Source organism: Sphingomonas sp. CFBP 13714, from assembly GCF_014842205.1.
Lineage (GTDB): Bacteria > Pseudomonadota > Alphaproteobacteria > Sphingomonadales > Sphingomonadaceae > Sphingomonas > Sphingomonas aerolata.
In genome coordinates this window covers 1-49,167 of record NZ_JACYVG010000013.1, presented here as the reverse complement: position 1 = coordinate 49,167, position 49,167 = coordinate 1, and the positions used below count along the sequence as shown (strand labels likewise).

At 60.8% G+C, this 49,167-nt stretch carries 46 protein-coding genes and 2 pseudogenes; 20 read left to right on the top strand and 28 right to left on the bottom strand.

What is annotated here, in order from left to right; genetic code table 11:
* Positions 1 to 2,567 (bottom strand): Tn3 family transposase (locus tag IFT54_RS19135; RefSeq protein ID WP_192071802.1); only part of this gene is annotated, 2,567 nt, incomplete at its 3' end.
* A gap of 129 nt (positions 2,568 to 2,696) precedes the next feature.
* On the opposite strand from IFT54_RS19135, the gene IFT54_RS19130 reads away from it, so the two are divergent.
* Positions 2,697 to 3,323 carry a recombinase family protein gene (locus tag IFT54_RS19130; RefSeq protein ID WP_192071801.1) on the top strand — a complete coding sequence of 209 codons (627 nt, stop codon included), beginning with the start codon at positions 2,697 to 2,699 and terminating at the stop codon, positions 3,321 to 3,323.
* Positions 3,324 to 3,381: 58 nt separating this feature from the next.
* Here IFT54_RS19130 and IFT54_RS19125 read toward each other — a convergent pair whose 3' ends face one another.
* On the bottom strand, positions 3,382 to 4,338 hold the full coding sequence (locus tag IFT54_RS19125) for a hypothetical protein (RefSeq protein ID WP_192071800.1): 957 nt from the start codon (positions 4,336 to 4,338) through the stop codon (positions 3,382 to 3,384).
* Positions 4,339 to 4,489: 151 nt separating this feature from the next.
* Here IFT54_RS19125 and IFT54_RS19120 point away from each other — a divergent pair, with 151 nt between their 5' ends.
* Positions 4,490 to 5,068 carry a recombinase family protein gene (locus IFT54_RS19120; protein WP_192071808.1) on the top strand — a complete coding sequence of 193 codons (579 nt, stop codon included), beginning with the start codon at positions 4,490 to 4,492 and terminating at the stop codon, positions 5,066 to 5,068.
* A gap of 69 nt (positions 5,069 to 5,137) precedes the next feature.
* Here the strand turns inward: IFT54_RS19120 and IFT54_RS19115 are convergent, their stop codons facing one another.
* A complete protein-coding gene (locus tag IFT54_RS19115) occupies positions 5,138 to 5,644 on the bottom strand; it encodes a MucR family transcriptional regulator (RefSeq protein WP_192071799.1) in 507 nt (168 codons plus the stop codon).
* Between the two features lie 508 nt (positions 5,645 to 6,152).
* Positions 6,153 to 7,163 (bottom strand): GlxA family transcriptional regulator, encoded by a 1,011-nt coding sequence (locus IFT54_RS19110; RefSeq protein ID WP_244649280.1) that lies wholly within the window; start codon positions 7,161 to 7,163, stop codon positions 6,153 to 6,155.
* Positions 7,164 to 7,215: 52 nt separating this feature from the next.
* Between IFT54_RS19110 and IFT54_RS19105 the strand changes: the two genes are divergently transcribed.
* The 4 genes from IFT54_RS19105 to IFT54_RS19090 all read left to right on the top strand — a co-directional run bounded on the left by IFT54_RS19105 (position 7,216) and on the right by IFT54_RS19090 (position 9,997).
* Positions 7,216 to 7,764: an isochorismatase family protein gene (locus IFT54_RS19105; RefSeq protein WP_192003458.1), complete on the top strand. Its 549-nt coding sequence runs from the start codon at positions 7,216 to 7,218 to the stop codon at positions 7,762 to 7,764.
* Positions 7,765 to 7,778: 14 nt separating this feature from the next.
* Positions 7,779 to 8,672: an MBL fold metallo-hydrolase gene (locus tag IFT54_RS19100; RefSeq protein ID WP_192071798.1), complete on the top strand. Its 894-nt coding sequence runs from the start codon at positions 7,779 to 7,781 to the stop codon at positions 8,670 to 8,672.
* Positions 8,673 to 8,775: 103 nt separating this feature from the next.
* On the top strand, positions 8,776 to 9,537 hold the full coding sequence (locus IFT54_RS19095; RefSeq protein ID WP_192071797.1) for a hypothetical protein: 762 nt from the start codon (positions 8,776 to 8,778) through the stop codon (positions 9,535 to 9,537).
* A 133-nt stretch (positions 9,538 to 9,670) separates the two neighbouring features.
* Entirely contained in the window at positions 9,671 to 9,997 is a 327-nt protein-coding gene (locus IFT54_RS19090) for a YnfA family protein (RefSeq protein WP_192071796.1), read from the top strand.
* Between the two features lie 166 nt (positions 9,998 to 10,163).
* Here IFT54_RS19090 and IFT54_RS19085 read toward each other — a convergent pair whose 3' ends face one another.
* Positions 10,164 to 11,144: a GlxA family transcriptional regulator gene (locus IFT54_RS19085; RefSeq protein ID WP_192003462.1), complete on the bottom strand. Its 981-nt coding sequence runs from the start codon at positions 11,142 to 11,144 to the stop codon at positions 10,164 to 10,166.
* A 165-nt stretch (positions 11,145 to 11,309) separates the two neighbouring features.
* Between IFT54_RS19085 and IFT54_RS19080 the strand changes: the two genes are divergently transcribed.
* From IFT54_RS19080 to IFT54_RS19065, 4 genes are all read left to right on the top strand, one after another.
* The gene (locus IFT54_RS19080; protein WP_192071795.1) at positions 11,310 to 12,017 is read left to right on the top strand and encodes a DJ-1/PfpI family protein; all 708 of its coding nucleotides are present in this window, start codon (positions 11,310 to 11,312) and stop codon (positions 12,015 to 12,017) included.
* Positions 12,018 to 12,081: 64 nt separating this feature from the next.
* On the top strand, positions 12,082 to 12,417 hold the full coding sequence (locus IFT54_RS19075; RefSeq protein WP_192071794.1) for an STN domain-containing protein: 336 nt from the start codon (positions 12,082 to 12,084) through the stop codon (positions 12,415 to 12,417).
* 38 nt (positions 12,418 to 12,455) lie between these two features.
* Complete coding sequence (locus IFT54_RS19070; protein ID WP_192071793.1) at positions 12,456 to 13,016, top strand: cytochrome b; 561 nt, start codon at positions 12,456 to 12,458, stop codon at positions 13,014 to 13,016.
* 74 nt (positions 13,017 to 13,090) lie between these two features.
* A complete protein-coding gene (locus IFT54_RS19065) occupies positions 13,091 to 13,948 on the top strand; it encodes an SDR family oxidoreductase (RefSeq protein WP_192071792.1) in 858 nt (285 codons plus the stop codon).
* Between the two features lie 317 nt (positions 13,949 to 14,265).
* Here IFT54_RS19065 and IFT54_RS19060 read toward each other — a convergent pair whose 3' ends face one another.
* Positions 14,266 to 15,405 carry a DJ-1/PfpI family protein gene (locus tag IFT54_RS19060; protein ID WP_192071791.1) on the bottom strand — a complete coding sequence of 380 codons (1,140 nt, stop codon included), beginning with the start codon at positions 15,403 to 15,405 and terminating at the stop codon, positions 14,266 to 14,268.
* A 270-nt stretch (positions 15,406 to 15,675) separates the two neighbouring features.
* Between IFT54_RS19060 and IFT54_RS19055 the strand changes: the two genes are divergently transcribed.
* A complete protein-coding gene (locus IFT54_RS19055; RefSeq protein ID WP_107959525.1) occupies positions 15,676 to 16,014 on the top strand; it encodes an STN domain-containing protein in 339 nt (112 codons plus the stop codon).
* Positions 16,015 to 16,082: 68 nt separating this feature from the next.
* Here the strand turns inward: IFT54_RS19055 and IFT54_RS19050 are convergent, their stop codons facing one another.
* Positions 16,083 to 16,844: a MauE/DoxX family redox-associated membrane protein gene (locus IFT54_RS19050; RefSeq protein WP_192071790.1), complete on the bottom strand. Its 762-nt coding sequence runs from the start codon at positions 16,842 to 16,844 to the stop codon at positions 16,083 to 16,085.
* 24 nt (positions 16,845 to 16,868) lie between these two features.
* Here IFT54_RS19050 and IFT54_RS19045 point away from each other — a divergent pair.
* A pseudogene (locus IFT54_RS19045) lies at positions 16,869 to 17,330 on the top strand (MerR family transcriptional regulator).
* Between the two features lie 54 nt (positions 17,331 to 17,384).
* Here IFT54_RS19045 and IFT54_RS19040 read toward each other — a convergent pair.
* The 5 genes from IFT54_RS19040 to IFT54_RS19020 form a co-directional block, all read right to left on the bottom strand.
* A complete protein-coding gene (locus IFT54_RS19040) occupies positions 17,385 to 17,804 on the bottom strand; it encodes a copper uptake system-associated protein (protein WP_192071789.1) in 420 nt (139 codons plus the stop codon).
* 10 nt (positions 17,805 to 17,814) lie between these two features.
* Positions 17,815 to 18,435: an SCO family protein gene (locus IFT54_RS19035; RefSeq protein ID WP_192003470.1), complete on the bottom strand. Its 621-nt coding sequence runs from the start codon at positions 18,433 to 18,435 to the stop codon at positions 17,815 to 17,817.
* Entirely contained in the window at positions 18,435 to 18,911 is a 477-nt protein-coding gene (locus IFT54_RS19030) for a copper chaperone PCu(A)C (RefSeq protein ID WP_192003471.1), read from the bottom strand. Before IFT54_RS19030 ends, IFT54_RS19035 begins: the two co-directional genes overlap by 1 nt.
* 20 nt (positions 18,912 to 18,931) lie before the next feature.
* Positions 18,932 to 19,654, bottom strand: coding sequence for a superoxide dismutase (locus tag IFT54_RS19025; protein ID WP_244649278.1), 723 nt, complete (start codon positions 19,652 to 19,654; stop codon positions 18,932 to 18,934).
* Positions 19,655 to 19,804: 150 nt separating this feature from the next.
* Positions 19,805 to 20,233, bottom strand: coding sequence for a DUF2946 family protein (locus IFT54_RS19020; RefSeq protein ID WP_244185384.1), 429 nt, complete (start codon positions 20,231 to 20,233; stop codon positions 19,805 to 19,807).
* A gap of 249 nt (positions 20,234 to 20,482) precedes the next feature.
* Here IFT54_RS19020 and IFT54_RS19015 point away from each other — a divergent pair, with 249 nt between their 5' ends.
* Entirely contained in the window at positions 20,483 to 21,238 is a 756-nt protein-coding gene (locus tag IFT54_RS19015; protein WP_192071788.1) for a DJ-1/PfpI family protein, read from the top strand.
* A gap of 113 nt (positions 21,239 to 21,351) precedes the next feature.
* Here the strand turns inward: IFT54_RS19015 and IFT54_RS19010 are convergent, their stop codons facing one another.
* The 5 genes from IFT54_RS19010 to IFT54_RS18990 form a co-directional block, all read right to left on the bottom strand.
* Positions 21,352 to 21,468, bottom strand: coding sequence for a DUF2474 family protein (locus tag IFT54_RS19010; RefSeq protein WP_107959533.1), 117 nt, complete (start codon positions 21,466 to 21,468; stop codon positions 21,352 to 21,354).
* Positions 21,468 to 22,481, bottom strand: a complete 1,014-nt coding sequence (gene cydB, locus IFT54_RS19005; RefSeq protein WP_192071787.1) for a cytochrome d ubiquinol oxidase subunit II — start codon at positions 22,479 to 22,481, stop codon at positions 21,468 to 21,470. Before cydB ends, IFT54_RS19010 begins: the two co-directional genes overlap by 1 nt.
* Positions 22,478 to 23,887, bottom strand: coding sequence for a cytochrome ubiquinol oxidase subunit I (locus IFT54_RS19000; protein ID WP_192003474.1), 1,410 nt, complete (start codon positions 23,885 to 23,887; stop codon positions 22,478 to 22,480). Before IFT54_RS19000 ends, cydB begins: the two co-directional genes overlap by 4 nt.
* A 73-nt stretch (positions 23,888 to 23,960) precedes the next feature.
* A complete protein-coding gene (locus IFT54_RS18995; RefSeq protein WP_167398894.1) occupies positions 23,961 to 24,116 on the bottom strand; it encodes a hypothetical protein in 156 nt (51 codons plus the stop codon).
* 197 nt (positions 24,117 to 24,313) lie between these two features.
* A complete protein-coding gene (locus IFT54_RS18990; protein WP_192003475.1) occupies positions 24,314 to 24,625 on the bottom strand; it encodes a hypothetical protein in 312 nt (103 codons plus the stop codon).
* Between the two features lie 194 nt (positions 24,626 to 24,819).
* Between IFT54_RS18990 and IFT54_RS18985 the strand changes: the two genes are divergently transcribed.
* The 5 genes from IFT54_RS18985 to IFT54_RS18965 all read left to right on the top strand — a co-directional run bounded on the left by IFT54_RS18985 (position 24,820) and on the right by IFT54_RS18965 (position 31,768).
* Positions 24,820 to 25,416, top strand: coding sequence for a hypothetical protein (locus tag IFT54_RS18985; RefSeq protein WP_244649276.1), 597 nt, complete (start codon positions 24,820 to 24,822; stop codon positions 25,414 to 25,416).
* Positions 25,417 to 25,590: 174 nt separating this feature from the next.
* Positions 25,591 to 27,678 carry a TonB-dependent siderophore receptor gene (locus IFT54_RS18980; RefSeq protein WP_192071786.1) on the top strand — a complete coding sequence of 696 codons (2,088 nt, stop codon included), beginning with the start codon at positions 25,591 to 25,593 and terminating at the stop codon, positions 27,676 to 27,678.
* Positions 27,679 to 27,690: 12 nt separating this feature from the next.
* The gene (locus IFT54_RS18975) at positions 27,691 to 28,530 is read left to right on the top strand and encodes a DJ-1/PfpI family protein (protein WP_192071785.1); all 840 of its coding nucleotides are present in this window, start codon (positions 27,691 to 27,693) and stop codon (positions 28,528 to 28,530) included.
* 54 nt (positions 28,531 to 28,584) lie between these two features.
* Entirely contained in the window at positions 28,585 to 30,606 is a 2,022-nt protein-coding gene (locus IFT54_RS18970) for a TonB-dependent receptor (RefSeq protein WP_244649272.1), read from the top strand.
* A gap of 1 nt (position 30,607) precedes the next feature.
* Positions 30,608 to 31,768, top strand: a complete 1,161-nt coding sequence (locus IFT54_RS18965; protein WP_197984754.1) for a PepSY-associated TM helix domain-containing protein — start codon at positions 30,608 to 30,610, stop codon at positions 31,766 to 31,768.
* Positions 31,769 to 32,032: 264 nt separating this feature from the next.
* On the opposite strand, the gene IFT54_RS18960 is transcribed toward IFT54_RS18965, so the two are convergent.
* The 9 genes and pseudogenes from IFT54_RS18960 to IFT54_RS18920 all read right to left on the bottom strand — a co-directional run bounded on the left by IFT54_RS18960 (position 32,033) and on the right by IFT54_RS18920 (position 45,803).
* Positions 32,033 to 34,606, bottom strand: coding sequence for a TonB-dependent receptor plug domain-containing protein (locus IFT54_RS18960; protein ID WP_192003499.1), 2,574 nt, complete (start codon positions 34,604 to 34,606; stop codon positions 32,033 to 32,035).
* A gap of 161 nt (positions 34,607 to 34,767) precedes the next feature.
* On the bottom strand, positions 34,768 to 36,060 hold the full coding sequence (locus IFT54_RS18955; RefSeq protein ID WP_192071784.1) for a DUF3526 domain-containing protein: 1,293 nt from the start codon (positions 36,058 to 36,060) through the stop codon (positions 34,768 to 34,770).
* On the bottom strand, positions 36,057 to 37,496 hold the full coding sequence (locus tag IFT54_RS18950; protein WP_192071783.1) for a DUF3526 domain-containing protein: 1,440 nt from the start codon (positions 37,494 to 37,496) through the stop codon (positions 36,057 to 36,059). The genes IFT54_RS18955 and IFT54_RS18950 overlap by 4 nt, the downstream gene beginning before the upstream one ends.
* Positions 37,493 to 38,233, bottom strand: a complete 741-nt coding sequence (locus IFT54_RS18945; protein WP_192071782.1) for an ABC transporter ATP-binding protein — start codon at positions 38,231 to 38,233, stop codon at positions 37,493 to 37,495. The genes IFT54_RS18950 and IFT54_RS18945 overlap by 4 nt, the downstream gene beginning before the upstream one ends.
* Before the next feature lie 180 nt (positions 38,234 to 38,413).
* Positions 38,414 to 39,022 (bottom strand): annotated as a pseudogene (locus tag IFT54_RS18940) (integrase core domain-containing protein); the annotation flags it as partial.
* Between the two features lie 72 nt (positions 39,023 to 39,094).
* Positions 39,095 to 42,091, bottom strand: a complete 2,997-nt coding sequence (locus tag IFT54_RS18935; RefSeq protein ID WP_244649270.1) for a TonB-dependent receptor — start codon at positions 42,089 to 42,091, stop codon at positions 39,095 to 39,097.
* Between the two features lie 120 nt (positions 42,092 to 42,211).
* Positions 42,212 to 43,846, bottom strand: a complete 1,635-nt coding sequence (locus tag IFT54_RS18930; protein WP_192071781.1) for a GH35 family beta-galactosidase — start codon at positions 43,844 to 43,846, stop codon at positions 42,212 to 42,214.
* A 686-nt stretch (positions 43,847 to 44,532) separates the two neighbouring features.
* Positions 44,533 to 45,297, bottom strand: a complete 765-nt coding sequence (locus IFT54_RS18925; protein WP_192071780.1) for a FadR/GntR family transcriptional regulator — start codon at positions 45,295 to 45,297, stop codon at positions 44,533 to 44,535.
* A 290-nt stretch (positions 45,298 to 45,587) separates the two neighbouring features.
* Entirely contained in the window at positions 45,588 to 45,803 is a 216-nt protein-coding gene (locus tag IFT54_RS18920) for a hypothetical protein (RefSeq protein ID WP_159043592.1), read from the bottom strand.
* Between the two features lie 218 nt (positions 45,804 to 46,021).
* Between IFT54_RS18920 and IFT54_RS18915 the strand changes: the two genes are divergently transcribed.
* Positions 46,022 to 46,459, top strand: coding sequence for a hypothetical protein (locus IFT54_RS18915; RefSeq protein ID WP_192071779.1), 438 nt, complete (start codon positions 46,022 to 46,024; stop codon positions 46,457 to 46,459).
* Positions 46,460 to 46,540: 81 nt separating this feature from the next.
* Here IFT54_RS18915 and IFT54_RS18910 read toward each other — a convergent pair whose 3' ends face one another.
* Together IFT54_RS18910 and IFT54_RS18905 are read right to left on the bottom strand one after the other, a co-directional pair.
* The gene (locus tag IFT54_RS18910; RefSeq protein WP_192071778.1) at positions 46,541 to 47,599 is read right to left on the bottom strand and encodes a hypothetical protein; all 1,059 of its coding nucleotides are present in this window, start codon (positions 47,597 to 47,599) and stop codon (positions 46,541 to 46,543) included.
* Between the two features lie 889 nt (positions 47,600 to 48,488).
* Positions 48,489 to 48,842, bottom strand: a complete 354-nt coding sequence (locus IFT54_RS18905) for a hypothetical protein (RefSeq protein ID WP_192071777.1) — start codon at positions 48,840 to 48,842, stop codon at positions 48,489 to 48,491.
* 176 nt (positions 48,843 to 49,018) lie between these two features.
* Here IFT54_RS18905 and IFT54_RS18900 point away from each other — a divergent pair.
* A partial coding sequence (locus IFT54_RS18900; RefSeq protein ID WP_192071776.1) for a recombinase family protein occupies positions 49,019 to 49,167 on the top strand: 149 nt, incomplete at its 3' end.

Below are 49,167 nucleotides of genomic sequence, written 5' to 3'. Positions count from 1 at the left end.
TCGATCCGTCCGATCTCGCGTAATGCGCGAGCGACCGGGTTTTGACGTGGAAAACCCGCCAGCTTGCGCAGCATGACCGAGGCGCTGACGGTGCCAGCCCGGATCGAGGCGGCAAGCCGCAGTGTCTCGTCCCAGTGCTCCTCAATCGCGCGGACGTTGACCGGGCCGGCGACGAGCGGGCGCAAGATCGGCCAGGGATCGAGCGACGACAGACCGTACAGCCGACGTTCGTTGAGGTCGCGGATGCGCGGCGCGAAGCGGAAGCCGAGCAAATGGCACAAGCCGAAGACATGATCGACCGCCCCGGCGGTATCGGTCGCATGTTCGCGGATCACCAGTTCGCTCTCGTGATCGAGCAGGCCGTCGAGGACATGCGCGGCCTCGCCGGCATTGGCGGCGATGACCTTGGTATGGAACGGCGTGAAGCGGTCGGTGACGTGGGTGTAGAACAGCACGCCGGGTTCGGTGCCGTAGCGGGCGTTGCGATCGGCGCGCGCTTCGCCCTGACCACCGGCGCGGAAGAACTGCCCGTCCGAGGACGATGTGTCGCCCGGTCCCCAGACCTGGGCGAGCGGGTGCGCGGTGTGGCAGTCGACGATCGCCGCCAGCGCCGACAGGTACGTTTCATCGCGCACATGCCATTCCGCAGTCCAGCGCAGGCGTGACAATGTCAGCCCATGCGAGCTTTCCGCCATGCGCCCGAGGCCGAGATTGGTCGCATCGGCGAGGATCGCCCCCATCAGCGCGGACTGGTCAGAGGCCGGCTCGCCACTGCGGGCATGAACGAAACGGTCGGCAAAGCGCGACCATGCGGCGACTTCCACTAGCAGGTCGGTGATCCGCACACGCGGCAGCATGGCATAGAGCCGGGCCTTCAGCGCCTCGGCATCCTCGGACGGGGATCGCCGGATCGGCGAGATCAGCAACTGCCCGCGCTCGATCGTCACGTCGACCAGCTCGCCTGTCGCGGCTGCGCGCTCCACCTCGGTCATGCGCCGGGTCATCACCGTGCGCCGATCCTCATGCCATTCGGCGAAGCCGGACGGTACGGCCAAGCGCAAATTGCCATCGGTACGCATCGTGTCGAACGCGGGCACCGGCAGCAGGTAATCGTCCAGCGTGCGATAGGCCCGGCTGCCGTCCACCCAGACGCTACCCGAGCCAAGTCGCTCGCGCAGGTGGACGATCACCGCGATCTCATAGGCGCGCCGGTCGATCGTCCCTTCGGCCGGCTCCACGATTTTGCGCCAGCGCGGCTTGATGAAGCTTGTCGGCGCCCGCTTCGGCAGGACCGATCGGCCGTCGCGGTACATCGTCCGCAGCACCTCGATTGCGCCGAGTAGCGGATCACCTGACCGCGCCGTGCGAAAGGTGAAGGCGGCGAGGAAGATCGCGGCAAACCGCCGCACGGCGGGATAACGCTCGACCACTTCCCCCAGGCCGTCATCGGCCGAGCGCGTCAGATCCTCGGCGAAACGGATGCTGCGTTCGAGCTGATCCCAGCCCACCTTGGCGTCGATCACGCGAAAGGCGTCGCGTCCGCTCGCGCGTGCATCGACCAGCAGGCGGCCGAGCCGGGCATGTAAGCGCGCCGTGTCTTTCAGCATCCGTGCCTGCCCGAGCAGCCGGTCGGACCGGGTACGATCGGCGCGGCGGAACAGCGCGCCCACCATCTTCTCGACCATGACCAGTGCGGCGTCGGTCAATGCCGCCTCCATCTCGATCATGGAGGCGACCAGCATCGCGAGCCGGCGCGGACGTTCGAGACGCCGGAGGTGCTGCGCGGTGACGATACCGGCGGTCCGGGCGATGACGGCATAGCGGGCGGCATGGATACGTCGTGCCCGATCGGTTGCGATCCCGATGCCGCGCACCGCGTCGAGCCGTTCGACGATCCCCTTCAGGTTCGACGCCGATGGCGCTTCCGGCCATTCGCGTATCCATCCGAGCCGGGTACGACCTTTGTCGTCGGATGCGATCAGGCGTTCGAGCGCTGTCTCCTGTTCGCTTGAGCAGTCGCGGATCAGTCCGGCATGCGCAGCCTTGCGTGCCTGCGCCCGCACGATGAGGGCGAGCCGTTCCAGCGTCGATGCCGCGGGCAGCACGATCCGGTCGAGCCGCAGGCGATCGACCATGCCTGCGACGATCGCGTCGCCCCGGTCGGTCGAGGTGGCGATCTCCGATCCCAGCGCCAGCACCGATCTCACGTCGATCCGGTTGAAGGAGCGCAGACCAAGATACGCTTCGACCTCGGCACGATGCTCGCGCAGCGTCGTCGCTCGCGCGGAATAGTCGGCGAAGTCGTCGATACGGCAACCGATCTGGTCGGCGAGGAGCGCCAGCATGGCGGCAGGCACCGTCTCACCCGGCAGCAGGCTCCGTCCCGGGTGACGCAGATAGCAGAGCTGCACCGCATAGCCGAGCCGGTTCGGTCCGCGCCGGCGCCGCGCCACCTGTCCAAGGTCATCGGGGCCGAGCGTATAGAGTCGTTCGATCGTTGCCCGATCGGCAGGCGGATCGAAGATCGCGCTACGCTGCGCGGGCGACAATATGGTCCTGGAGGGCATCGGCTTCCTGTTCGTCACGCAACAGGCAAGCGGCCCTGTTCACGGAGCATAGACCACAATACGGGTTATGTGACATTAGAGAGATCGATCGACGGGCAATGCCGCTCTGTCACGCAGACGGACGTATATGTGACGACGCAGATCGGTTACGCGCGGGTGTCCAAGGCAGACGGCAGCCAGGTCTATGACCTTCAGCGCGATGCGCTGGTCGGAGCGGGGGTCGATCCCGACCATATCTATGAGGATGCGGCATCGGGCCGGCTCGACAAGCGGCCGGGGCTGGACGCCTGCCTGAAAGCGCTGCGTCGCGACGACACGCTCGTCATCTGGAAGCTCGACCGGCTCGGGCGCGATCTTCGCCACCTCGTCAACACGGTCGGCGACCTGACCAAGCGCGGGATCGGCCTCAAGGTGCTGGCGGGCGAGGGCGCATCGATCGACACCACAACGGCCAACGGTCGGCTGATCTTCGCGATCTTCGCCGGCCTCGCGGAGTTCGAACGAGAGCTGATTGTCGAGTGTACCCGTGCCGGCCTCGCCTCTGCCCGCGCCCGTGGGCGTCACGGCGGGCGCCCCTTCAAGATGACGCCTGCCGAGCTGCGGCTCGCACAGGCCGCGATGGGTAAGCCCGAGACGAAGGTTGCTGAGTTGTGCGCCGAACTCGGGATCACGCGGCAGACGCTCTATCGTCACGTCACGCCTAATGGGCAGATCAGACCCGATGGCGAGAAGCTGCTTGCCATGCGTGCGAGGTGATTTCGCTAAACTATGAAGCGGTCGTCGCCCTCTCAGCCGACATTCACGGTGGTCAATTTCAGCGCTGACTGTTCGAACCGACGGCTTGGACGCGTGCCAACTCCTCAAGGAGACCAATATAGTTCCGGTCTTGCGCGTTTACGTCCTCGAGCCACGCCCGTCGTGTCTCGGCCAGAATAACGGCGCTCCCTCCGCCGCGCTCCTCGGCCGCTCGAAAAGGTGAGAAACTGGTCTGAATGATTGTCCGGAGGGCCTCCTGCTGACGCCCAAAGGCGAACACTGCATCCCGAGCAGTGGCGACCAGACTGTCCGTCCGGTTCGCTTGTGCTGCTCTCAAAGAAAGGCGCGCCCTAGCGAGTATATCCGAACCCGGTTCACGCTGCTTCTCCCATCGCGATTGAAGTTCGGTGAAATTTGCCGCAAGCGCCGGGTCATCGATTTTGCGCGTTCTGGCCAAACATTCTGAAAAGCGCCACAGCGTTTCCTTGTCACTAGGATCGCAATCCATCTTTCGCATGGCAAGCGTGAGCACGGCTTCGGTATAGACTTGAGCAGGACGTGTTCCGTCGTTGCAACCCCACCAACTTGCCGCTTTGTCGGGGCTGGCCTCTAGAAACCCGCTCCAGCAATGTACCACGACATTCGGATTCGACCGTGCGCTGCTCTTAGCTGGCGGTGCATAGGCCGCGGTTTCCAAGCCTGCGACCTGTTCCCATTCGCCTGCCGACAGGTCGTAGGCTTGCCCGCTCCAGCCACGATATTGTGCTCGGAGGGTCAGGCGCCCATCCGCGTGGCGTTCGAGTTCGATACCGGGGATCGGTAGCATACCATAGGGATCGACAGGCAAGACCCGGCGCACGTCACGACCACCGAAGGTCATCTCATCGAGCGGAATGAAGCCGGACGCAGCCATGCGTTGATGCACGAACCTTTCTTCCGAGGACTGAGCCAGCGCAGCACCAGATAGCAGCAGCGCAGCTGGTAAGGCGGCAAGAATCCGACGAAAAAATCTCATCCATACACCTCGAAATGATGGCTCCCCTGCCTCGAGGTTGAGCAGCTATGCTCCCCCTCAGACAGAAACATGCTCGGCAGCAGACCGTCCGCCCACGGATCATAATAGCAAGACGAGGATTTCGACAATCTACCGCGCCTGGTCAGACGAGCTGTTCGGCTTAGCGTACGTTTTCGGCTACTTTCTCACCGGACCCCAACTCGAAGCACTGCACAGCGCCGGGTGCGAACGAACCTTTTCAGATAAGGCAAGCGGGGCAAAAGCCGATCGCGCCGGGTTGGCCGACGCTCTCTCCCATGCACGCACCGGCGACATACTCGTTGTGTGGAAGCTCGACCGGCTCGGCCGTACCATAAAGGGGCTGATCGATCTCTCGGCCGATCTGGCGGCGAGGGGGATCGGGCTAAGATCGATTACAGACGGGATCGATACCGCAGGCACAGCTGGGAAACTCGTTTTTCATATCATGGCGGCGATGGCCGAGATGGAGCGTGACTTGGTACGTGAGCGTACGACGGCTGCGTTGATCGTCGCTCGGCGTGAGGGCAGGGTAGGTGGCCGGAAGACAGTAATGACACCCAAACGCATCGAGGCCGCCCGGAAACTTTTGTCCTCTGGAATGACTGCTCGCGAAATAGCTCCAACCATCGGCGTCTCGCTCGCGACGCTATACCGCCATTTGCCAGCACCAGAACAAGAGGCAATTAGCGCGGAACAGAATGTCGCTTAGAAGCATGCAGCCGATCTACACGCACGATGAATGGCTGGCTCCCATTTTCCTAGGAAGCCAGCCTCTAGATTATTCCGCTGCTGCTTCTTCGGCCTTCCGCTTGCGCGGAGCCGAAGCGGGCTTTGCGTCTGCCTTGGCTACATTCGTCTGGCCAGGCTTGCGACCGAGCCCAATGCTCTTGGCCATCGTGCGACGTGCTTCCGAATAGGTAGGAGCGACCATGGGGTAATCGACCTTCAGGCCATAACGCTCGCGATACTCCACAGGCGTCATGCCGTTAGTCGCGAGGTGGCGGCGCAGCGTCTTGTAGGGCTTGCCATCGATCATGCTGATGATGTGATCGGGGCTGGCAAGCGACTTACGCGCCGTCACTGCCGGGGTGTACTCTTGAGCAGATGCTTCGGGCTCAGCAGCCGTCGCGTGTCCGCCAACCAGCACCGAAACAGTTTCGTACATTTTGTTCAGGAAGGCCGGAACGTCGTCAGCGTTGGTACGCGTGTTAGGATTGGCCAACCAAGCGATTGTCAATTCCGTGGCGAGTTCAACGGGGTTCAGGTCGAGGGTAGTGTCGGACATAGAAGTCTCCATTTCTGGACGCGCATCTAGGTACTTTATTGCTCGCTAGCAATCTCAGGTCGCGCTCGACCATCTGTTTGATATCGACACATCAACTGAACCCGAGAATACGCTTTCCTAAATACCATCCGAGACGTTGGCAAATTTGCTCCTTTGCAGACGCCGACGCCAGCGACCGTTTGAACCTTGCCGGGTCTGCCTCAAACTTTTAATTGAATATGATTGATCAAGCTCTCATGCGCGAAGCGGTTGACACTCTAGTCGTATCCGTCGCGGGGCCTAAGCACCGGCAAGGCCGCGCGGGAGACCCAAAGCACCAGTTTGTCGCAAAGTCCTGATTACGTCCGGGTTTTCCTCACAATCTGACCGCTGAGCGACGCTGATGGAAAGGGAACCGGAACGACAGTCTTCGGGGAGGCGGGTGGCATAGCCGCCATTGCGGGACTGCCGCGTTTCTTAAAAGTGATGGTATTTCGGGAATCGCCTAGGTTGGCGATGATAGCCAATGTCAGGCTACAGTCTTGAGCGCCGTAGCGAACCGTCGCCGATAATCGGAAGGAGATAAGCCGACAATGCGATGGAATACTTTACGAAAGGCACTAGGGTCGGTGTAGCCCACATCCCAGCCGATTTGGTCGATAGCAAGCCTCGTACCCCGCAGCTTTGTCTTGGCGTTCGATACTCGCAGGCGTTGCCAGTATTCGGTCGTGGTATAGCCGGTCGCTTTTTGAAAGCGGCGTAGAAGTGTTCTTTCCTCAAGGCTGGCTTGAGCTGCAAGCGTTGCCACGTCGACGGTTTTGCCCTCACTATCCTCTAAAAATTCCTGTACCTTCAGTATGGCTTCATCCTTGTGGCCAACGTGGGGACTGAAGCCGCTGTAATAGCTCTGCTCGCGTCCGGGCGGATCAATGAGGAAGCCACGGGCCACTTCTATCATCACGGCATTTCCCATGAACCGCGCGATGATCGTCAAGCAAAGATCGGTCCAGGCCATGACGCCCCCGGCCGTGATGATGTCACCATCGTCGATGACGATCCGGTCGGTTTCGACCCGCGCCAAAGGGAAGCGGCTTCGAAAGCGATCTTCGTAGGTCCAGTGCGTCGTGACGGTTCGGTTGTCAAACAAGCCGGTATCGCCAAGCACGAATGCACCTGAGCAGATGGAGGCCAGCACGGCGCCCTCGGCGTGCCGTTCGAGCAACCAGCTCTTTATATCTGGATCCCTGTCATCATGCGGGCCATCCAACGCCGGTGGCAAAATGCACATCGATGGATCAGTGCTACATGACGCCGAGGAATAAACGCGCTCTAACCGGCCCGTTGCCTTCGCTGCAGCCCAGTGACTGACCACTAGCCTGGATCTGTGCGCTTGCGCCGGCAACGCAGCGGCAATGCGATCGGCAGCAATCAGGAGATCCGTCATGCCCAAAATCGCTGCTTGCTGGGCTCCACGATAGGCAAGGAGAGCAATTTCCATCATGTCATTTCTAACCCGGTTTTTGTCGCTGTCGCCACTCATATAGGCCTGATCATCCTGTTAGACAGGCTCCATACTCAACGGGAGCAATGTTGTGGCCAAACGAGCCCTGATCGTAGTCGATCTGCAGAACGAATATGAAGCCAGTGGTAAGCTGCCGCTGGAGAATCTGGATCAAGCCGTCGCGAATGCGAAGCGTGTCCTTACCGCCGCGCGTGACGGCGAGGAAATGATCGTTCACATTCGTCACGAGACACCGAATTTGGACGCGGTACCTTTTGCGATCGGTACGAGCGGCACCGAAATCATCGCGGCAGTAGCGCCCGTCGATGGTGAAACAACGCTCACCAAGCACTACCCCAACGCCTTTCGCGACACGGGGCTGAAGGCGCTGCTCGATGACGCGAGCGTGCAGGAGGTGATCATCGTCGGCGCGATGAGCCACATGTGCATCGATGCGACGGCTCGCGCAGCGTTCGACTTCGGTTATGCCGTGACCGTCATTGATGATGCCTGTGCCACGCGCGCCTTGTCGATCAACGGCGTCGAGGTCCCTGCGGACCATGTTCATGCCGCCTTCATGGCCGCACTCGCCTTTGCCTACGGTCAGGTAGTCTCCACCGCCGACTTCCTTCCTGCCTGAGCTGGAGCATTACTATGACATCGGAAACTCTGTCCGGCCTCTCTCGCCGCCAGCTTCTGGCAGCCGGTGGTGCCGCTGCCGTTACCCTCAGCGTTGCCCCTTCGCTCAAGGCAGCGCCGTTGCCTGCGCCAAGCACCGGGAACTCGATAGTCCAGATCCGGAACGCGACAATTCGCGTCAACTATGCCGGGGTGCGGTTCCTGGTTGATCCCATGTTTGCGGATCCAGGGGCCTATCCGGGCTTCCCTGGTTCAGCGATGAGCCATCTGCGCAATCCGCTCGTTCCTTTGCCAGTTGCAGTTGCAGACCTTGTCGATGCCGACGCTGTGATAGTTACCCATACGCATATCGACCACTGGGACGACGCCGCGCAGAAGGCACTGCCGAAGGCGATGCCAATCTTCGTTCAGAACGCAACGGACGCTGCCACCATTCGGGGGCAGGGCTTTTCTGATGTGCGGATTATGACGACGGATACGCGCTTCAAGGGTGTTCAACTTGCCCGGACAGGTGGGCATCATGGCGGAGACGCTGTGTTGCGCGCAGTGCCAACGCTCGATCCCGTCAGCGGCGTTGTCTTCCGTCACCAATCGCATAAGTCGGTTTACGTCGTGGGGGACACTATTTGGGATGCAGCCGTGGCGCAGGCGGTCGAGACTTACAAACCCGACGTCATCGTCCTCAACGCGGGGTATGCCCAATGGGTTGATCTGGGGCCGATACTGATGGGTCCACAAGGGGTATTATCCGTCCATCGCGCGGCACCGACCGCTCAGCTCGTCGCGACGCATATGGAAGCAATCAATCACTGTGTCCTTCGTCGGGCCGATCTCGCAGCCTTTGCTAAAAAGGAAGGCTTCGCTCAGCGGCTACTTATCCCCGCCGACGGCGAGAATATTTCGATCTAAGCAAGGCGCCGTGGGCCAACAACGGTGATGCTGCCCCACGGCGTCAGCAACGGCTTGACATGCGGCTAGCGGATTAGTCCTTGATGTCAGCAAGGAGATGGGGATGAAAATCGGGCTTTTCGTATCAGCTTTTGGGATGGCAGTCGCTACTCCCGCGTACGCTGAGCCTACCCGTGTGGTGGTTCGGGTATTGAGTCAGGACGGCAAGTTTGTCGGCGATCATACTGGCGGTGCGCGCATCACCCTCCGCGACGCCAAGTCCGGTAAAACGCTGGCTCAAGGCATTACGAAGGGCGGCACCGGGAACACCGACCGGATCATGCGAGCGACCGGTCGCTCTCCACTGTTGCAAACCGACGGCGCGGCAACCTTTGATACGATTGTCGACATTGCAGAGCCAACTCTAGTCGATCTCGAGGTGGCTGGACCACTTGGGCGGCTTGGGTCGCTCCTCCAGGTAAAGTCTCAACGATGGATGGTGCCAGGCCAGGCAATCGATATCGGCAATGGCTGGATGGTCGAACTGCCTGGGCTGGCGATTACCCCGACCGCAATGCGCAGCGGCAGTGCCGTGGTGGTTCAAGCTAAGGTCGAGTTGATGTGCGGATGCCCAATCACCCCGGGGGGAGAATGGGATGCATCGGAGTATGTGGTAACAGCATCCGTCTGGTCGGCCGGCAAGAAACTGGTGACAACATCGCTGCCGTTTACGGAATCTACCGGCGTATTCACCGGCTCAATCGACGTACCATCGTCCACCCCGACGCAGATTTACGTCAGCGCCATCAATACTAAAACCGGAAACTCCGGAATGGTTCTAATACCCAATTTTCAGCGTGACGAACCTCGCAGTGATATAGAGTAGCCGTCACTTTATAATTCTTAAGAAGATCTTTAAAAAGGCTTTATTCCCGGTTCAGCTCCCCCATTGGATTAGATGATCAGTAAAGCATGAAAACCTTACTGACATCATCGCGCCGGGTTGCTAGGCTTTAAAAATGCTCTCGATCTTTATCTACGGCGGTGCAGCTATCGCGGAAATTGCCGGTTGCTTCGCCTTTTGGGCGTGGCTTCGCATGTCGAAGTCACCGTTCTGGCTTATTCCCGGCTGCCTCTCGTTGGTGATTTTTGCCTATCTTCTGACCCGCGTTGATAGCGCTGCTGCGGGACGTTCCTATGCCGCCTATGGCGGCATCTACATCACCTTTGCAGTTTTATGGCTCTGGGGAGCGGAAGGTGTCAGGCCTGACCGCTGGGATTTGGTTGGCACGGCACTCTGCATTCTAGGTACCGGCGTAATCTTCTTTGGACCCCACCGCGCTTAGCGGTCTGCATTCCCGACTGAGAGGGTCAACCAAGCCGCCCAGATGGGACAGGCACAAGGCCCCGCCACCTCCGCGCGACGGTCCCAAGATCTATTGCTGCTAGCGCTTCCCGAATGAGAAATAGCAACGAAGATGAGGAATTACAGGATCTGATATGTCAGCACCGTTATGCTGGAGGCCAGCAGGTAAGGCCACTAACGTTTACTGCAAATGGCTGGTCAAGCCGACGCTGCGTCTGCGGCGGATGACCAAAGTTGCGTAGGAATGCGCACCGCATGCGCTCCGCATCTGCGAACCCGACAAGCAGCGCGACGGTTCCGACCGGTTCATTCCCGTCGCGGAGACGGATGCGTGCGGCTTCGCAGCGCAGACGTTCGATCGCACGTGCAGGTGATTCACCCGTCTCCTTCCGAAACAGGCGAGTGAATTGACGAACACTAAGGCAGGAAGCCTCAGCAAGCCGATCGACTGATAACGGTTCTGAGAGGTGGTCGCGTGCGTAGGTTAGCGCCTTGCGGATGCGGTCGGTCCGCGGCTCCATCTGGGAGATTGCCGCGTACTGCGATTGTCCACCTGGTCGCCGGTGATACACGACGAGCTCGCGTGATACCGATTTGGCTATTTCTGCGCCGTGATCGACTTCAATGCGTGCCAGCATCAAGTCAATACCAGCGGTCATGCCCGCTGACGTCCAGATCGCACCATCGTTGATGAAAATCCGGTCTGCATCGACCGTCACTCTAGGATATCGATCCTGCAGTCTTTGCGCGAACTGCCAGTGCGTTGTCGCTCGTTTGCCGTCCAGATAGCCCGCAGCGGCAAGTAGGAACGCACCGGTGCAAATGCTTGCGATGCTCGAGGCTTCGGCAGATGCACGCTGAATACCTGCAATGTTGTCAGGTTCCAGCATCGGTTCGATCATGCCCCCCACCACCACGACCGTCTCGACCGGGGACGACCCCGCGAGACGTGCCGCCAGGCTGAGCCCCGCATCACCCAAAACAGTATCGCCGTCTTTGGAGATGAGTTCGATCCGGTAATACTCTGCACCAAGCAAACGGTTTGCCGCAGTCAGAGCCGCCGTTGGCCCGGCCAGATCCAGAAGTTGAAAGCCTTCGCACAGGTAGAAAGCGAACGGCGCTGACATCGTACCTCCTCATGAACCAAACCAACTCACCTCCTAGGCAAGTTGCTTCCGGACGCATCGGCAAAAGCGACCTATGGCCGAAATTGAGGGATTAATGCCCTACAGCCATCCGTGACGGGGCGGTAGTGCGCTCGTTGCCAACTGACACGTGTGACGGAATCAGCCATGAAGATCACCTCCTACGATGGCATGCTCGCCTCGCTCGCGCCCGAAGGCGTTCCGCCGTTCCACGTTGGTATCCTGATCGGACCCGGCTTCGTGCCGATGGACATCATCGGTGTGCAGACCGTGCTGGCGATGATGCCGGGATCGCAGATCCACTTTATCTGGAAGAACTATGACGTGGTCGAAGGCTTTCGATCGTGGCCGACCGTGCCTACGGCCACCTTCGAGACGTGCCCTCCGCTGGACGTCTTTGCGGTTGGTATGAACCCGCCCGAAGTCCAGAATGATCCAGACGTCATCGCTTTCACCCGGAAGGCGGCTGAAAGCGCGCGATATGTCATCGGCGTCTGCAATGGCGTCGCGCTACTGGGTGCGGCCGGGTTAATCGAGGGCCGGACGGTCGCAAGCAACTTTGCCGCCGAACGGCTTCTCGAGGACCTTGGCGCAGCCAAGGTGCTGGCGTCCGGCTCGGGGGCCGCGGTCGACGGCAATCTCTATACCGCTGGCCCCGGCATCGGTAGCTTCGAGGTGGCGCTGCTGGTTGCGGCAGACGCGTTTGGACGCGAAGCAGGCGAACTAGCGGAGTTCGCGATCGAGTATGACCCGCACCCTCCGTTCCGCACAGGCACCGTGGATGCTGCTTCATCGCAGATGCGAGACGCCGCCCGAGGGATGATCGGACCGATCATCGCTCAGTACCGCCGCTGAGGAGGCGACCCGTCCTGACGGGTCATACCATCGGCAAGTCCTGCTTCAGTCAAAGGATGATTTCATGTCCAAGTTCCTTCTTCCGATCGCAATTGGGTTCGTCGCGCTACTGCCACATGCCGGCAAGGCGCAGGACGCCAGCTTCTATGACTGTCAGAATGACAGGATTCCGATCGCGATCGCGTCGATGCCGTTGGACAAGGCGTTGGCCAAATTCACCAGTGTCACCCGTTGCCCGGTTTCGATCGACACGGATCGGGTAAGAGGCCGCTCGACGCGCAGCATGAAGACCGTGCTGATCAAGGGGCGGTTGACGCCTGAACAGGCACTGGTCCGCATGTTGCGGAATACGCCGCTCAGAGGCCGGATGATCCACGGCGGCTTTTCGGTGAGCAAGTAACCGTGGGTGGCGTCTCGTTCCGGAACGATGGGCCACTGATGGTGACCGCTTCGGGGCGAGAAGTTTCGCGCTATCCCCTTGTTTTGCGACTGCTGCACTGGAGCCGTGCGCTGCTGGTTATCGGGTTGCTCGGTCCAGGGTGGTGGATGACCCGGCTCGACGATACGGTTCCGTCAAAATACGGCACGTTCTATCCGACCCACAAGTCGTTCGGGCTGCTGGTCTTCGGCCTCATCGTCACCCAGATCGCGATCCGATTGCGAACTGCGCTGCCGCCACCCGCTGCCGCAATTGCCATCTGGGAACAGCGGATGTCGACCTCGGTCCATACCGCTATGTACGTACTGCTAGTGGCAGTGCCGTTGATGGGTTACGCTATGTCGAGCAGCTATAGTCAAAGTGACGGAGTCACTTTCTTCGGCATTCCGGTTGCGGAGGTGCTGCCCAAGGACGACGCTCGCTTCGCAGTTTTCCAGTGGCTGCACCGAGTTATGGCCTACATGCTTCTGACCTTGATTGGGCTGCATGTCGCTGGTGTCGTGAAGCACCGGTATTTCGACACACGGCCTGGAAGCGATGTCCTGCCGCGCATGTTCTAGGCTGCGCCGGAACCGAAATCATCGAACTCATCCGTGTCGATAGATTAGCCGGCGTTATCGAAAAGGAACATTACATGTCCTACATCATCCATGGCGCGACTGGAGCGCAGGGCGCGCCCCTCTACAAGCAGCTTCTCGCATCCAATCGGGCTGCGCTTGCTGCGGTACGCAGCCCCGCCAGCGCGCAAGACATGCCCGCCATCATCATGGACAACGGTTCGATCAAGTCGCTGATCGCTGCTTACACCGGTGCGGACGGCGTGTTCGTGCATCTGCCGCAGACGGCAGAATCCGTGCGGCTGGAACAGGCGAACAACATTGTCGAGGCAATAGCCGTCGCCCGGCCGAAGCGCGTTGTGATCTCAACCAGCGGCGCGATCGTTGATCAGCCCGAAAGCATACTGCAGGCATCTGCTGATAGTGCTATCGCAACGCTGCTCCGCGGCGTCGCCGGCAGCGGCGTGTCTCATGCTGTCATCGCGCCGCGCCAGTATCTGGAAAACCTGCTGCTGCCGATGGTTATCGGGCCGGTGAAGTCGGAAGGCGTATTGCTCTACCCGATGCGCGAAGATTTCGCCGTGTCGTGGAGTTCACACCTCGATGTGGCAATCGCGGCGGAACGGCTGCTGACCGACCATTCCGTGACTGGCATAGTCGGCATCGGCCATATCCCAGGTCTGACAGGACCGGAACTGGCCTACGCGTTCTCAGAGCATCTTGCTCGCGAGATCCGGTTCGAGGCGCTGTCTCCCAAATCATTTGGCGCGCAGCTCGAACCACTGATCGGTCCTGCTGCTGTGAACATCGCAAGCTTCTACACCACGCTCCTGCAGATGCCTGATAACGTGGTGACTGCCAACACCAGCGCGCAGGAGCAACTCGGCCTTTGCCCGCGCAGCGTGGGGCAGTGGCTCACCGACATGGGAATTTAGGAGAGCCAGATCGGGCAGTTAGAGGGCGTTAATTTAGATTCCCCCTCCAATCGCAATTCGGTCAGCAAGCAACACTGATGTTGGCACGACCTTGGCATAGGCGAAGGCAAGCGCTGCCATGAACCTCGCGTGGACCTGTGGGGCCAGGACGTCGACGCCATCGCTGAACCGCGCGTGCGTAGCGCAGGCGTCGCCGACCACCGTTCGAAATCGAATGAGGCACGCGCGGTTGCGTCGATGCACATGTGGCTCCCCATCCGATTACCGACGACGGTTCGCGAGCGGGGATCAGCCGACGACCTGAATGGTGCCTGGGATTACGTCGGTCCGGGATATTCCATGAACAGGGCGACATGACGCGCGGCCTTCGGACCGTAGGTCTTGGTGATGTCGGCCAGCGCGATGTCCAGCGCGCGAGTGGCTTCATGTGCTTCGAGCGGGGCAAGGGTGCGATCGACTTTCGTGGGGCTTCCTGCCACCAGATCGGGCAGGAGGACCAGCCCGTGTGCAAGTCGCAGGGGAGCTCTGCTTGCCGCGACGGCGTAGGCCATCGTGTTCCCCGTCCGGCTGTAGGACTCTGCGGTCAACGCAAGCGCGATCTCGTCGTCTCCCGTCTTTACCGGGATACCGAGCTTGACATCGGGCTTCGCATCGCGCGCCGGCATGTCCGCATTACCCGGATCGGACTGGAACGCGTCGCTGTCATGCTTCGAACTCCAGCCGTCGATGCCGACGTCGCGTGCGACCTGGGCAGCCTTGGCGGGACCGGCGATCGCCTCGACAAGCGCGATCGAGGTCGGCATCGAGGCACTGACGCCGGCACTGGAGACTACTTTGCCGTCGGCGACGTAGCGGATGTTCTTCTGCCATTTCACCTTCGGGAAACGCCGTACCCGCATCTCTTCGTTGCTGTAGTGCGAGGTCGCCCGGTGGCCGTCGAACAGGCCGATGTTCGCGACCGCCATCGCACCGTAGCAGATGCTGATTACGGTGCAGCCTTTGCCCGCCTGCGCCTTGATCCACCGCAGCAGGCCCGCATCACTGTCGTTTTCGACGGCCGGAACGAAGATGTAATCAGCGCCCTCGGGATGGTTCTTGTCGAATTCGTCCACGGTCGTCTGCAGCTGGAAGGTGAGAGGCTGCATCTTCACCGGACCAGATGTCACCGACACTGATACGACGTCGGCCACATCCGAGCGTGCCATTACCCCGAATGGAATGCAGAAATCGCTGATGATCGTGCCCTCGTTCAAGCCGACGATGGCGACGAGAGGCTTCGAGCGACCGAACCTTGGTTTGTACGGCGCTATTCTCTCCGGATTTGGGTTCTTGGAGGCGTCGAAGAGCGATGATGTCTTGGCGGCCTGTCCGGCGATCGCGGCCCTGCCAGCGAGTGCGAGCCCACCTAGTGTCACGGCTGCGGAGATGAGCGCTGTCCGTCGATTGAAGTCTTGCATGGGGATTCCTGATTGCCGCCTATGCGACGATCTGTCTGCCGACGAAGCGGTGGCGTAAAGGACTTGGATCACTGGTTTTGCGCCATCGGGCACTTGGTTCTCAAAATTGGTGTCGCACAAGCCGAGCGATGCGTATGCGCTCGGTACCGGTACATCGGGTCAACGAGGCACCTACATGTTCAGAAAACTGAAATGACAGTCCGTTAGAGAGGATTGCCGTCACGGCATACGGCCCGCGACGGCCATCTCGCATACATAAGGATCAAGCGAATGCGCACCTCCATCGCCCGACTGGTAATTCCAACATTGGCTGTGATGGTGACCGGCATTGGCGCCAACGTCAGCGCTCAGGGTCTCCAGTATGACTGCCGGAATGAACCGGTCGCCATCGCCATCCCGGGTGATCGACTGGACCGGGCGCTCAACCAGCTGCGCCTCACGACCAGGTGCCCGATTTCCGGCACGAAGCTGGCCAAGGGCAAGCGCTCAAAGCCGGTCGTCGGCACCATGGTGCCTCAACGGGCGTTGCAGGCCATGCTGGACGGTACGGGATTGCAGATGCGATCGATCAAGGGCGGATTCGAAATTGTCCGCGTTCCTCGCAACTGAACGTCAATGCCGAAAGGAGCATTGATCCGGGCTCATTCCCAGCCCGGTCATGCTTTCGAGGATGCCGATCACAGGGTTGGGTGAACCGAAAGCCCCATCCATGCCGCCATCGCGATCATCATCAGGTTCTCGGTCAGCGACAGGAAGCCGAGCGGAACGTTGCTTGATCCGCCAACACACGCGCACTTGAGATCACGTCGGTCTATATATACGGCTTTGACCACGGACACCGCGCCGACCGTACCGATGACCAGCGCGATCGGCACCGACAGCCAGGTCAGCACGCCTGCGATCATCAGTACGCCCGCCAGTCCTTCGGCGAACGGATAGACGTACGAATACGGCACCCAGCGCTTCGCCAGCAGGTCGTAGTTGAGGAACATCGTCGCGAAGCCCTCGATGTTCTGGAGCTTCAACAAGGCCAGTACCGTCATGCTGAACCCGATGAACCACGCCGCAGCCTGCGGCGTGAACGGCGTGGCATATACCGCGTGGCTTACAGCCAAAGCCATCGACGCGGTGATGACGAACAATGCCGCTACGGGCCGGTAGGTGGTCGCCTTGGGATCGGCGACGGTCTTGCCGAGATGCCGGCGCAAATCGTCGTATCCGCCGATCCGTTCACCGCCGATGAAAGTCTGCGGCGTCGTCTTCACACCGTATTTCGCCTTGAACGCATCGGTATCGGCGCGCGTGCGCAACCAGCGATCCTCGACGGCATAGCCTTCTCGGCGCAGCAGGTCCTTCGCCTTCAACCCATAGGGGCACACGTGCTGGTCCATCACCATGCGGTAGAGAACGGCTCGGCGGGGATCGGCGATTGAAGTCATTGCAGCGGCCTTTGGCTGGTATCCATGCACTGCCACTTGTATAGGGTCCGTACTGTGGTACGGAGTCAAGGGGTGTCAGGATTTACGATTGCCGGGCTGGCGCGCGCGGGCGATGTGGGTGTCGAGACAGTTCGCTACTATCAACGGCGGGGCCTCCTCGGGACGCCGGCTCGACCGGATGGGTACGGCCAGTCGGGGAGTATCCGGCGCTATGACAACGACGATGTTCGTAGGCTTCGGTTCATCCGTTCCGCGTAGGCAGCCGGTTTCACGCTTGAGCAGATCGGCGAACTGCTCGCACTCGACGCGACCGAGGATCGGGCACGGGTCCGGGCGCTCGCGAAGGAGCGGCTCGTTGCGCTGGGCTCGCAAATCGAGGCGCTGGAAAAGGCACGGGAGTCGCTTCGACGGCTAGAACGCGAATGCGCCAGTGGTTCCGCGGGACCGTGCCCGATCCTGACCTCGTTCGATCACGCCGGAGGATGAACGCCGTGAAACCTTCCGCATGATCAAAAGGTAGCGCTGAGCTCGATCCGGATATCACTTCCCCTCCAGTGTCTTCAGATAGTTTTCGTGGTCCTGCGCCGTGCCTACGAAGCGCTTCATGCGAGCCAGGTTCTCGGAGGGCAGTTCGGCTTCCGCTTTGGCAAGCCGGTCGGCGATCCAGCCGGCGTTGAAGTCGGGCACGCCAGCGCGCTTCAGATTCTCCGCGCGTCGGATCGAATCGCCGCTGCAGAGCACCAGCATCCAGCCGTACGTCCCCCGCTCGAACAAGGCCCGACCGCCAAAGTCGCCTTGGGTCCAGTCCGCGATCGCGTGATCGCCGCTTATGACGACCGGACCAAGCTCGATCGGAAACCGCGCACTGCCGAAGTGCGCTTCGGTCGCTTGAGCGATGCGCCCTTTGTCGACGACCGTGTTCGGAATGCCGCAGCCGGCGAGCGCAAAAGCGCCCGCCATCCCGAGAAACCTAAGCATCGATCAGTCGCTTCAGTCTAGTTACCGCCTGAGCCTCCGGTTCCTTGGCGTCCATCGTGTCGACAAATTGCCCATCACGATCGAACAGCAGTATCCGTGCGGTGTGATCGATCGTGTAATCGCCGTTCGGCAGCGGCACACGTTCGACATAGATCTTGAACGACTTCTCCATCCGCTTCAGCTCGGCTGGGTCTCCGGTCAGACCGATCACCGGCGCATCGAACATCGAGAGGAAGCTGGCGATGTCCTCTTTCTTGTCGTGCTCGGGATCGACCGAGACGAACACGACGTTCATCTTGTCCGCTTCGGTCCCAAGCCGCTTGCGGAGAAGTTCCATGCGCGCCATCGTCGTTGGGCACACATCCGGGCAGCGCGTGAAGCCGAAGAAGATCGCGTAGGGCTTGCCCTTGAGGGTCTCGTTGGTGACTGTCCGACCTTGGGTATCGACCAGTTTGAAAGGACCGCCCGGTCCGGCCCGCTGCGATGTCGTGGCGCCGTTGCCTGACGCTTCGGGTTGGCGCGAGCACCCTGTGACGGTCACAATCAGCCCGAGCGTGAGTACGGTAGCCAGAGCGGTACCGCGTAACAGACCGCGCGTGCGTGAATCCGACATTACTTGCGCCCCCCATTCTGACCGGCTGGCGCTGCATCGCCAGCGCCACCGATGGCGAACTGCACGGTCACCGTCCCCGCGCGCGCGAAACGCAGCGTCGCCGGAACCCGTTCGCCTGCCTTGAGGGGAGACTTCAGGCCGATCAGCATGATGTGATTGCCGCTCGGCGCGAGCGTCGCAGTGCCGCCTGCCGGCACTGCGAGACCATCGACGAGCTGGCGCATCCGCATGACCCCGCCGTCCATCGACATGGTGTGGATCTCGACGCGTTCCGCGCGCGGCGACGTGGCGGAAATAAGCCGGTCTCCTCGTGCTCCGGCGTTGCGGATCGTCAGGAAGCCCGCCCCTACCGTGGCACGCGGCGACGTAGCCCGCGACCAGGGCTGCGAGATGGTGAGCGAGCCCTTGCGGACATCCTGCGCAAGGGCAGGGGTGGCAAGCGTGGCGACGAGCGCCAGCGCGATGCGATAGGTCATTCTACTTCCTTTGATAGGGTTCAGCGCGTGCGCGCAGCAGCGAAGCGGTCCGAAACGGTCTTCCAATTCACAACCTGCCACCAGCCATCGAGATAGTCGGCGCGGCGGTTCTGGTATTTGAGGTAGTAGGCGTGTTCCCACACGTCGTTGCCCAGCACCGGGGTGCCCTTCACATCGGCGACATCCATCAGCGGATTATCCTGGTTGGGGGTGGATGTGATGGCGAGCGTGCCATCCGCCTTCACCACCAGCCACACCCAGCCCGAGCCGAACCGCTTCGTACCGGCTTCCCTGAAGGCGACCTTGAATGCCGCGAGCGAACCGAACTGTCGATCGATTGCGGCCCCGAGCGGGGCGGAAGGCTGCCCGGACTGTGCGGCCGGCGCCATCGTCTTCCAGAAAAAGCTGTGGTTCCAATGACCGCCGGCGTTGTTCCGGACGACCGGCGGGAGCGTGCTGGCCTTCGCCAGCAACGCCTCCAGCGATCGGCCCGCGAGCGACGGATCGGCCACCACGGCCTTGTTCAGCGCATCGACATAGGCCTGATGATGCTTGTCGTGGTGAATCGTCATGGTCGTCGCGTCGATCGCGGGATCAAGCGCCTCGGTGGCATAGGGTAACGCGGGAAGCGTGAACGGTGCCGGCGCGCCTTGAGCGAACGACGGCACCGGCGCGCACAGGGCGATCACCCCGAAAAACAGGCAGCGAAACATTGATGATTTCCTTATCGCGAAAGGCTCCATCGATCGTGCGCGAAAGCTTGGTCGCCGACATGGTGTCGGCGCCTCCCGGTCAGTCGATCGACGTGACGAGCCTGTACGCACACCCGATCACGCGACGGGTGCACGGTGACAGTGCCGCTGCATCCGGTCATGCCGGTGGGCGGACGATCGTCAGTTCAGCGAGAGCGGTGGTCCACGTAGCGGTGGGCGTAGATACGGATGAGGTTGCAGCGTTGCCTTGGGCGCTGTCCGCAAGGCCGACGCGGCGACGATGGCGAGCGCGGCCAACAGGATGACGGGATCGACGGCGCCGAGGATCTGTGCCGAAAGACCCGCATAGGCGCAGGGCATTTCGGTCTTGCCGTGATCGGTCGACGGCGCGTGGTCGGGCATCGCTGCCTTCATCGTGGCCATGTCGTCGCCCATTCCGGGCATCGCCGTCGCTTCGGTCGTCATGCCCGAGCAAGTAACGATGGTGATCGCACCGCCGTCGTTCGCGATCATGTACCCGGTCGGAACGAGCAGCTTCAACAGCAGCACCGCGACACATAGCAGCACGGCAAGATGACGTTGCGCAAGGAGGCGGCGGATCGCAGGCACGACGCAGAGCTATCGTGATCAGGGGGCCTTGTCACTTGGGCATTCTGCCCAAGTGACAAGGGGGTCGCGGTGGCTAGTCATGCGATAAACAGGCGCTGGGTTCGGCCTCGGCCGGGAAAGTTGCGATGATACCATCCGGCGTACGAGTATCCACGAACCACTGGAGAGCCACACATGGTCGACTGCGATCGCCGAACGGCAACGATGATGACTCTGTTTGGAACGCTTCTGGCAAGCGGAACGGCGCCCTTGGAGGCATCATACACCAGCGCCGAACCGAACGGCTACATGGACAAGGTTCCTGCCGCCTGGAAGGGCAATGAGCAGATCGGCATCGTCCTGTACGATCACGTCACGGCGCTCGACGTTATTGGGCCGCATTATTTCCTGGGCCGGCTGGCCGGTGCGACGATCCACTTCGTTGCCGACAGTATTCGCCCGATACCGTCCGAGAACGGCCTCGTCCTGACGCCAACCGCCACGTTCGAGACCTGCCCCAAGGATCTCGACGTGTTGCTGATTGGTGGCGGTACCGCCGGCACGCTGGCGGCGATGCGCGATCCGGCGATGCTCGCCTTCCTGCGCGATCGTGGAGCGCGCGCCAAGTGGGTGACGAGTGTCTGCACGGGATCGCTCGTGCTCGGTCGCGCCGGACTCCTTAACGGGTATCGCGCGACGTCGCACTGGATTGGCCGACCGCTGCTGAAGGAATTCGGCGCGGTCGAAGTCGATGAGCGCGTCGTCTTCGACCGCAACAGGGCGACCGGGGCAGGGGTCTCCGCTGGCCTCGACCTAGCGCTTGCCCTGATCCAGCGGCTTCGTCCCACCGAGTTTGCACAGATGGTCCAGCTGTTTGCCGAATATGCACCGGCGCCTTCGCTCGATAGCGGTACGCCGGACCACGCGCCCCCTGCGGTACTCGCTCGGGCGCAGGACATGCTTACGGGCTTCGTGGCAGGTGTGCGTGAAGTCGCCGCCACGGCGAATGATCGACGCCCGGGCTGATAAGATCACCGATTAGAGCGTGCGCCGACGGACGCCGGCACGTGGCGCGTACCGATGCATGCAGCCCCCCTTCCGGCCTGGAAACTCGCCTTTCCCGGCCGGAGTAGAAGAGACTAAAGTAGCACCGAACGAATGGCGAAGGCGACCGCCGCAAGTGCCAGCACGCTCCCGGTCCAGATCGCTGCCAGCCAGCACAGCCGCCGGACGAACGGAGATTTGGGCGTGGCCATCAGTGATACCCTTCGCCGACCTTACCCCTGAAAACCCAATAGGCCCAACCGGTATAGCCGATGATGATCGGGATAATGACGACGGTCCCGACCAGCATGAACAACTGGCTCTGCGCCGGTGCCGCAGCTGCCCAGATCGTGATGGCGCGCGGTACAACATAGGGGAAGATGCTGATGCCCAGCCCGACATAGCCCAACAGGAACAGTGCAAGCGCCGCGAGGAAGGGTAGCTTGTGCCTACCGCGGGCGATCGACCAAAACAGGATTCTTGTGATGACGATGACCAGCAACGGTACCTGCGCGGTCAGCAGGACCCCTGGCATCGCGAACCAGCGTCGCCAATAATCGTAGCTGAGGAATGGCGTCGCCACACTGACCGCGGCCATTGCAACGACCGTAGCGATGCTCAGCATCCTGGCCATCCGTCGCGCGTGCGCCTGTGCGGGGCCGTCCGTCTTACCGATCAACCAGGTCGCGCCAAGCAACGCGTAGCCGACCGCTACAGAGATACCGGTCAGGACGGTGAACGGAGTGAGCCAGTCCAGCCATCCCCCGGCGAAGGCACGGCCCACGACCCGGATGCCCTGCAGGATTGCGCCTAGCATCATGCCCTGGGCGATCGCTGCGACCAGAGAACCCAGCATGAAGGCCCTGTCCCACCAACGTCTGTGCACCGGATCGCGCCAGCGGAACTCGAACGCCACCCCGCGAAACACCAGGCCCAGCAGCATGGCGATCACCAGCGGATAGGTGGCGGGAAGGATAATCGCGTAGGCAAGAGGGAAGGCCGCGAACAGCCCGCCCCCGCCTAGCACCAGCCACGTCTCGTTTCCGTCCCACACCGGCGCGATCGAATTCATCGCGGCGTCACGCTCCGCCCCGACCTCGAAGCCGGGGAACAGGATGCCGATGCCAAGATCGAACCCGTCCATGACGACATAGGCGAATATGCCGAATGCGATAATGACGGCCCAGACGACCGTAAGGTCCAGACTGTATGTCAGGCCGGTCATGCGTCCTTCTCCTTGTTGGTCGGCTCGAAGGTCGCTGCCGGCGTGATGCCGGCTGCATGGCGCGGCGTGCGGCGCGGCTCAGCCTCATGCGCTTCGGGTGGTTTGGCGATCAGGCGAAGGACGTAGAGGACGCCCAATCCGAAGACCGCGAAGTAGACGACGACGAAAGCGGCAAGTGACGTCGCCACTGCGGGGGCAGCAATCGGCGAGCGCGCGTCCGCCGTCAGCATATGACCATAAATGACCCATGGCTGCCGGCCGACCTCGGTCGTGATCCAGCCGGCGAGCACTGCCACGAAGCCCGCCGGTCCCATTGCCACCGCCGCGCGGTGTAGCCAGGGTGTGTCGTACAACCGGCCTCGCCACCGTGCCCACAGTCCCCACACGCCGAGCATGAGCATTGCCAGCCCAAGCCCGACCATGATCCGGAACGACCAGAACAGGATCGTTGCCGGGGGACGTCGATTGCGCGCGAAATCCTTCAGTCCCGGCAGCGGGGCGTTCAGGTCATGGCGCAGGATCAGCGAACTGAGCCTGGGTATCTCCACGGCATAGCGGACCTGCTCGTCGCGGTCGCTGGGTAGGCCGAACAGGATGAGCGGCGCTCCGTCAGGATGCGCGTCGTAATGCCCTTCCATCGCCAGCACCTTGGCCGGCTGATGCTCGAGCGTGTTCAGCCCGTGCTCGTCGCCAGCCAGGATCTGGAGCGGTGCCATGACCGCGATCATGCCCAGGCCCATCGCCAGCATCTTGCGCGCGCCGAGGTTCGCCCGATCGCGCAGCAGGTGCCATCCACCAACCGCGGCGACGACCAGCGCCGTCGTCAGGAATGCGGCAATGACCGTGTGGGTCAGCCGGTAAGGGAAACTGGGGTTGAAGATGATCGGCAGCCACGATCCTGCAGGGACGAACTGCCCTTGCGCATTGATCGCGAAGCCGGTCGGAGTGTGCATCCAGCTGTTGACGCTCAGGATCCAGGTCGCCGAGATTAGAGTGCCAAGCGCCACCATGCAGGTAGCGAAGAAGTGCAGTCCGCGCCCGACCTTCGTGATGCCGAACAGCATGACGCCGAGGAAGCCCGCTTCCAGGAAGAAGGCTGTGAGCACCTCGTAGGCCATCAACGGACCGATCACGGGGCCGGCCCGGTCGGAGAACACCGACCAGTTGGTGCCGAACTGGTAGGACATGACGATGCCGGAGACGACGCCCATGCCGAACACGATCGCGAAGATCTTCAGCCAGTAGCGGTAGAGGTTGGCGTACACGCCGCGCCCGGTCCTGAGCCAAAGGCCCTCGAGCGTCATCAGGAAGCTGGCGAGCCCGATCGAGAACGCGGGAAACAGGAAGTGGAAGGATACCGTGAAGGCGAACTGTATCCGTGCGAGAAGAAGCGCATAATCTGTCATGGGAGGCCTGTTCGTCGTGCCGGACCTGGCCGGGCACGGAGCGATGCCGAACGACTGGCGCTCGGCACCAAGTTCATCCTGCCGTGCTCGTGGCCGGCTGCGGATCGGTTGCGCCTGCACGCTCTTCGGTCGCGCGTTCCAGCATGAGGAGCATCGCGGTGACCGCGACCAGCAGAACCACGAAGATGTCGAGTTTTCGGCGGAAACGCCGTTCACCGGGAGTCAGCATTCCGCTGCCCTTCCGATCAGTGAGACGGGGCCTTGGCGCCGGGCACACGACGCCCTCGCCCGGGCGGACGATGAGTTAGACATTGATGATCCTGTTCCGCCCGCGATCGACGCGGGCATCTCTGACGAAGCGGGCGCCGCGCGTCGGCTCAGCTGGACGAGACCACCGAGTGGACGTTCAGACGCATGAACGACTGGTCAGAGGGGGAAGGGGGGGCCTCGCGCCCACGGTCGAAGCCCGTACCGCGACGTCTCGACCGGTGCCGGTCCAGGGCGTAGGCCGCTGCCCATCGTGAAGGCCAGAGCGACGATCAGCAGGTCGAGCGGTACTGCAGCAAGCGCCGCCATCGTCAGGCCGGCATAGGCGCACGGTGTGTCATGCTTTGCGGGGGCGTCGTGGCTCGCATCGTCCGGCTGCTGCGCCAGTCCGGGTACCTCCAGGACCATCGGCTCGGTCATCGTGCCCGAGCAAATCGATACGATCATCTTGCCGTGCGACATCGTCGGCATGTATCCGCTCGGTACGACGAGCCGTAATGCAAGCGATACCGCAAGGATCAAGACTATCGCCAGCGAATGGTTTTGAACAAGATGGCGAATGGCCGGCATGAGAACGCGCTAAGTCACGCCGTCGCCCTGGTCGATGTGACATTATGTCTCATGTGCGCTGCAGGGCTGGTGCTTAAGTCCATTTCGATATCCCCATGATATTGGGAACCCGCGATTATTTTTGCTTCTTTGCCAACGAATGTTCCCGGGCGGAATTGCGCATGGAACGGCGGCAGGTTCGGATCGCACGAACGTCACGGGGAGGTCATCCTGTCCAAGTGACAGTTGCTCATGACTGGGCTACCTCGCATCGGGTGTTCGCACTTCGCCGCCATGTTCTGGCTCATCGCCATCTTGCTGCGCTGATTTGCGTTGCGGCGCTGGCGCTGAAGCTGCTGATCCCATCGGGCTATATGATCTCCGCCGAGCACGGTCGGATCGCGATCACGATCTGCTCGGGGGTCGCACCGCAGACCATTAACCCTAGCACGAGCAGGGACATGGACATGACCATGCCGGGGATGCACGGCGACATGGCCGATCAAGGCAAGTCCGACGAGCATGGCAAGACGGAGATGCCGTGCGCGTTCTCCAGCCTTTCGGCGCACGCGCTCGCGGCGGTCGATCCCGTCCTGCTGATCGCGGCCATCGCCTTCGTCATGGCGGTTGGCTCGCGAGCGGTCGGATCGCCGCGCCTTGCACTTACGCCGCATCTCCGGCCGCCCTCGCAAGGCCCGCCCGTCTTCCGTTGACCTGTTGAATCGCACCTGCCTCCCATCGGGGGCGGGTCGCTGTCGTTCATGGTGCGCTGCCAAAGGCTCGCGCGCCAGTCAAAGGCATTTTCGATGTTTCGACCGAAGTCTCTTCTTGGGACGACGATGGCTGTCGCCGTCGCCGCGCCCTGTACGTCTTTCTCTATTCCGACCGTGCACGCTCAGAACGTCGAAGATCGGACTGCGCCGATTGACCCCATACCGACCAATGCCGGGCCAAGCTGGGCTGGCGATACGATCGTCGTCACGGGTATCCGCGACGGATATGCCGTTCCCGAGACGGCGTCCGCGACGCGCACCACCACGCCTTTGATCCATGTGCCGCAGTCGGTGCAGGTGCTGACCGGCGCGCTGCTGCGCGAACAGGATCGTCGCCAGCTCGGCGAGGCTTTGGCGAATGTTTCGGGTGTCGTCGGCAACCGCCCCGAGGAGGGCTTGACCGTAGGGCCGATCGTGCGCGGCTTCATGGCGGAGATCTATCAGGATGGCCTGCCGATGTTCGGCGCGTTTTCGGCGGCCAACGATCCCGCAAGCCTGGTCGGCATCCGCAGGATCGACGTGCTGAAAGGCCCGAGCGCCACGCTCTACGGCGGCGGCGTCGGCTCGCCGCTTGGCGGCCTCATCAATATCGAAAGCGAGCGCCCAGGAACCAAGCTTCAGGGCTATGCCGCGATCCGGGCCGGAAGCTTCGCGACTTTCAATCCTTACGGCGAACTCGACGTGCCGATCACAACGGGCATTTCCGCGCGTATCGCCGGCGAATATCAGAGCAACGACCACTGGGTCGACCGGATCGAGGGCGAGCGGATCTTCGTCCAGCCGAGCATCGCTTTCCAGCTCGGCACCCGGACCGACCTGATGGTGCAGGGGCAATATGGTCGCCGTGAGCAACTGGAATATTCGGGGCTTCCCGCCACGCAGACCTTGGCAGGCGAAGTGGATCGCAATGCCTTTCCCGGCGCGCCGAACGGTCAGCCGCGGTCCAGTACCACGAACCAGATGGTCACCGGCACCTTGCGGCACGACTTCGGCGACGACGTGCGGTTGACCGTCACAGGCCGCTATTACGAAAGCCGCGTGCCGCAGTTCGGGACCTTCATCTATCCGGACATGTACCCGGCCGACCCCGCCACCCCGACGACCTATCCACTGCTCGCGCTCAACATGCTCAGCCATTTCGAGGAGGCGACGTTCGATGCGAACCTGGTCGCCAAGACGGAGATGGTGGGCGGGACGCACACGTTCCTCGTCGGGGCGAGCTACGACCATACCGATTTCTATTCGGACATGGCCTTCACGGGCATGACGCGCGGATCGATCGACCTCGCCGATCCGACCTACGACGTGTCGTTCGGCGAAATCCTGCCTCCCAGTCTCCTGCAGACGGACCGATACGAGACGCGGGCCATCTACGCGCAGGATCAGGCCGATTATGGCTGGCTGCACCTCACCGGATCGCTTCGCTACACGCGGTTCAAGTTCCGCGAGGACCAGCAGGCGACAGACGAAACGTATCATCGGCTGTCGCCGCGGATCGGTGCGACGGTCGACGTCGTGCCGGGGGTAGCGCTCTATGCCGGTTATGCCACAGCCTTTCGTGGCGCGTTCGGCCTCATGAGCCGCTTTACGCCGCGGCCGGAAACGTCGCGCAACGTCGAAGGTGGCATCAAGCTTGCGGCGACCGGCATCGGCCTGTCGGGCACGCTGGCGGTGTACGAACAGACGCGCAACAACGTCGCGACGCCCGATCCCGATCCGGCCTTTCCGTTTTTCGCGGTGCAGACCGGGCAACAGCGATCGCGCGGGATCGAGGCCGACCTGATCTGGGAACCGCGCCCGGCGTTCTCGATGATCGCGAACTACGCCTATACCGATGCTGCGGTCACCCGTGACACCAACACATCGCTGATCGACGACCGGTTGCCGCGCGTGCCGCGGCACAGCGGGCGTATCGCCGCACGGTATCGCGTCCTGGGCGGTGCGGCGAAGGGCCTGTCGCTGGGTGCGGGCGTCACCGCCTTCACCGCGCGCGAGATCACGCTGCCCAACAGCGTGTCCGTGCCGGGCTATGCGGCGATCGACGCGCAGGCATCCTATGACATCGGGCGGTTCACTGTGCAGGTGTCAGCCGTCAACCTGGGCGGCGCGCGCAGCTTCGACACCTATCAGTATTTCGCCTTCCCGGTCGTGATGCCGACGCAGCCGCACTCGGCGTTCGTCACGCTCAAGACGCGTCTCTGAAAGGATATATCGATGACCAACATCGATCGCCGTACCGCTGCGCTGATGACGCTGCTCTCTCCGCTGGCGGCGGGTGCGGCCGGCGCACAGACGGCGTCCGCCAGGCTTAAACCTGCGCCGATGGCGCCGCCCATGAACCACGCGATGCCCGGCAACAGCGGCGACGGCATCCACTGGATAGGCGACGAACAGATCGCGATGCTCATGTACCCCGGCATGACCGTCATGGACCTGATCGGGCCACAGTCGATGTTCGCATCGATGATGGGCGCCAAGGTCATGCTGGTCGCGAAAACGCTCGAACCGGTGACCAGCGACGCGGGCGTGACAATCACGCCGCACGCCACCTTCGACACCTGTTCGCGGGACTTGACGGTGCTGTTCGCGCCGGGCGGCACCGACGGGACGATCTCTGCGGCTCGGGATCCCGCGACCATTGCATTCATCGCCGATCGCGGTGCCCGCGCGAGATACGTCACCAGCGTCTGCTCGGGCTCGCTGATCCGCGGCAAGGCCGGATTGCTGAAGGGGTACAAGGCCACCTCGCACTGGTCGTGCCGCAACGCGCTGGCGGGTTTCGGCGCGATCCCGACCGACGCGCGTGTCGTGCGCGACCGCAACCGCATCACCGGCGCGGGAGTGACGTCGGGGCTCGATTTCGGGCCGACGATGATCGCCGAACTGCGCGACCGGACCTACGCCGAATGCACCCAGCTGATGAGCGAATATGATCCGCAGCCACCCTTCAACGCCGGCACGCTCAAGACCGCGCGTCCCGAGGTGAAGGCGCCGATGATCGAACTGATCGCCGGATTCAGGAAACAGGCCGAGGCCCTCGCCGCCAACGGCTGAACCCGCAGATCGACGAAGTAACGAATTAAGGGGAAGACTGAAGTGAAGACGATAATGCTCACTGTGCCAGGCCTGATGTTGGGTCTGGCGCTCGCCTTTCCCGCCACCGCACAGACGGATACCGCAAGGACGGCCGCGACGGGGCCGGTAGAGGGCGATACGCGCTTCACCATCGGCGATATCGTCGTGACCGCGCCCAGCATGGCGCGCTCGACCGAGAATGTGCTGACGTCGGTCGACGTACTCGGCGGCAACATCGTCCAGCGCCAGTCGGTCGACAACACCTGGGAGCTGTTCGCGCGGCTGCCGGGTGTCGTGCTGACCGACTTTAACCAGGGCACCACCTCGGGCCGCTTCTCGATCCGCGGCTTCAATGGCGAAGGCGAGATCAACGCGGTCAAGCTGCTGATCGACGGCGTCCCGACCAACGACAATGCAGGCGGCATGACCGGGATCGACATGGTCTCGCCGCTCGACATCGCCGGGATCGAACTGGTCCGCGGCACCTCCGATCCGCGCTGGGGCCTGCATAATATCGCGGGCAACGCGAACATCCTGACGCGGATCGGTGGTAGCTACCTCGACGCGCGGGCCATCGCGGGCGCGTTCGGGACGATCGACGGTCAGGTCTCCGCGGGTCTGGAACGCGGCCAGTTTAGCCAGAACTACCTGGTCAGCTACCGACGCACCGATGCGTTTCGCGACCATGCCGATCTCGACCGGCTCAATCTCGCGGCCAAATGGTTCTACGACTTCGGATCGACGCGGCTCGGCGCGATCGTCCGCCATTCGAACGCGACCGCCGAGGAGCCAGGCTACCTGACCGATGCCGATGCCTATACGAACCGACGACGCTCCTACGCGGTTTCGGAAACCGATGGCGGCAAGCGCCGGCTCGGACAGTACAGCGTGCACCTCGATTCCGACCTCACCGGCGATCTCGCGCTCAGTGCCAAGGGCTATGCCAACGCTTTGCGCGACGACCGCTACGTCCGCTTCTCGGCGAACGTCGCGCAACAACGCCGGTTGACCCAGGAATGGCAATATGGCGGCACGCTCGCGCTGCATTACCACGCCAGCAACGCGCTGATGATCGAGGCGGGCGGCGACGTGCAGGTGCAGGACAACAAGAGTCTGCGCTGGCTGACCAACCGGCGTATCCTCACCAGCCAGACGCGAGACCAGAAATTCAGCCTAACCGTGTACGGCGGGTATCTGCAGGCGGTGATCGAACCGACCGACTGGCTGAAGATCACGCCCGCATGGCGGCTTGACCGGGTCGAGGGGGATTTCACCAACCGGCTCGCGGGCACGACCGCGCCGATCAACGATTACGGCACGATCAGCCAGCCCAAGCTGAGCGTCGCGATCGTGCCCGTGCACGGCGTCACGGTGTACGGCAATTACGGCCGGACCTTCCAGATCGGTGCCGGCTCAGGTGCGTATCTGGTGGCGCCCCGCGTCGTCGATGTCGCGGCGTCGATCAACGAAGGGTTCGAGGGCGGCGTGAAACTGACGCGCGGTCGCTGGCTGGAAGCGCGCGTCGCGCTGTGGCAGCAGACCGCGAGTGGCGAACTGAAGCGTCGTCTGAACGATCCATCGGGCGATTTCGACAATCTCGGCAAGACGCGTCGGCGGGGCGTCGATTTCCAAATTGACGTGAAGCCGGTGCGCAGCGTTGCGCTATGGGGCAGTTATTCGCACCAGACCGCACGGATCGTGACGCCCGATCCGGCGACGCCGTCGCAGGCGGGCAACGCGATCGACCATGTACCGCAGAACGTCTTCTCGGGCGGGCTGGACCTAACCCCGGATCCGAAGCTGCGCGTATCGTTCTGGGGTAACGGACAGTCAAGCTATGAGTTGAACCCGGCGAACACGCAGGGGCGCTATGGCGACTATGTCGTGCTGAACGCGGAACTCGCCTACAAGGTGACACCGCAGCTCGAACTGTCGGCGCAACTGAAGAACCTCGCGAACGATCATTACGAATATGTCTGGTACGACGGCACGCAGCGGCTTCACGCGCCGGCGGACCCGCGCTCGCTGTTCGGCGCAGTGCGGTTGAGCTTCTAAAATGGCGGCGCGTCCATCGCTGCGCGTGACGATGCGGCGCGTCCACCTGTGGCTTGGGCTGACGATCGGCGTACTGTTCGCGTTTGCCGGGCTGACCGGCAGCCTGCTGGTGTTCTACCCAGAAATCGACGCTGTGCTCAGCCCAGTACTGCGCGCGGTGCCCTCGGAAGCACGCCCTGCGTCGTGGCAGGCGGTGGTCGATACGCTCCACCGCGAGCATCCGGCGCGCACCGGCGCGTGGCGGATCGAGGTGTCGGGGGAGGGCGGCGCGATCCCCGTCCGGTACTACACACCGAAGGAGACGACCGGACGCGCCTTTGCGCCGCTGCTTGCCTGGGTCGATCCGGTGCGTTTGACGACGATCCGCACCGGCTTCTGGGGTGATACGCTGGTCACCTGGATCTACGATCTCCACTACCGCCTGTTGCTAGAGGAGCCCGGCGGGATCGCGATGGGGATTGCCGGGATCGTCATGCTGGTGCTGCTGGCGAGCGGTATATGGGCGTGGTGGCCGCGAGCAGGGGGCTGGTGGCGCGCGTTGCGGTTCAAGACGCACGCCCTGCCGATCCGGCGACTATACGACTGGCACAAGCTGACCGGCCTTGCCGGACTGATCCTGTTGCTGGTCGTGACCGCGACGGGGGTGATGCTCGACCTGCCCGACCAGACGCGGCCGATCATCTCCAGCGTCTCGACGCTTTACCAGACACCCAAGCCGGCCGTGATGCCAGGAAGCACCCGCTTGACCATCGACGCGCTGATCATGCGTGCACGTTGGCGCTTTCCCGACGCTGCGCTGGCCTGGATCGAAACGCCGGCGACCCCCACAGGGGCGGTCCGTATCAATCCCGCCCGCCCCGGCGAGCCGAGCCGACGCTTCCCGCGCACCAATGTCTGGTTCGATCCCCATGATGGTCGCATCCTTGCCGTGCGTGACGGCCGTGCGGAGAGTAGCGGCGACACGGTGCTAAACTGGCTCCACCCGCTGCATGGCGGTGAGGCGTTCCGGCTCACCGGCCGGCTGCTCGCGCTGGTTGCGGGTATACTGCCCATGATCCTGTTCACGACCGGTTTTATGCGCTGGTCGCGGCACCGCGACAATTCGGAGCGTCGGACTTTGGCGAAGTTCGCAAGGCCGAACGAACGGCCGCGAGGCACATGAGAGTGATGTTCGCGTAGCTGACGGCGCACCCGTTATTTTTCGGCCGGAGGCAACATCGGCTACTTTCCTGAAGAGGTTGGTGAAAAGCCGGCGCTGCGGGAAGATGGCCCGCACACGAAATACATCCGTGCCAGTGTGATATGCCATGACATACTGGCCTTCTGATCGACGGCGTCGGGGATCAATCTTAGAAACCGATCGACAAACCGGATGAGACACTGTGCCGGTGCGGAAGATCCGCGTTGATCGGCAGCCCAGCTTGATTCAGAAATTCAGACTCCCGCGAATAAACACGGATCGACCGTTAAATCCGAAGGGAGAAACGGCGTTGTAAGGCTGGGTGCCAGCATTGTCGGCGCCATTGCTCCCGACCGCAACACTGGAGACCGTTGAGGCGATATTCTCATCCGGGTAGATGTTGAAGACGTTCTGCGCTCCTACGCTCAGCCTTAATGCACGTGTTGCCTGCCAGCTGACATCGATATCCGTCAGGACCTTGGCACCAAAGCGCTGGATGATGTCCGAGTTCGCCGCACTACCTACCGAGGGAACCAAGCGAACGTCATAGCCCTGTACCAATGCTGCGACTTGAGCCGGCGTACGATTGAGCAACGCTACCGTCGCGACGCGACCATACCGGGTGTTCGTGACGGAGAACGTAAACGGCCCTCGCGCATAACTCAGATCCAGCGTGATCTTGTCGCGAGGTAGGCTGTCCGAAAAGCGGAGCTGCTGGGTCAGGTCAAAGAGCGGCGTGGTGATGCCGAGCGCCGCGATCGGCGCCGGGGTGCCCGCGATCCTATCGAACGTCGTCTTGTTATAATTGCCCGCAAGCGTGGCCGTGATACGGCTTCGGTCTCCAAAGCGATGTCGGTAATTCATGACCAGATCGATGCCCTTTGTCTCCGTATCGACCGCGTTGGTCAGGAACGACAATGCAGCGAAGCCAGACTGCCCATTGGCGGCCAGATAGTTGGTCAGGCGGGCGTCCTGAAAGGTCGATGAGATGGCGATGCGGTCACGCACCTTGATCCGGTAGGCATCGAGTGTCGCCGTGAAACCGCCGGCCTCGAAGACGGTTCCGATAGACACGTTGCGTGACTGTTCAGGTTTCAGATCGGTCGCGCCTGCGAGCCGCGCCGCAGGATTGTCGACTGCCGCCACCCGCACGATCGCTTGGGCGCCGTTGAGGATCAGCGTATTCGATGCGTTATAGCCGGACTGTGCCAGCGCAGGCGCGCGAAAGCCGGTGTTGTAAGAGCCTCGCAGCGCAAGCCCGCCGAACAAACCGAGCCGCCCGGCAGCCTTGAAATTCGTGGTACTGCCGAAGTCGGAATAACGTTCATGCCTGGCCGCACCTGATAACAGCAGCCGGCCGAAAAACTGCTTTTCCACTTCGCCGTACAACGCGACGCTATCGCGAGCGATCGACGCACGATCATCGGGTCCGTTGCTCGGTCCGGGTTGCGAACCTATCGGCCCCGGACGACCGGCGTTGGGCCCATCCGGGATCAATACCCCGCCATTGCGATAGCCATCGGGCGCCCCCGAGAAAAGACGGTAGGCTTCCTCGCGATACTCGGCGCCGAAAGCCAGTCTGAACGGCTGATCGTCACCGACCGGAATCTCTCGCGTGAAATCGAGGTTCGAGGTCCATTGATAGAAGTCGCTACCGCCACGGTAAAAGCGCGATGGGGAGGCAGCCCCCAAGGACACGTTGACACTGTCGACGTAAGTCGTGCGGACGGTACTGACGCCATAGACGGTCGACAGGTCCCAACCGAACCCCGCCAGGTCGTCTCCACGCAGACCGATCGCGGTGGAAATGTTCTCCAGCCTGGTGTCGAGGCCCGGGCTGTAACCGTCCGGGTAGAGCGCGCGTACCGTCTCGTCCTGTCCAGGACGGCGGAAGAAATACTGGATGTCGCCATCGAGGCGATTGTACCCTCCAAAGCTGTAAAGTTCGGTCCCCCCTGGCAGGGGCGCGACGAGGTTGTAGAAGAGCTGGTAGTTTCGGTTTGGCTGATCGCCCTGCTGGAATACGTTCCGGTCGAACCCGGCTTCCCGCGGGTCGAGCGTCCCGTTCGATGGTGTCAGTCCAACACCGGAGCCATAGTTGCCAGAAGGCGCGACTGGCCTACCAACGGCGTTCGTCCCGAAATACTGCTGCCGCGTATCCGCCCGCGCACGATTGGTGCCATCCCGGTCTTGGTAAGCCGCGGTCAGGCGCAGGACGCCGTTCGCTCCGAGCGGGATGCCTGTGGAGGCACTTGCCTCGTAGGTGTCGCCGTCGCCCTTCGTAGTCTGCACATAGCCCGCCTGCGCGATGGTGCCGAGCGAGCGGTCGAGGATCATGTTGATGACCCCCGAGATCGCGTCCGAGCCGTATTGGGCGGCAGCACCATCGCGCAGCACTTCGATCCTCGACATGGCAAGGGTCGGGATGGCGTTGAAATCAACCGCGACGTCGCCGCGCCCGATGCCGTTGCTCGAATTGAGGTCGGCCGTGGTGTGGCGACGTTTACCATTGATCAGCACGAGCAGTTCGCCGGCCCCTAGTCCGCGCAGGGACGGTGGCTGGATGAAATCGCCGACACCTGATGCCAGCGGTCGCGGAGCGCTGAAGCTCGGCACCTGAACCTTCAGCATCTGGATGAGATCGACACGCCCGCTTTGTTGCAGCGCCTCGCGCGATATGGCGTCCACTGGCGTCGACGATTGCGTTGCCGTTCGGCCACCAAAACGGCTGCCGGTAACGATGATCTCGCCGGCCTCATCGTCGTCTTCGACTGCGTCGGCTTCCCGAACGACCTCCTGCGCCAACGCAGGCATCGGCATCGCAGCGGTGGCGGCAAGCGCTATCGCGAAAGATCGCATGTAGATCCCCTTAGGTGATGTTATCTTATTATGTTTGGCGAATTGCTGATGGCCGCTTTTTTGAGGCGCGGAAGGCCTGGTAGCGCCGGGTTAGCGATCACCGCCGTGGAGGGGCGGTATCGTCACAGGTCGGCAGTCTCGCCGGATCCACCCGCGGCATTTATTCGAGTGGTAAAGCTCGGCGCCCGGCCAAAGTCGGCTCTGCCAAACGGCCGGTCGCGAAACAGATACCCGTAGTAGAAATTGCGCAGCCTGGCGTGGAAGGCACGCACTCGGTCTTGATATGCCAGCTGTGCGCGAACGTCGGTGTCAGCCAGCCTGGTCAGTAAAGCCTGTACTCCCACCGAAGGCAGCACCCACCCAAGCATGCGCGCCGCGGCATCGCGGCGTTCCAACCCGCTTCGATAAGCACGGACCTTGGTCGCGACGCTTTCATCCCCGACCTGATGGAAGGCGAAATACCATTTGTAATGAAAGGTGGACCCGAGTGGGGCGGAGTCCGCCCATTCGGGATGACCGACATAGAAGCGGCGCATTGTCGTTTCGCGGGGAATGTCCCAGGCGCGGTTGACCATCTCGCGCTGGGCCAGCGCGATCTCTGCGCCCTGACCGATCGGCACGGCGCGGTTGATTGCGACGTGCGCCAGTGTCGGCAGGACGAGCACCAGTGCAAGCCAGCACGCTGCCAGCGTTGCAGCGTTTGCGACCGAACTCCAGCGGAGTCTCGCGACCAGTGCGGCGAGCGCCATCCAGAACAGAAGGTAGGCAAGGATCACGGCGAGGACCGCGAGAATGGATGCGCCCCCGACGCCGGACGCTACCGCGGCAACGAGGAAGGGCACGGCAAGCGCGGCCCATAACAGCGCGATACGCAACAGCATACGTCGCCGCAGCAGCATTGCGCCGCCCCGCGGTAGGGCATCCAGCATTCGCAGCCGCCCCGCCTCGCGTTCGCCGGACGTCAGATCATGGAACAGCGCCGCCACGAACAGCGGCGCGAGGAAGACAAGCACGAAAGCGAAATCGAACCGGCCCGGCAGAGCGAGTTCAGGATTGAAAACGTCGCCGTCATAGATCTGCGCTTCCAGCCCCAACGCGCGGACGCGCAGGATGTAGGGCGAGACGTCGCGCATCCCAAGTGCGGCGAAGGCCAACGGGGACGGTGCGTCCCAGGTTGGGTGGAAGCTGTAATAGCCCGCACTGCCTGCGTCCTTGGTCCGATCGACATAGTCGGCAACGGCTGCGATGTCTTCTGCTTGCGCGGCCGGGATTGCGGCGATTGCGGTGCGCTGCTGGGAGATTTCCACCATGCCTGCGGTGACAGCAGCGGCGGTGAGTATAGCCATCAGGATCAGTGCCACGACGCTTAGTCGCGCACGGAGCAACAGGCGCAGTTCATGCATCCACAGCGTCATTGACGGGCTCCCAGACGACGGGTCACACGCGTGAGCAGCAGTGTGGCGACGGCCAGCCATAGTCCCAGAATAATGATCCCAGGAAGCGCCGCGGTCGCGAGCGTCGCGGCGCTTGGCGCAACGAAGGCGAAATCAGGCATCTGTTGCCAATTGTCCGCTGCGATCCGCTTGCGGCGATCGGCACCCGCATCCTCGGCTATATCGTCGGCGTAGCTGACATTCTTCGCCTCCATCCGGTTGAGACGCTGCACAAGGGCGTAGCGATACGTTTCTGCCTGTTCAAGGAAGCGGCGATGTCCGGCAAAGTCGGTGTCCGCCGCAGCCATCGACAGCGCGCGGATCGCGATCGTTGGGCTCAGCACACCGATCGCATCGACCAACCGGTTCTGAGCGGTCTGCGCCGCGAAGCTGGCACCTGCATAGCGATCGAACAGGCCGGACGTCAGCCGCTCCCCCTCCATCGCGAGCAGTCCTTTGTAGTTCACCGGCAGATCCTCGACCCGGGTTACCCCGTAGCGCTGCAGGACAGACTGCTTGAAGGCTGCCAGATGCGGATCATCGGGATTGTGACTGTCGCCCAGCTGGCGCAGGTCGCGCGCGATGGCGACATCGGTCTGAAGACGGTTCTGGAGCGGCACCGCGGCCCCCGCAATATCGGGGGCGATGCGCGGCACCAGCACGACCGCGACCGTCCATATTGCCAGCAGTGCAAGCAGGGCATCGCGCCCGCGCCGGGCAAAACCCGACGCGAGCAGGATCAGGACGACCCACAATGCAAGATACAGCGCATAGCCTAGCCCGATGGCGGCCATTGGCAACGCCAGCGTACCGGGTTGCGCGACGACTGCGACAAAACCGACCATCGCCGGCAATCCGACGATCAAGGCGACGATCCCGAGCGCGGCAAGCTTGCCACGCACGAGCTGTCCGCGCGAGACACCCTGCAGCATCAGTAATCGCAGTGTTCCTCGTTCGGTCTCTCGCGCCAGCACGCCGAAGCCCAGGAAGATCAGCAGTAATGGGGCGACCACCTGAAGGACGAAGGCGGGGGTGAGTTGCCCAAAACGGACCAGCAAGGAGCTTTGCCGGACGTCGCCGAAATTGGCGCTGTTCTGGCGGTGGCCTTCGAGGAACATGCTGTTGCCCGTGAAAGCGTCGACACCGGGATCGAACGCGGCCAACGCTCCCAGCGGACGATAGATGAAGGTGCCGTAATGGACCATGCGGTGCGGGTGGCGATCAGGTTGAGCCTTGAACGCCGCAGCAGCCACCTGCTGATGCCGCGTGCGCAGCTCGGCGATGCCGCGTTGGTGCGACCATGAACTAAGTACAGCCGCCAGGGTCAGCAGGACGAGCAGAACAAGCGCGATTACCGCGACGCGGTTGCGTGCCATCAACCGAAGTTCGTCACGCGCGATCAGGTGGGTCGCACTCACGCCGCACGGGTCCCTACGCCGACTTGGAACCGCGCATGCAGGGCGCGAATGTCGAATCTTTCGGACCCGGTGGCCGTGACATCCTCGACGATCCTGCCCTGTTCAAGGAAGGCGATCCGGTCGGCGACATCGGCGGCAGATAAGAGGTCGTGCGTTACCATTAGCACCGCGGTGCCACGGTCGCGGACTTTCAGGAGCAGCGCGTTGAAGTCGGCGGTTGCGCGCGGGTCGAGACCAGAGGTCGGCTCGTCGAGCAGCAGCACCGGCACTTCGCGCAGCAACGCCACTGCAATCGCGACCTTCTGCCGCATACCCTTGGAGAAGCCGCCCAGCCGTTGGTCCCACGCCCGGTCCTGCAACCCGGCAGATGCCAGCGCATTGGTGATCGTTCCCCGGTCCTGACGTTGATCAGCGAGTGCCAACAGGTAATCGGCATTCTCAACAGCGCTCAGATGCTCGTACAGCGCGACGTTCTCGGGGAGATAGGCAATGCGTCGGCGTGCCGCGTCAGCGTCCGCACCTGGATCGATGCCGCAGACTGCGATCTCTCCTGCATCGGCGCGCACGAAGCCAAGCAGAGCGGACAAGGTAGTCGACTTGCCCGCTCCGTTGCCACCCAGCAACGCCGTTATGCTGCTGGTGGGAACGGTAAGCGAAAGACCGTCGAGAACGCGATGGTTACCGTAGGCAAGCGCCAGTTCGTGAATGGCGATAGGGTTACCGTTATTATCGGGCATTAGCCTCAATCTGCAAGCGACATGATATAGCGTATCATAGAGGGTTGGTGCCGCGTTGCAACATTCTAGGTTGGGGGGAGGGCTGTTAGCACGCGACACACGGCTCATCGCCGGCCGAATGCTCATACGTACCGCTGAGAGCAGCCAGCGAGCATTGTCGACGCCTATCGGAGCCGCAGGCTAGCTGTTTAGTCCCGGCATCTGGTGGATCAGGTTAACGATGAACCGGTCTGGTTCTGAAGTCCAGATTTTGGCGATGTATTCGTAGGGTGTGAGAGCGCTGAGCGTCTTAAGCTGGCGGGCAAAATTATACGCAGCCATGAAGTCGGCGAGGTGCGTCTGTATCTGCTCGTGGCCCTCGTAGTGGAAGCGTTTAACGGTCGCCTCCTTGATAATGCGGATCAGCCGCTCGACCTGACCATTAGTCCAAGGGTGGTTCGGCTTTGTGAGCCGATGCTCGATGTCGTTCGCCTCACAGATCATGTCGAAGCGCATCTGCCGCGAACAGGCGGTGTTGCGGTTGCGCGGCTGCTCAGAGAACTGGATGCCCGCTTCGACTTCGCTCAGGACAGGATTGTCGGTCAGGATCGTGTGGATCCGGTACGGCACCGCTTTCAGCAGGTGTTCCGGAAATTTCCCAAGCCGTCCGCCTGTCAGCCTTGTCGACCAACTGCGTCACTGCGAACTTACTCGTGCGGTCGATGCCTACAAACAGATAGAGCCCTTCGACGACCTCAGGAGAGCCTTGCCCTCGGCGGTCTGCACCTCGGCGATATCCACGTGGGAAAAAGCCGATTACCAGTTGTCAAAAATAAGGCCAGCCCTCAAGCTGGCCTCTTAGGTTCCTCGAGGGGAGGAGACTTAGAGCTTAGCTCGGATACCGCCGAGGAATTGGCGACCAGGGTAATAAACGCTGTAAGCAGCATTGTCGTAGCCAAATGTAGTACGCAACGGCTCGTTAGTAATGTTTAGAACGTCGAGGGTCAAACGCATTCGGTTTTCAAAGAACGGCAGCTGATATCCAATCGACATGTCAAACTGACCACGCGCGTCAGCGCGAAGCGGTACCGGAATGTTATTCTGTGGGCCGTTTGCCGCGATAGACTCATCGTTCCAGACATAGTTTAGGCTGAGCGAGACCCCGTGCCCCTCGTAGAAGCCCTGCAGATTGTAGCTCCACGGCGCGATACCCGACGCGACCAGCCCCGTATCGGACTTCTGCGTGATACGCGTGCCGTTCGCGGAGAAGCCGAGCCCAGTTACGAGGAAGTCCAGCGGTTGAACCCACGTCGCTTCGACGCCTTGGATCTTGAGCTGGTTCAAATTGACCGGCTGCGTTACGACGATCTGTGCGACATCAGGACCACCACGACCGTTAATCGCCTGCTGTTGCGTCGTGGTCAGTGTGCTGAATGCCAGGTTCAGCGCGGTGAACGGCACCGTCGACTGGATGTTAGCTGTGAAACCATTAATGTTCTTGCGGAAGTACGACAGGCCAACATAGCCGATACCCCCGGTGTAGTATTCGCCGCCGAGATCGATATTCTCTGACGTGTAGGGTTTTAAGTTGGGATTGCCCGCAGTCGCGACCTGTGCGCCCTGATCAGAGAAGGTAAGCCCCGGCAGTAGCGAACCTGCGTCGGCGCGCGTCATGCTGATCGATGTGGCGAAGCGCAGCTTCACGCGGTTCATGACGTCATATGTAAGGTTAAGCGACGGCAGGACCTTTTCGTAGGACGAGTCCTGAATCACATCGACGAGTCCTGCCGCCACCTGGACCGGCCCTGCAACACGTTGATCGGTATGGACGTAGCGAACACCTGCATTAGCGCGCAGTTCGCGACCGAAGATTTCGCTGACGCCGTTGCCCTCCATGTAGAAGCCGAACGTCTTTTCTAAAATGTCGCCGGTCGTGCCACCGGTCACCGAACCGCGAGCTTCGGGCGCGTTGTCGAGGAACGACTGATAATTAGTCGCCGCCTGCAGTTCCTTGAGCTTCGTCGAGATGATGCTGCTATAGCCTACATTGCCCTTCGACAGCTTGCCGATGTCTGTGACGTTCAGGCGCTGTAGGTACTGCGACAACTGCGCATTAGTGACGCTGCCGGTAGTGCCGTCGCACGTCGCGCCGCACACCGAGGTCTGGTAGGCAGTCGAGTTGTCGTAGGCGCGGACGTTGCGCAGCGCGCTGTCGTAGGCGCCACCAAACTTCAAGTTCATGTTCGCGTCGCCGAGCGTGAAGTCGACATGCGCACCCTTGGTTTCGGTCTTGCGGCGTACGCTCTGGACATTCTGCCGATACCACTTCCAGCCGAGATTGGGATCGCCTAAGTCGACATTCGATGTAATGATCGGCTGCGGATTTTTGCTGTCAGTATTATCGTAGAAGGCGTTGATGCCCGTCTCGCGTGGAGTCTGAATCAGGAAGCTAGGCTGCTCACGGTAGAAAGTGCTCTTGCCGTAATTGACCTGCGCCTCGACCTTGAACGTGTCGCTCGGCGCCCATGTCAGACTTGGGTTTAGATTGTAGAACTCGGTGGTCTGCCGGAAAATGCTCTCTTCGAGGAAAAAGGCCGAGTTCGCGAACGTCCCGCTTGTAACCACGTTGTTCGCGTCGACGGTCAAAGCGACCGGGACCATGCCGCCCGTAGACGTAGGATCCCGGCCGGGGCCCGAATTGCGAACGTACCAGTTCATGTTCGACTTGACGAAGTCGCGCTTCGACTTGGCGTAGATGCCGTCAAACGCTAAGCTAAGCGTATCGGTCGGGCGAAATTCCACGGCGAGCAGCGCCGAATACCGCGAGCGTGTACCCTGCGTCACGTTGTTACGACCAAGCCGCGGGATGAGCGCACTGCGAATCTGCGTATCGGTCAAACCTGATGTTGCCGCCAAGTCTACGGGGGCGCCTGGCGTCAGGCCGAACCCGGTGTTTCCTGGGACGACTGGGGCATACGCAAAACCGTTTCCGCCAACGTCGCCGACACCAGGTCGACCGGTCGGTACGTTGCCATCGGTGTAGCCAACGGTCTCGAAGCCATCGACGCGGGTCTTTTGGTTAACCCCCTGGAGACCGATCAGAATGCCGAACTTGTCCCAGGTCTTGCTCGCTACGATCGCGCCGCGTGGACCAAAGCGGTTGTTAGTATCGTTATACTGGCCTTGGCCGACGACAGTTAGATGCGTACCCGGATTGTCGAATGGTCGCGCATTGCGGAGATTGACCGTACCGGCAATCCCGCCTTCTAGCGTCGATGCAACCGGCGACTTTAAGACATCGAGGCGCGTAAACAATTCGGACGGGAAGAAATCAAGATCTACCTCGCGATTGCCGCCGCCGGTACCGTTCGTGCCGCCGTCAGAAGCGATTGCGATCTGGGTATTATTGAGCAGGACCTTGGAAAAGCTCGGACCGAGCCCGCGGATCGCGACTTGTACGCCCTCCCCAGTGATGTCTCGGTTCAGGCGCACACCCGGAATGCGATTCAGCGTTTCGGCGAGATTGGTCGCCGGCAGCTTGCCGATATCTTCCGCAAAGATTGAGTCCCCGAACGCGACAGCGTTCCGCTTGGCATTAGTCGCGCTCTGAAGACTACCTCGAATTCCGGTAACGACGATCTCGTCGGTACCACCGAGCCCGTTGTCGGGGGCGGTCGTGCTCTGACCACTGGCATCAGCGGGGGCCGGTTCGGCTTGGGTCGTCGTACCGGTAATGCCCTGCTGCTCCGGCGCGATTGGCGTCGTCGTGCTGGGCGCGGCAACCTGCGCGGCAGCAGGCGCGATGGCAATCATGACGTTGACCGCGACTGCGGTAAGTAGTGCCACACGAACATTACGGCGGCGTACGATCGAATTCATTCTAGTTCCTCTCCTCACGACTTCACCGCTTCGTTGTCGGTGTCAGTCATACACTGCGCGTGATAGCGCTATCAGTATAATGGTCTTAATTGGCCTTACCAGCCATGTCAACTGGACTACCTAGCGGTAGCGATAGAGTTTTATACGTTGAATCTGCCAATCGCCGGCTGGCAGGCTGATGTGGCGCCCCTGATGGGTCTGATCACCGTTGAGGAGCCGACCCGGTACCCAATGACCTGAGGCGTCGAACCGTCCTTCGAAAGCACTGTCGATGCCGGCCAGCGCTGGACCGTCGCCGATGGGCTTGAAGGTCACTGTGATACCCTGACCCGCCACCAGAAACTCCTCAGGACCGGTCTGGATGATCAACCCGCCATAGCTCGCAGTATCTGGCTTTGCGACTGGCCGCTGAATGTCAGCGTAGGCGATCGTGAAGCGATAGCCGCCGATGTCTCGAACCTGAGGTTCGTATACGACCGTCTCGTCGTACAACACGCGTGGCTTAAACCCGGCCATTCGGTTCGACCCCTGCGCCGCGAGTATCTGCGGTGAGAGTTGGTCGATCACATCATAGGCCTTCGTTAGAGCGTTGGGAGCATCGTCAACCGAATCGATCGAGAAAGGTCCGAAACCGATCGCGTCATGCTCGCCATACGCAAAGAAGGCGTTGGCGGGGACTGCGGTATTGTCCGCGTTGTTCGCCTCCGGAATGAAGAGCGGATTGTCGGGACGCTTATAGCGACCCACCAGGTCGACATAGTTCGGAAAGTAAATGTCCGGTGCCAGAAAATCGATCTCGGGTGCGCCGGCCTTCCAGATGTCGATAAGATGAGGCAGCGGACCGCCGCTTGGATATTCGCCCGGTGCGCGACCGGGGCGATTGAGCGCGACGTTGACGTACATCGGCATCGGATACGCCGCTTTGCCTGCCGCGGTAAGCTGATCCGCGAAACGTGCATAATGCCAAGCGGTGAACACTTCCGCCGCAGCGTCGCCTGCGCCGAAGAGGTCCTCCCATGAGCCCTGCGTCTTTGCACCACGCTCGACCCACATCGCCTGCATCTCGGGAACGAGACTGGCCTTGTGCTGCATTAGATACTGGACCAGTTCGGTCGGTACGGGCTGACGAAATGCGGCCTCGGCGAGAGGGCCGTAGTCGCGCGCGACCGGTAGCATGCCGATCTCGTTCTCTACCTGCATCATCACGACGGTGTTCTGCGTACCGTCGATCGTCTTCAAATGCGCCATCAGTGCAGCGTAAGCACGCTGGTCGGCCTTCAACGTCGCGGGTGCGAACGCCGATAGAATGTCGACGCCTTGCCCGTTCGGACCTTGTGCACGTGGAAACCGCGTCTGGTGGCGCTTCACCCAGGACGGGGCGTAGGTCGACATCGAGTTCTTCCATGCGCCAAACCACAGAATGACCAGCTTCAGGTCGGCCGCACGAGCGTCACGCACCATGGCGTCGACTGAACTCCAGTCGAATTGCCCCTCCCGCGGCTCGATGAGCTCCCACGCAACCGGCGCGAGAACCGTATTAAGATGCATCGCTCGCAATTTCTTCCAGTGCGGCGCCATGTACGTGGCGCTGGACGCTGCAGAATTGCTGAGCTCGCCTGCGATAACCAGCATCGGCTTGCCGCCGACGATCAGCTGAGTCGCGCTACCTTGCTTACGGAGTGAGGGGACATCGGCAAACGCAGGCGTTGCCGCACTTAGTGCGGCAACTGTAAGTACAGCCGAGTGAAGTTTCATTATCCAACTCCAATTTGTTTTGTTTTGTTTGTTTTATTTGTTTTGTTTGTTTTTATATAGTCTGAGATATATAATCAGCGTATTTATTGAGTTCTTTAGTAGGGCATAAAGACAAAGGCGGATATTTCAACTGTTAAAATGCTGTTTCAGAAGATCAGATTATTTGAATCAATAAGTAAAAGGGGGCATTAAGTATACAATTGTCCATGTAGTGGGGGCTTGTTCATATCTATACAGTCCGGATCGTTACCAAACCTCAGCCTCAGAAGAACGTCAGGCCATCGAGCAGACCGCCGCCAATTGCTTAATAACGCGTAGGTATCGCGCCCATTTCTAGCATTTGAGGCGAAGGCCACCGGTCGCTCCTATTACCGACGGCCGCCTTATTAACGACGCCGCCTGTCTGATAGCGATAACATGTCCGACAAATTGATGGATTGTCAACAGACAGCGAAATCTGTCGGCTTGGGGTGACGGCGCCTAAAACCGGCAATGTGTAGATAATTTCGGTGGCCAAATTACACGACAAAAGACTAACTATTACAATTTAATAGATGCAGCCTTTGCAGAAAACATTTAATTGTCCGTCATTATTTTTGTCGATCTTCGAGCGAAAAACCAAAGATTAAGTATAGATTAGATTTATATTTCATTAAACGTAGTGTTGTATTAACTATATATAATGACTAGTCTATACCTTCTAGACTGTAACAATTTCGTTTTAATTCAATAGACGCACGAACTTGGTTTATAGCCGACAACTCCATATCTTTTAAAGTTAGATCTATAATAATATTGTAATATGTCTTTAGTTGAAAACTGGCCTTCTTACCATTTCCGAGTCCTAAGGAAGCAATGACTTCCTCATAATTTTTGAAGCCGTTTGGGCCGCCTACGGAAATTATTTTGTTAGTTAATACGCCAGCCTGCGATTTAAAAGGTTGAATATTCCAGAGCGTGACAATGGCGATGGAAACGACAGCATTCCCACTAGCTTCAGCAATAACCATATGAAAATGGCGCTCGGCATACTCGAAGCCGATAATGTCATCTTTTTCATGGCATACACGCATATCTTCTACCGCGCATTTAAGTCTTTGTAATTGTTCACAGGATATCCGAGTTGCCGCCAAGACGCATGCCTCAGATTCCATTGCGCATCTAGCTTGAATAAGTTCTAATAGATCAACGTCTTTTTCGACTGCCCTACTGAGCCGCGAACGCGTGGAAATCACGTATACTCCGGATCCAGGACGAACTGACACAAATCCTTCGGTTTCTAACGCAATCATCGTCTCACGGATCGTCGGACGTGACACTTCGTAGCATGTCGCAAGTTCGCGTTCCGGTGGCAGGCGGGCACCCATTGCAAACTCGCCACTTGCGATCCGCTCTTTAAGCTTCGCCGTTACACGGGCGTAGCTTCGCAGGATTAGGCGGTCAGATTTCATTCCTGCAGCTACCCTTTCGAGTGAACGGCAGCAAGCGGACGTGGGTAATTGAGACACTTAAAGACGTGCCTAGCCCAGGGTCGACCGAACGGTGTAGGGCTATATTGGGCGGTGGCGGTCTACTGATGCAAGCCCAGCGTTGTAGCGGTGAAGGCGAAACCAAGTCGAGGATTTTGTATTGGCTTGGGCATTTGAACTGCTCGATCTCCTGGAGGACTGGCAACCGGGCCGGTCGAGCCGGTTCCACAAGGGGGAGGGGCACGAACAAAAGAAATGGAACGGCGCTGCTTTCAGGCCAAGATCACCGGGCGACTGCGTCGACGATAAAGAATGACCGCAACGACAGGCAGCACAACCATAGGGAGAAGCGGCATAGCTTTTGCTGCACCGGGATGCTGACTTAGTTCGTGCATGAGAAGCGCGGTTAGATTTGCGCCGCACCAGACTAGCGCGGCCGTGACGCACACGCTGGCTGCGATGATGCCGAATTGTACCTTGCCGCTCATGACGTACCCCTCCAGAACCTAAGCACCCCTTGGCAGCCAAAGCGTTCTAACGGAAGGGCCGGTAACTCTCATTCTACAGACGGCGGGCAAAGGCCTTCCCAAATAGGATCTCATTTCGAGAATCGAAGCTACATAGGCCGCGTCGCAAAAGGGGTCGCTTTTGCTCCGGACCGAACCGGCCGCTTGTAGACATTCCAGCATAGGTACAGACTAGACTGATGAGTGCTTCCGCTGCCTTGGCCCTTCTTGCCTTAGCACCATGGGAGGCCGCGCCACTGGCCCAGCAGGCTCACGACCCATCGCAACGTGGCGAAGAGCGCAGGATAACTGGTGTCCTGACCCTCTACACCGAGGGGGAGTCGTTCCAGCAGTGCTCACTCAAAAAGCCTTGGAACTGCTTCAAGGCCAAAGAGTCGGAGTGCGGCTTCGATGCTACGCCTGAGGCTCGGACCTTGATCAACACGGCGATCACCAAGGCAGGAGCAACGCAAGGATACGCCACCTTCGGAATAGTGATGCTTGGTACCCGGGTAGACGGCGTCCATTCCGGCCATTTAAACCGATACTCCTGCGAATTTCGCGCGCGCTCAGTTCTCCAAATCAAGGAAGTGGCAAGCGCGCCGCCGGACACTTCAACGGCGGTCGACGTCCGCTAACCACCAATCCCGGCCACGCTTGATGCAAAAATCAAAAGTTTTGCATCAACAGGGCACCATAAATTACCTGTCGACTGGTGCTCATTTGGGGTTGGAATAAGCCACGTCGATCGCGCGGACATAGTAGCGTCCAGGCGGCAACAGCAAGCCGATGTCCTCACCTGGGCGGATTGCTACTCGATCGATCGGGACCGAAGTGTCCGGCTGACCTAGGGGGCGGGCCTCGATCACACGCCACCCCTTTGCCGGTCGAAATTTGCGGGGAATGGTAGTGATCCTGTCGCCTGCCATCTTACGCCAATCCGGCCGTCCGCGCGTGAACCGCTCGGTTGGATGGTCGATGATTAGATCGAACGTTCCGGCGGGTTGGTCCGAAGGTAAGGTCGCGAGCCGCATGGTTTCGCTACCGCCCCGGCATGTCGTTTGTGAGATAGTAAGAGGATCAATACCGGTCTTTTCTTTCAGCCGTGCGGCCATCCATTTCTGGCCATCGGCCCGAGGAACTTCGGTTGCATGCGAATAGCCGACGTGAATCAACAGCTTGGCGGCCGGGTGACTCTTTACGAATGCCGCTAGGTTGTTGGCCTGGGCTTCTTCTCGAAGAGCAATCTGCTGGCTCTGACTGACACCTTTGCTCGGCTCGTTGTGTGTGTTGTCCTCATAAGGCAGCAGGCGATAGCCAAGAGCCTTGGCTTGCCGCCCGAGCCGCCCGTAGCCCGCCTCTGAAGAGTAGTGGCCGTCGTCATCGGGAAGATAGGGCAGGTCCGGATGGCCAAGAAGCGAGGGCAGATACCGCTGCGGTACAGTAGCCGGCGGATTCGATAGCGTTTCCAGCCCCAACGTATCGTAACCCAGTGGGCGCAGGCGTCGTGCTACTTCCGCAGTAAACCAGCGGTGACGCGATCGTTCGTGGCTTTCGTTGATAATGACTATGGAAGTCTGCTCGGCTCTACGCACGATTTCATCTACAGCCCCTGTCGCCAGTGCAGATGGTGAGCAGTTCGTGGTTTTATAATCGTCGCTAGATGCTGCGATTAAATCCTCACGCCCGAACAGGCTAAGGGTTTGTGTGTCGCCATCCGATACAACGGGATGGTCTGGATCGATTTCCGACAGGCTCTCCAATTTCCAAGAGATCATGGAAGGCAGACTATTTGCCTGAACGATCTCGAATGGCTGTGAGAGTATTACGCGCTAACCCAAGACACCGGGTTGGTCTGTTGCACACGAGCTAAGTGAAGCAAAAAAAACTGCCGCGATGAGCTTTTGTGAACTCATATCTGGAATAAGTAAGCGCATATCGAATGCTACTGGTCACCTTTTCCGATTTCAACTTTTTTGGCGAGAGTGAGAGCTCCCCCGTTTTCAAGCTTCTGATGCAAAAATCACAAGATCTGCATCAGGCTCGAAGCCGCAGAAATCGTGGCATCGCTTGATGCAGAAATCCGATGCGTGCCGGCCGTGAATGTCCGGGTTTGATGGAAAGAAGACGTTCGGTCTAGGACGTGACTTCGGATATAACGCAAGATCTTCGAACATCTGCAAGACGCAGATCGCACGTCACGCGGACACGATCCGGATGCCATGAACCAACCCAGCGGACCCCGCCAATAATCGGATTTCCATTCCCATTGAGTATGCGAACTTGGAGGCTCTGCGGCTTCTTCGGGCCTGGTAGATATTCTTTGCGGAAAGACGGGCTGATACAAAGCGCGCCTCTCGTCTCACAGTCTGTGACCCGAATGTCCGCTCGACCGCTTCCTTCAATGAAGGGATCGCTCCCCTCCTCGCCATAGATCAAAAGCAAAGTCGGTGTCTCAGGGGCTGCATCAGCAGTTCGAAAATCTATAATGAACTCTGGCACGCTATGGCGCCAACCCGTGACAGCCGCATACCCCGCTCCGCCAATAAGCATCGCAGCCGTCAAGGCGGCACTGAATTTGATTGCGTTTCGCATGGCTGTGCCCTGAGGGGTGAGAGCTGCAGCTTAGTGCTTTGTCGTATGTCCACAAGTGGGCGGTTGCCGTCGTCAGCACGGGTTATGCCAGAATACGCCTGGGCTGGGTTCAGAGTAGCAAGCGGCGGGCATCGACAGGCCTGCTTTGGTGCGCGGCACCTCGTAGCCGTAGCCTCCATCGAAACCGCTCTTCGTCACGATCTCGACGCCCGACGAGTGAACCATGACATTCTCAGGACGAAGGCCTGCAATAACGACTGGCCATTCACCTTTTGGGACATTCTTCCGCTCGTTCGGATGCTCTGGCCGGTACGACCTCATCAGCTTTTGAGCCTCGAAATGGATCGCCCTGAGCAGCTTAGGGTCAGACACGGGCCTGTTACAGCCACCGAGGATCGCCAATGCTGCCGCCAAGGTAACGAACATAGCTCTAGCGTGTTTCGAAGGGCCCATCACGCAAGTGGAGCATAAGAGCCGAATGTCCGCAATTGGGCGCTTTTTGCTTTTCTTGTTGTTGCGAAAGGGTTCCCTTTCGCAACAAATTTCGGCCTCAATGAAATCAATGGGTTGGCCGTTGCAAAAGGCTGTAGCAAAACGAACGAATGAAAATCGGCTATGCACGGGTCTCGTCCGGAGAACAGAACCTCGACCTTCAACGCGATGCGCTAACTGCTGCCGGCTGCGGCATGATCTACGAGGACGAGGGTGTTTCAGGTGTTGCACGTCGGCGTCCTGGGCTCGACCAAGCGCT

What these genes read in the sequence shown, in the direction of transcription:
- IFT54_RS18960 (WP_192003499.1), bottom strand. Translation starts at nt 34,606, where the DNA reads ATGCCGATGCCTGCGTTGGCGCAGGAGGTCGTTCGGGAAGCCGACGCA.
- IFT54_RS18985 (WP_244649276.1), top strand. Translation starts at nt 24,820, where the DNA reads ATGATATTGGGAACCCGCGATTATTTTTGCTTCTTTGCCAACGAATGT.
- IFT54_RS18995 (WP_167398894.1), bottom strand. Translation starts at nt 24,116, where the DNA reads ATGCTGACTCCCGGTGAACGGCGTTTCCGCCGAAAACTCGACATCTTC.
- IFT54_RS19065 (WP_192071792.1), top strand. Translation starts at nt 13,091, where the DNA reads ATGTCCTACATCATCCATGGCGCGACTGGAGCGCAGGGCGCGCCCCTC.
- IFT54_RS19115 (WP_192071799.1), bottom strand. Translation starts at nt 5,644, where the DNA reads ATGTCCGACACTACCCTCGACCTGAACCCCGTTGAACTCGCCACGGAA.
- IFT54_RS19055 (WP_107959525.1), top strand. Translation starts at nt 15,676, where the DNA reads ATGCGCACCTCCATCGCCCGACTGGTAATTCCAACATTGGCTGTGATG.
- IFT54_RS19030 (WP_192003471.1), bottom strand. Translation starts at nt 18,911, where the DNA reads ATGACCTATCGCATCGCGCTGGCGCTCGTCGCCACGCTTGCCACCCCT.
- IFT54_RS19050 (WP_192071790.1), bottom strand. Translation starts at nt 16,844, where the DNA reads ATGACTTCAATCGCCGATCCCCGCCGAGCCGTTCTCTACCGCATGGTG.
- IFT54_RS18925 (WP_192071780.1), bottom strand. Translation starts at nt 45,297, where the DNA reads ATGAAATCTGACCGCCTAATCCTGCGAAGCTACGCCCGTGTAACGGCG.
- IFT54_RS19010 (WP_107959533.1), bottom strand. Translation starts at nt 21,468, where the DNA reads ATGGCCACGCCCAAATCTCCGTTCGTCCGGCGGCTGTGCTGGCTGGCA.
- IFT54_RS18990 (WP_192003475.1), bottom strand. Translation starts at nt 24,625, where the DNA reads ATGCCGACGATGTCGCACGGCAAGATGATCGTATCGATTTGCTCGGGC.
- IFT54_RS19000 (WP_192003474.1), bottom strand. Translation starts at nt 23,887, where the DNA reads ATGACAGATTATGCGCTTCTTCTCGCACGGATACAGTTCGCCTTCACG.
- IFT54_RS18965 (WP_197984754.1), top strand. Translation starts at nt 30,608, where the DNA reads ATGGCGGCGCGTCCATCGCTGCGCGTGACGATGCGGCGCGTCCACCTG.
- IFT54_RS18935 (WP_244649270.1), bottom strand. Translation starts at nt 42,091, where the DNA reads ATGAATTCGATCGTACGCCGCCGTAATGTTCGTGTGGCACTACTTACC.
- IFT54_RS19070 (WP_192071793.1), top strand. Translation starts at nt 12,456, where the DNA reads ATGGTGACCGCTTCGGGGCGAGAAGTTTCGCGCTATCCCCTTGTTTTG.
- IFT54_RS19085 (WP_192003462.1), bottom strand. Translation starts at nt 11,144, where the DNA reads ATGTCAGCGCCGTTCGCTTTCTACCTGTGCGAAGGCTTTCAACTTCTG.
- IFT54_RS19125 (WP_192071800.1), bottom strand. Translation starts at nt 4,338, where the DNA reads ATGAGATTTTTTCGTCGGATTCTTGCCGCCTTACCAGCTGCGCTGCTG.
- IFT54_RS18915 (WP_192071779.1), top strand. Translation starts at nt 46,022, where the DNA reads ATGAGTGCTTCCGCTGCCTTGGCCCTTCTTGCCTTAGCACCATGGGAG.
- IFT54_RS19080 (WP_192071795.1), top strand. Translation starts at nt 11,310, where the DNA reads ATGAAGATCACCTCCTACGATGGCATGCTCGCCTCGCTCGCGCCCGAA.
- IFT54_RS18930 (WP_192071781.1), bottom strand. Translation starts at nt 43,846, where the DNA reads ATGAAACTTCACTCGGCTGTACTTACAGTTGCCGCACTAAGTGCGGCA.
- cydB (WP_192071787.1), bottom strand. Translation starts at nt 22,481, where the DNA reads ATGACCGGCCTGACATACAGTCTGGACCTTACGGTCGTCTGGGCCGTC.
- IFT54_RS18970 (WP_244649272.1), top strand. Translation starts at nt 28,585, where the DNA reads ATGCTCACTGTGCCAGGCCTGATGTTGGGTCTGGCGCTCGCCTTTCCC.
- IFT54_RS18945 (WP_192071782.1), bottom strand. Translation starts at nt 38,233, where the DNA reads ATGCCCGATAATAACGGTAACCCTATCGCCATTCACGAACTGGCGCTT.
- IFT54_RS19035 (WP_192003470.1), bottom strand. Translation starts at nt 18,435, where the DNA reads ATGTCGGATTCACGCACGCGCGGTCTGTTACGCGGTACCGCTCTGGCT.
- IFT54_RS19075 (WP_192071794.1), top strand. Translation starts at nt 12,082, where the DNA reads ATGTCCAAGTTCCTTCTTCCGATCGCAATTGGGTTCGTCGCGCTACTG.
- IFT54_RS18955 (WP_192071784.1), bottom strand. Translation starts at nt 36,060, where the DNA reads ATGACGCTGTGGATGCATGAACTGCGCCTGTTGCTCCGTGCGCGACTA.
- IFT54_RS18910 (WP_192071778.1), bottom strand. Translation starts at nt 47,599, where the DNA reads ATGATCTCTTGGAAATTGGAGAGCCTGTCGGAAATCGATCCAGACCAT.
- IFT54_RS19095 (WP_192071797.1), top strand. Translation starts at nt 8,776, where the DNA reads ATGAAAATCGGGCTTTTCGTATCAGCTTTTGGGATGGCAGTCGCTACT.
- IFT54_RS19025 (WP_244649278.1), bottom strand. Translation starts at nt 19,654, where the DNA reads ATGGAGCCTTTCGCGATAAGGAAATCATCAATGTTTCGCTGCCTGTTT.
- IFT54_RS19110 (WP_244649280.1), bottom strand. Translation starts at nt 7,163, where the DNA reads ATGAGTGGCGACAGCGACAAAAACCGGGTTAGAAATGACATGATGGAA.
- IFT54_RS19060 (WP_192071791.1), bottom strand. Translation starts at nt 15,405, where the DNA reads ATGCAAGACTTCAATCGACGGACAGCGCTCATCTCCGCAGCCGTGACA.
- IFT54_RS18920 (WP_159043592.1), bottom strand. Translation starts at nt 45,803, where the DNA reads ATGAGCGGCAAGGTACAATTCGGCATCATCGCAGCCAGCGTGTGCGTC.
- IFT54_RS19040 (WP_192071789.1), bottom strand. Translation starts at nt 17,804, where the DNA reads ATGGCGGGCGCTTTTGCGCTCGCCGGCTGCGGCATTCCGAACACGGTC.
- IFT54_RS19090 (WP_192071796.1), top strand. Translation starts at nt 9,671, where the DNA reads ATGCTCTCGATCTTTATCTACGGCGGTGCAGCTATCGCGGAAATTGCC.
- IFT54_RS19100 (WP_192071798.1), top strand. Translation starts at nt 7,779, where the DNA reads ATGACATCGGAAACTCTGTCCGGCCTCTCTCGCCGCCAGCTTCTGGCA.
- IFT54_RS18975 (WP_192071785.1), top strand. Translation starts at nt 27,691, where the DNA reads ATGACCAACATCGATCGCCGTACCGCTGCGCTGATGACGCTGCTCTCT.
- IFT54_RS18905 (WP_192071777.1), bottom strand. Translation starts at nt 48,842, where the DNA reads ATGTTCGTTACCTTGGCGGCAGCATTGGCGATCCTCGGTGGCTGTAAC.